46 protein-coding genes and 1 other RNA gene (2 of these 47 running past the window's edge) are annotated in these 57,671 nt (G+C 34.8%); 23 read left to right on the forward strand and 24 right to left on the reverse strand.

What is annotated here, in order from left to right; all coding sequences use genetic code 11:
* Positions 1-178, forward strand: a transfer-messenger RNA (tmRNA) gene (gene ssrA, locus QWY78_RS06695) (it extends 221 nt beyond the left edge of the window).
* A gap of 497 nt (positions 179-675) precedes the next feature.
* Here the strand turns inward: ssrA and QWY78_RS06700 are convergent.
* The 18 genes from QWY78_RS06700 to rimP form a co-directional block, all read right to left on the reverse strand.
* The gene (locus QWY78_RS06700; RefSeq protein ID WP_290217802.1) at positions 676-1,068 is read right to left on the reverse strand and encodes a 2-dehydro-3-deoxyphosphooctonate aldolase; all 393 of its coding nucleotides are present in this window, start codon (positions 1,066-1,068) and stop codon (positions 676-678) included.
* A 476-nt stretch (positions 1,069-1,544) separates the two neighbouring features.
* The gene (gene pckA, locus QWY78_RS06705; RefSeq protein WP_290217804.1) at positions 1,545-3,149 is read right to left on the reverse strand and encodes a phosphoenolpyruvate carboxykinase (ATP); all 1,605 of its coding nucleotides are present in this window, start codon (positions 3,147-3,149) and stop codon (positions 1,545-1,547) included.
* Positions 3,150-3,278: 129 nt separating this feature from the next.
* Positions 3,279-4,172 (reverse strand): GYDIA family GHMP kinase, encoded by an 894-nt coding sequence (locus QWY78_RS06710; protein ID WP_290217806.1) that lies wholly within the window; start codon positions 4,170-4,172, stop codon positions 3,279-3,281.
* An 11-nt stretch (positions 4,173-4,183) separates the two neighbouring features.
* Complete coding sequence (fabD, locus tag QWY78_RS06715; protein WP_290217807.1) at positions 4,184-5,062, reverse strand: ACP S-malonyltransferase; 879 nt, start codon at positions 5,060-5,062, stop codon at positions 4,184-4,186.
* 55 nt (positions 5,063-5,117) lie between these two features.
* Complete coding sequence (locus tag QWY78_RS06720) at positions 5,118-7,043, reverse strand: LysM peptidoglycan-binding domain-containing protein (RefSeq protein WP_290217810.1); 1,926 nt, start codon at positions 7,041-7,043, stop codon at positions 5,118-5,120.
* A 37-nt stretch (positions 7,044-7,080) separates the two neighbouring features.
* Positions 7,081-8,667, reverse strand: a complete 1,587-nt coding sequence (gene bshC, locus QWY78_RS06725) for a bacillithiol biosynthesis cysteine-adding enzyme BshC (protein WP_290217812.1) — start codon at positions 8,665-8,667, stop codon at positions 7,081-7,083.
* Between the two features lie 9 nt (positions 8,668-8,676).
* Positions 8,677-10,605, reverse strand: a complete 1,929-nt coding sequence (locus tag QWY78_RS06730) for a putative porin (RefSeq protein WP_290217814.1) — start codon at positions 10,603-10,605, stop codon at positions 8,677-8,679.
* A 97-nt stretch (positions 10,606-10,702) separates the two neighbouring features.
* A complete protein-coding gene (locus QWY78_RS06735; protein WP_290217816.1) occupies positions 10,703-12,247 on the reverse strand; it encodes a RagB/SusD family nutrient uptake outer membrane protein in 1,545 nt (514 codons plus the stop codon).
* A 17-nt stretch (positions 12,248-12,264) separates the two neighbouring features.
* Positions 12,265-13,656 (reverse strand): TonB-dependent receptor domain-containing protein, encoded by a 1,392-nt coding sequence (locus QWY78_RS06740; RefSeq protein WP_290218082.1) that lies wholly within the window; start codon positions 13,654-13,656, stop codon positions 12,265-12,267.
* A gap of 6 nt (positions 13,657-13,662) precedes the next feature.
* Complete coding sequence (locus tag QWY78_RS06745; RefSeq protein ID WP_290217817.1) at positions 13,663-15,201, reverse strand: TonB-dependent receptor plug domain-containing protein; 1,539 nt, start codon at positions 15,199-15,201, stop codon at positions 13,663-13,665.
* A gap of 274 nt (positions 15,202-15,475) precedes the next feature.
* Positions 15,476-16,150 carry a hypothetical protein gene (locus QWY78_RS06750; protein ID WP_290217819.1) on the reverse strand — a complete coding sequence of 225 codons (675 nt, stop codon included), beginning with the start codon at positions 16,148-16,150 and terminating at the stop codon, positions 15,476-15,478.
* Between the two features lie 105 nt (positions 16,151-16,255).
* Positions 16,256-17,656 carry a RagB/SusD family nutrient uptake outer membrane protein gene (locus QWY78_RS06755; protein WP_290217821.1) on the reverse strand — a complete coding sequence of 467 codons (1,401 nt, stop codon included), beginning with the start codon at positions 17,654-17,656 and terminating at the stop codon, positions 16,256-16,258.
* Between the two features lie 12 nt (positions 17,657-17,668).
* Positions 17,669-20,479 carry a SusC/RagA family TonB-linked outer membrane protein gene (locus QWY78_RS06760; RefSeq protein ID WP_290217823.1) on the reverse strand — a complete coding sequence of 937 codons (2,811 nt, stop codon included), beginning with the start codon at positions 20,477-20,479 and terminating at the stop codon, positions 17,669-17,671.
* 433 nt (positions 20,480-20,912) lie between these two features.
* On the reverse strand, positions 20,913-22,424 hold the full coding sequence (locus tag QWY78_RS06765) for a RagB/SusD family nutrient uptake outer membrane protein (protein ID WP_290217825.1): 1,512 nt from the start codon (positions 22,422-22,424) through the stop codon (positions 20,913-20,915).
* A 10-nt stretch (positions 22,425-22,434) separates the two neighbouring features.
* Positions 22,435-25,368: a SusC/RagA family TonB-linked outer membrane protein gene (locus QWY78_RS06770; protein WP_290217827.1), complete on the reverse strand. Its 2,934-nt coding sequence runs from the start codon at positions 25,366-25,368 to the stop codon at positions 22,435-22,437.
* A gap of 291 nt (positions 25,369-25,659) precedes the next feature.
* A complete protein-coding gene (gene infB, locus QWY78_RS06775; protein WP_290217829.1) occupies positions 25,660-28,530 on the reverse strand; it encodes a translation initiation factor IF-2 in 2,871 nt (956 codons plus the stop codon).
* A 75-nt stretch (positions 28,531-28,605) separates the two neighbouring features.
* Complete coding sequence (gene nusA, locus QWY78_RS06780; RefSeq protein WP_290217831.1) at positions 28,606-29,853, reverse strand: transcription termination factor NusA; 1,248 nt, start codon at positions 29,851-29,853, stop codon at positions 28,606-28,608.
* A gap of 108 nt (positions 29,854-29,961) precedes the next feature.
* Entirely contained in the window at positions 29,962-30,429 is a 468-nt protein-coding gene (gene rimP, locus QWY78_RS06785) for a ribosome assembly cofactor RimP (RefSeq protein ID WP_290217833.1), read from the reverse strand.
* 188 nt (positions 30,430-30,617) lie between these two features.
* On the opposite strand from rimP, the gene QWY78_RS06790 reads away from it, so the two are divergent.
* The 21 genes from QWY78_RS06790 (at position 30,618) to QWY78_RS06890 (ending at position 52,201) form a co-directional block, all read left to right on the forward strand.
* Positions 30,618-31,943 carry a UDP-glucose dehydrogenase family protein gene (locus tag QWY78_RS06790; protein WP_290217835.1) on the forward strand — a complete coding sequence of 442 codons (1,326 nt, stop codon included), beginning with the start codon at positions 30,618-30,620 and terminating at the stop codon, positions 31,941-31,943.
* Between the two features lie 18 nt (positions 31,944-31,961).
* On the forward strand, positions 31,962-32,939 hold the full coding sequence (locus tag QWY78_RS06795) for a hypothetical protein (protein WP_290217837.1): 978 nt from the start codon (positions 31,962-31,964) through the stop codon (positions 32,937-32,939).
* A 35-nt stretch (positions 32,940-32,974) separates the two neighbouring features.
* Positions 32,975-33,823 (forward strand): ABC transporter permease, encoded by an 849-nt coding sequence (locus QWY78_RS06800; RefSeq protein ID WP_290217838.1) that lies wholly within the window; start codon positions 32,975-32,977, stop codon positions 33,821-33,823.
* A 90-nt stretch (positions 33,824-33,913) separates the two neighbouring features.
* Positions 33,914-35,146, forward strand: a complete 1,233-nt coding sequence (locus QWY78_RS06805) for an ABC transporter ATP-binding protein (RefSeq protein WP_290217840.1) — start codon at positions 33,914-33,916, stop codon at positions 35,144-35,146.
* On the forward strand, positions 35,143-35,931 hold the full coding sequence (locus QWY78_RS06810; protein ID WP_290217843.1) for a class I SAM-dependent methyltransferase: 789 nt from the start codon (positions 35,143-35,145) through the stop codon (positions 35,929-35,931). The genes QWY78_RS06805 and QWY78_RS06810 overlap by 4 nt, the downstream gene beginning before the upstream one ends.
* Positions 35,932-35,945: 14 nt before the next feature.
* Entirely contained in the window at positions 35,946-36,845 is a 900-nt protein-coding gene (locus QWY78_RS06815; RefSeq protein WP_290217845.1) for a glycosyltransferase family 2 protein, read from the forward strand.
* Entirely contained in the window at positions 36,845-37,684 is an 840-nt protein-coding gene (locus tag QWY78_RS06820; RefSeq protein ID WP_290217847.1) for a glycosyltransferase family 2 protein, read from the forward strand. The genes QWY78_RS06815 and QWY78_RS06820 overlap by 1 nt, the downstream gene beginning before the upstream one ends.
* Before the next feature lie 9 nt (positions 37,685-37,693).
* Positions 37,694-38,590, forward strand: a complete 897-nt coding sequence (locus QWY78_RS06825; RefSeq protein WP_290217849.1) for a glycosyltransferase — start codon at positions 37,694-37,696, stop codon at positions 38,588-38,590.
* A 2-nt stretch (positions 38,591-38,592) separates the two neighbouring features.
* Positions 38,593-39,510, forward strand: a complete 918-nt coding sequence (locus QWY78_RS06830) for a glycosyltransferase family 2 protein (protein ID WP_290217852.1) — start codon at positions 38,593-38,595, stop codon at positions 39,508-39,510.
* A gap of 43 nt (positions 39,511-39,553) precedes the next feature.
* Positions 39,554-40,471 (forward strand): glycosyltransferase family 2 protein, encoded by a 918-nt coding sequence (locus tag QWY78_RS06835; protein ID WP_290217853.1) that lies wholly within the window; start codon positions 39,554-39,556, stop codon positions 40,469-40,471.
* The gene (locus tag QWY78_RS06840) at positions 40,461-41,144 is read left to right on the forward strand and encodes a GNAT family N-acetyltransferase (RefSeq protein ID WP_290217855.1); all 684 of its coding nucleotides are present in this window, start codon (positions 40,461-40,463) and stop codon (positions 41,142-41,144) included. Before QWY78_RS06835 ends, QWY78_RS06840 begins: the two co-directional genes overlap by 11 nt.
* Complete coding sequence (rffA, locus tag QWY78_RS06845; RefSeq protein ID WP_290217857.1) at positions 41,141-42,274, forward strand: dTDP-4-amino-4,6-dideoxygalactose transaminase; 1,134 nt, start codon at positions 41,141-41,143, stop codon at positions 42,272-42,274. The genes QWY78_RS06840 and rffA overlap by 4 nt, the downstream gene beginning before the upstream one ends.
* A complete protein-coding gene (locus QWY78_RS06850) occupies positions 42,274-44,133 on the forward strand; it encodes a hypothetical protein (RefSeq protein WP_290217859.1) in 1,860 nt (619 codons plus the stop codon). Before rffA ends, QWY78_RS06850 begins: the two co-directional genes overlap by 1 nt.
* Before the next feature lie 46 nt (positions 44,134-44,179).
* Positions 44,180-45,976: an asparagine synthase (glutamine-hydrolyzing) gene (gene asnB / locus QWY78_RS06855; RefSeq protein ID WP_290217861.1), complete on the forward strand. Its 1,797-nt coding sequence runs from the start codon at positions 44,180-44,182 to the stop codon at positions 45,974-45,976.
* Between the two features lie 108 nt (positions 45,977-46,084).
* Positions 46,085-46,699, forward strand: a complete 615-nt coding sequence (locus QWY78_RS06860) for a transposase (protein ID WP_290217863.1) — start codon at positions 46,085-46,087, stop codon at positions 46,697-46,699.
* A gap of 139 nt (positions 46,700-46,838) precedes the next feature.
* Entirely contained in the window at positions 46,839-47,906 is a 1,068-nt protein-coding gene (locus QWY78_RS06865; protein WP_290217865.1) for a hypothetical protein, read from the forward strand.
* 3 nt (positions 47,907-47,909) lie between these two features.
* Complete coding sequence (locus QWY78_RS06870; protein WP_290217867.1) at positions 47,910-48,857, forward strand: glycosyltransferase family 2 protein; 948 nt, start codon at positions 47,910-47,912, stop codon at positions 48,855-48,857.
* Positions 48,847-49,956 (forward strand): hypothetical protein, encoded by a 1,110-nt coding sequence (locus QWY78_RS06875; protein WP_290217869.1) that lies wholly within the window; start codon positions 48,847-48,849, stop codon positions 49,954-49,956. Before QWY78_RS06870 ends, QWY78_RS06875 begins: the two co-directional genes overlap by 11 nt.
* A complete protein-coding gene (locus tag QWY78_RS06880; RefSeq protein WP_290217872.1) occupies positions 49,931-50,749 on the forward strand; it encodes an FkbM family methyltransferase in 819 nt (272 codons plus the stop codon). Before QWY78_RS06875 ends, QWY78_RS06880 begins: the two co-directional genes overlap by 26 nt.
* A complete protein-coding gene (locus tag QWY78_RS06885; protein ID WP_290217875.1) occupies positions 50,750-51,226 on the forward strand; it encodes an acyltransferase family protein in 477 nt (158 codons plus the stop codon).
* Between the two features lie 36 nt (positions 51,227-51,262).
* The gene (locus tag QWY78_RS06890; RefSeq protein WP_290217876.1) at positions 51,263-52,201 is read left to right on the forward strand and encodes a glycosyltransferase family 2 protein; all 939 of its coding nucleotides are present in this window, start codon (positions 51,263-51,265) and stop codon (positions 52,199-52,201) included.
* Here the strand turns inward: QWY78_RS06890 and QWY78_RS06895 are convergent.
* From QWY78_RS06895 to QWY78_RS06920, 6 genes are read right to left on the reverse strand one after another with little or no spacing between them, the layout of a single operon-like run.
* Entirely contained in the window at positions 52,193-52,762 is a 570-nt protein-coding gene (locus QWY78_RS06895; protein WP_290217878.1) for a GNAT family N-acetyltransferase, read from the reverse strand. The genes QWY78_RS06890 and QWY78_RS06895 overlap by 9 nt on opposite strands.
* Complete coding sequence (locus QWY78_RS06900) at positions 52,759-53,697, reverse strand: GNAT family N-acetyltransferase (protein ID WP_290218084.1); 939 nt, start codon at positions 53,695-53,697, stop codon at positions 52,759-52,761. The genes QWY78_RS06895 and QWY78_RS06900 overlap by 4 nt, the downstream gene beginning before the upstream one ends.
* Entirely contained in the window at positions 53,690-54,499 is an 810-nt protein-coding gene (locus QWY78_RS06905; RefSeq protein WP_290217881.1) for a carbohydrate deacetylase, read from the reverse strand. The genes QWY78_RS06900 and QWY78_RS06905 overlap by 8 nt, the downstream gene beginning before the upstream one ends.
* Complete coding sequence (locus QWY78_RS06910) at positions 54,499-55,839, reverse strand: DUF6056 family protein (RefSeq protein WP_290217883.1); 1,341 nt, start codon at positions 55,837-55,839, stop codon at positions 54,499-54,501. Before QWY78_RS06910 ends, QWY78_RS06905 begins: the two co-directional genes overlap by 1 nt.
* On the reverse strand, positions 55,826-56,788 hold the full coding sequence (locus tag QWY78_RS06915; RefSeq protein ID WP_290217885.1) for a glycosyltransferase: 963 nt from the start codon (positions 56,786-56,788) through the stop codon (positions 55,826-55,828). The genes QWY78_RS06910 and QWY78_RS06915 overlap by 14 nt, the downstream gene beginning before the upstream one ends.
* Before the next feature lie 6 nt (positions 56,789-56,794).
* The gene (locus QWY78_RS06920) at positions 56,795-57,565 is read right to left on the reverse strand and encodes a class I SAM-dependent methyltransferase (RefSeq protein ID WP_290217887.1); all 771 of its coding nucleotides are present in this window, start codon (positions 57,563-57,565) and stop codon (positions 56,795-56,797) included.
* Between the two features lie 68 nt (positions 57,566-57,633).
* Between QWY78_RS06920 and QWY78_RS06925 the strand changes: the two genes are divergently transcribed.
* Positions 57,634-57,671: the start of an acyltransferase gene (locus tag QWY78_RS06925; protein ID WP_290217889.1), read on the forward strand. It continues 553 nt past the right edge of the window; 38 of the gene's 591 nt are visible here — the first part of the coding sequence; the start codon lies at positions 57,634-57,636; its stop codon lies off the right edge, out of view.

Here is a 57,671-nt window from a genome sequence, read left to right on the forward strand (position 1 = left end):
TAGCAATGCAGAAATAAGTCTCGAAAGACTTCGGTTCGGGATCGAAAACCAAAGAAGTTAAGTTGTAAATTGGGTGTCTGTGCTCTGTTTACAGTCGAAAATTAATTGCAGAATAAGCATGTAGAAATCTTATGTGTTGCTTGTTTGGACGAGGGTTCGAATCCCTCCAACTCCACAGAAAACCCTGTAATCGTTTGATTTACAGGGTTTTTTATTTTCGGGTGCTAATAAATAGTCTGAGATACTTAGTTTTAATATTTTCTTTAATAGTTATTAGCAACGACTTCGCGATTTTTCCAATCAAGTTCTCAACGTACATACAATTATGTTAATTAGTTTCTATCATTTATTTGCCATAATACCTACATTATCTTTCAAAAACTTCCTTTTCCAGAGATGATCGCCGAAGAAATTGCCCTCTTCTCAAATATAGCGATTGCTTCTATGTTCTTTCCTTCTTTTGTCAGTGAATTCCTTTGTTATGATTTTTCAAAAAAATTTTCTTGAGACTAAAAGATAAAAATAAATAGGTAAATCCTACAAAAATGAAAGGTTCTTTTATTTTTAAAATATAAAAGACTCCAAAAATAGCTGCCATTAATAGAAGTTGAGGAACTATTGATATCCAAGCAATTGATCGATTTGTAGGAATTATTTTTTGGCTCATCAAAAAAATTATTTCATTATGAATCCAACCGGCGCCCTAAGCTTTCCCTTTTCGTACATATTGAGGTACATCACCACGGTGTCTTTTTTGCCTTCGTAGCTAACGGCGTACTGATCAAGTAAACCGCCACCCATGGGACTGGTTTTGGACGTAAAAAAACAGCAACTTCCAATTCTATGAAAGGTAACCGCTTCACCTTTGGGTCCGGTTAGCGAGTTTAGATATTCTCGCTCACTAATAGGCCCGCTGCTATCGATCCCCCCTACTTTAATAGGGTTTTTTTCAATAAAACCATAAGTGGCTTCCGCAGCTTGTATCGAAGTAGAATCAGACCGATTCGCAGAGGTGATACAAGCGCTAAGTAAAAGCGCACCAACGGTAGCAAATACAAATTTTTTCATATTTAATTTATTTTTCATTAATTTCTACCATAAAATTATTCAATTTTTTATTAAAAAATAATATTAATTCGGGTGATTATATTTATAAAGGTCAGGAATATTTAAAACTGCAATGTTTTTTTAATAAGTTCTTCCCAAAAGTTCTAAAATCTCTTTTTGATGTTTGCTTTTCATCTTAAAAACATGGTCGCATTTTGGATCAAGCTCGCAGAAAGTGGATTGATTCCTTCCTGCTGACATAAATTAATATTTATCTCCGCTGCGCGATGTCTCCCGACTTTGAGCCTCATTAAAAGTGTTATAGTTTTTCAGCATTAAGAATCTTTCTTGTATCGTAAGGCTTTTATCAGAGTTAAAATTTCTTTTAGAATTGTACTGTGTTATTTTTATCGCGCAAAGTCAGGAGACTCTGCGCTTTGCGGCCAAAAAAATCCTCAACTATAAATAATTGAGGATTTAATTTTAAAGATCTTTTTTTACAATTGTGGTCCTGCTGCAACCAATCTTTTGGCTTCATCATTATCACAATACTGTTCAAAGTTTTTGATATAACGTGCGGCTAAATCTTTTGCTTTGGTCTCCCACTCAGAGGCGCTTGCATAAGTATTTCTTGGATCCAAAATTCCTTCTGTCACATTCGGTAGTGTGGTAGGGATTTCCAAATTCATGACCGGAATTGTTGTTTTCTCGGCTTTATCAATTGAACCATCGATGATGGCATCAATAATTGCACGGGTATCTTTCAAAGAAATTCTTTTTCCTGTTCCGTTCCATCCGGTGTTTACCAAGTAGGCTTTTGCCCCGTGTTCTTTCATTTTACCAATCAATGTTTTAGAGTACATGGTTGGATGTAGAGTTAAGAAGGCTTCACCAAAAGCTGGTGAGAATGATGGTTGAGGCTCGGTAATTCCTCTTTCTGTTCCGGCTAATTTTGAAGTATAGCCGCAAAGGAAATGATATTGCGCTTGATCTTCATTCAACACAGAAACCGGAGGTAAAACCCCAAATGCATCAGCTGATAAGTAAACAATTTTATTTGCATGCCCCGCTTTTGATGGCAATACAATTTTACTGATATGATAAATTGGATAAGAAACTCTGGTGTTCTCTGTAATTGAATTATCCGTATAATCTGCTTCTCCGTATTCATTAACCACCACGTTTTCTAATAATGAATCTCTTCGGATGGCTTTGTAAATATCCGGCTCTTTATCTTCAGAAAGATCGATTACTTTGGCATAACATCCACCTTCATAATTAAAGACACCATTATCATCCCAACCGTGCTCGTCATCACCGATTAAATATCTTTTAGGATCTGCGGAAAGCGTTGTTTTACCTGTTCCGGAAAGTCCGAAGAACAAAGCAACATCTCCGTCTTCACCTACGTTTGCAGAACAATGCATCGAAGCCATCCCTCTCAAAGGAAGATAGTAGTTCATCATGGCAAACATTCCTTTCTTCATTTCACCACCATACCAAGTTCCACCGATAATCTGCATTTTCTGAGTTAAATTAAACATCACAAAGTTTTCAGAATTTAATCCTTGTGCTTTCCAGTCTGGATTGGTAGTTTTGGAACCATTCATTACGATGAAATCTGGCTCTCCAAAAGTTTCCAATTCAAAATTTGAGGGACGAATAAACATGTTGGTTACGAAATGCGCTTGCCACGCTACTTCCATAATAAAACGAACTTTTAATCTCGTATCAGGATTGGTTCCGCAAAAAGCGTCGACCACATATATTTTTTTAGAAGAGGATAATTGCTTTAAAACTAATTTTTTACAGCTTTCAAACACCTCCGGACTTGTTGGTAAATTCACATTCCCATCCCAGTGAATGGTGTCCTTGCTTACCTCATCTTTTACGATGAAACGGTCCTTTGGAGAACGCCCGGTAAATACACCCGTTTTAACTGCTACCGCTCCGGAATCAGTTACGGCACCTTTTTCAAAGCCCACATTTTTACTCGACATCTCTGCAACGAACAACTCTTCGTAGCTAGGATTGTAAGATACTTCTTCATAACCAGTGATTCCCAAGTCATGCAATTGCTGAATAATTTTAATGTTCTTCATAACGTCTTAATATTTCTGATTTTTAGTAACACAAATTTAGGGATTAATAAGCATTTACAGCCCTTCTAAAACAATGATATTCATCAGCGCAACCAATACTGTTGTAAACTGCACAAAAACTGATTTTTATTAAATTAAATTTTGATAGTCGAAAATAACCGAGAACCCTTTTTCTTTAAAATAATCTTCAAAACCATTAAATTTTGTGCTCATCACAAAATCGCCACCCCAGGCGCCTAAACTTTTGACAAAAACGGGACAGTTTTCAAAATGTTTTTCTTTGACGGTTTCGATTCCTAAAAATTTACTCAATTTACTTTCGTGCACCTCCATTAATTCTGAAAAATCTGCTAAGGTCTCCGCTTCTAAAACCTGTCTGGTGATTTGCGAAAATCCACCGATGAGTTCAGAAGATTTTTGTTTAGACCGATACAGTTGAATGCCTTCACGGCTGTTTTGCTTTTGATTAAGATGTATGAATATTAAATCCTTAGTGTAATCAGGATTAAAGGTTACTTTTTGAATCATTCTATCTGGTTGATTTTGATAGAGAATCGCGGATTGTTGTTGAGCCACGGCAATATCGTAGCCACTGCCCCCCAAACACGTTTCATTGAGTTCAAAAGCGTCAACATCTGCCCATTGTGCAAGATTATTCATTAAAGTAGAACTGCTACCTAGTCCGAAATTGGCAGGAAATTGCAAATTGGTCGTGATAGAATAGGATGAATTTTCTTGCAAATGCAGGTTTGATAACGCTTTAACCGTAAGTAAAACTTTTAATATAAACTCGGCTGCTTCAGGGATATTAGATGAAATGATGGTTTTAGTTTGATAATCAATAATAAGCTGTAGCCACGGTTTTTCCTGATGATTTGCAGACCAGTGAATTAATGATTTACCATCAAAATGTTCTGCAACAAAAAACTCTTGCCCCCATTTTGTTGGTAGAGCAAGAGCCAGGGCGCCATCGAGGACGACATATTCTGAGGTGAGCAATAATTTTCCATGGGAAAAAATCATACTCTTATTTTTTAAATGGCAGAAGAAACTTCTACGGTATTATTAATTTTTTTAATCAAACCTTGTAATGTCTTTCCAGGACCAACTTCCACGAAAGAAGTCGCGCCTTTCAGAATCATATTCTGTACCGATTGTGTCCATTTTACTGGACCGGTTAATTGTGCAATTAAGTTCAGTTTAATTTCTTCAGGGTCGAAAACCGCAGTTGTCGTGATGTTCTGATAAACTGGCATGGTTGGTTTATAAAACTTGGTAGCGTGAATTGCTTCTGCTAATTTTTCTTGCGCTGGCTGCATCAGTGGCGAATGGAATGCACCATTTACGGCGAGCATTAAGGCTCTTTTTGCGCCGGCATCTTTCATGTTTTGGCAAGCCAATTCAACCGCCGCAGTTTCACCAGAAATCACCAATTGTCCGGGACAATTATAATTGGCAGGTACTACGATTCCGGGAGTTTCGTCACAAATTCTTTCGACTACTTCATCTGCAAGACCTAAAATTGCTGCCATGGAACTTGGATTGGCATCGCAAGCTTCCTGCATTGCTTTTGCACGGGCAGAAACCAATTTTAATCCATCTTCGAAACTTAGAACACCGTTGGCGACCAAAGCGGAGAATTCCCCTAACGAATGACCAGCAACCATTTGCGGCGCAACGCCATTTAAGGCCGTTTTTAAAGCAGCAACAGAATAGATAAAAATAGCAGGTTGGGTCACTTCGGTTTTTTTCAAATCTTCTTCTGCGCCATTAAACATAATGGACAAAATATCGAAGCCTAAAATTTGATTGGCAGAATCCATCAGATCCTTGATGTCTTTACGAGAATCATACAATTCCTTCCCCATCCCGACATATTGTGAACCTTGCCCAGGAAATACAAGTGCTTTCATAAAGTTATTTTCAGATAAATTTGGCTAAAACTATTTTTAAAACCAATGTTGTTTATTAATTCGGAATCAACCGTACCACGCGGTACCCTTTGTTAACGTAAGCTCCAGTTTTTGTTTTTTCAAATTCGAATTTGGTAGCCAGCTGTGTTTGTACTTTATTCATTTGTTTGAAAATTTCTCCTTTTTTGTTCTCACGACTCAACATATCATTCACCACATCAAACCCGATGACTGCGTATTTTGAGGGATTTTTACAATATTTCTTTTTGTATTCCGCTAGAATTTCTTTTTCAAAATCACCTTCTGTATCAATTTTGCGATCCATTAAATAAACCAAATTACTTTGACTTAATTCATCGACTTTTTTCTCGAAAACGGGTGAATAATACATGCTGAAAGATTTTACTCCTGGCACTTCCTGCGAAAGGGTAATCATTCTATTGGCAAACATGTCGCCCGCATCATCATTCTTGTTGGCCAAAATTGCAATTACAGGTGCTGGTTTGCCGGTCATCATATTTTGATCCGGTTGAATATCTGCTGCAGATTTTACCAAGAAAACATTCGGGTTTTTCAATTCCTTTTTTAAATTTGTCTCTAAATATTTTGCATATGTTTGATCGGCATCAGCAACGATATAAATTTTTTGATCAGAAAAAGTGCTTTTAACCTCTTTTACGATTCGATCTGCGTAGATAAATTCGTTCGTTTCAATAATAATTAAATTTTGATAACCCAATAAATCCTCAGAATTTGCAAAGGGAGCTACAACAGGAATTTTACTATTTTTCACATAATCTAAAACCTCTAAAACGCTCGATTTAAAGAAGGGCCCAATAATCAAATCGGTGTTATCCTGGTTGATTTGAGTCAATGAGTTTTTAAAACTTTTTTCATTCCCAGCATCAATAACTTTAATATCAAGCAGCTGTCCTTTTTTTACATTACGCTCGATCGCTAATTTAGCACCCGCCAGAAAATCAAGAGACAGGTTTCTGTATTTAGAATCATTGCTATCAAACCCAAAAGGAAGCATAATCACCACATTCAGCGCGTCCCCCGATTTCTTTACGTAGGCAGAATCCAGCTTTTTAATTTTTAAAATCATTCCTGATTTTAAACCTTGCGATAAGTTCGGGTTTAAAGAAAGCAACTGATCTAAGGTAATTCCAAATCGGTTTAAAAGTCCGAAAACAGTATCGCCATCCTGCACCGTGTAGGTTACATAATCATCTGCAACCGCCGTCGTAGAATATGTTTGCGTAGATGTATTTTGTGAGACAACAGTAGATTTTGATTCCGTATTGATAGGCTGGGACGAAACCCCACCATTTACTTGGATAATATCCCCGGGTTGCAAGCCTTTTTCTTGTAAACCTGGATTCAGTGCAAAAAGTTCTTTCTGGTTCAGATTAAATTTTCGAGACAGTTTATAATAATTGTCTTTGGGTTGAATGGTGTATGAATTTTCATCAACTGCAATCGTGGTTGAAGATTTGGTAGGTTCTGCTTTTACAACAGTTTTCAAAGGTTCAACTGCGGCAACAACTTGTTGGTCAGCATCACTAAATTTTTGAATATTGACTAAAGGCAAGGTTACTTCATCACCAATTTTCATATGAGAATCCAGGCTTGGATTCAACGTTCTGAGATCTGTTTCGGAAATCTGATACTGTTTCGTAATTCCGTAGATGGTCTGTTTAGGTTTTAGAATAATCTTTCCTAATTTAGCAGATGAAGAGGTCGTTTTTACTGGGCTAGGACTGGTATTATTTGCAGATTTAGCGATCATCAAAACATCACCGATGGCTATTTTCCCATCTTTTGAATTTGGATTTAATTTCACCAAATCATCTACAGACATGCCGTATCGTTTTGCGATATTATAGGAGGTATCACCCTTTACCACTGTATGAGTTTTCTGGGCAGATATACCTATGATTGCTGTAAGACCAGCTAAAATAAAAAACTTTTTGATCATCTTTTAGATAAATATTTACAAAAATACTGCTTTAAAATTAAATATTGAAAATTATTAATTCTGAGTTTTCCACGTTCAATTGTTGGTAACAATTTTGAAGCCAGTCTTTTCCCCACTCAGAATAAAACACCGAGAAATTATAACTTCTTTCCTGCCAGGTATTTCCCGGATGAACTCGCAGAAATAAATTTTCAAGTCGCTCTACTTTTTCTTTTTGTTTGATTTTTTCTGCCCGAAGCAACCTTTTCTTCATTCGTTCAAACGATTTCAGTTGTCGGGTTTGTTCCGCTTCAACCAAATTACCAAAGGTTTTGTCGGTTAATTCTGCTTTTTCTTTTAAGTGACCGAACTGCTCCTTTAATTGAGTTTCCTGCAGATCTAATAGCGGCAGAATTTCATTTTCGTTTAATAAAAGTTTATTGGTAACCACGGCAAAATTCCGAAAGAAATCATTGATTTCTACGCCCAAATCCTTCGCTTTTCCAACGGTTTTATCAGCAAGCATCAACATCGAATTCCTTGGAATCAATAAAGGAAATGGCAGGCTGAGTGCCCTAAAGTAATTCTTCAGCTCAAGCCAATACATGATTTCTGCATTCCCACCAATGTAAACAAGATTGGGCAAGATTGTTTCCTGATAAACAGGTCGCATTAAAGCATTGGGACTGAATCGTTCCGGATGATGTTCTAATTCTCCTAAAATTTCTTCTTTGCTAAAGGATTTATCCCGATCAACGACCACATATCTATTATTTTCGAAGGCAATTCTATCGCGCGTTTCAGAGAGATAGAATAGGTTAATTTCACGGGGATTGACCTGAACTTTTCCGTATTTTTCGGTAAAATAATCCACAGTTTCCCGGCTGGTTTCAAATAAATCTTGCTGAAGCAATTCTTCTTTAAATACCTGTTTCATTTCGGCTTTCAATCTAGGATCATCTCCATTCAAAACCAGTAAGCCATAATCTGCAAAAAGTTCTTGCACGATAATTTTGGTCGCTTGGGAAAGCGTATTGCCTTTTTTATAGGCTCTCTTTAACATTACAATTAGTTCCGTGCCGAAAACAGTATCTTTAAACTCCTCCTCAAACTGAGTAACGAAAAAATCGTCCTCCACTTTAATCCTACCAACGGCACCGCCATTTTTAGCTTTGGTTTCGTAGTAGTGCTTCTCGGTTTTGAAATGATTGATTTCTTCAAAATCATGATCTTCCGATGCCAACCAAAACACCGGAACAAAATGTTTGCTTTGAAACTTTTCATTTAAAAATGCAGCCAATTTAATGGTCTGAAGAATTTTATAAATAAAGAAAACGGGTCCCGTAAAAAGATTCAACTGATGCCCGGTCGTAATCGTAAACGTTTCCGATTGTTCTAAATTCTGTAGGTTAAATTGCTGCTTTTCTGACTTTTCGTAGGCAGCATATTGATTTTGCAAAACTTCAGAAAGAACTTTTCTTTTCTCCTGCGAAAAAGATTGGCCTTTTCGCTGAAGCTGGTTTTCAATATTCTTAATTGTAAAAACATGGTTTTCAAAACCGGGAATTTTTTGCGTCAGAAAATCTTTGATGAGCAATGGTATGCTTTCAAGCTCTAAAAACGGGATATTGGTTAGTTTCTTCAAAATAAATAATTAACTAAAAAGATACCATACAATTCCCAAGTTCAACCGGAAATCATACAAAGGATAATAAGGGGCTGTGAATGATTTATTCTTCATAAAAGTAGTGTTTAAATGTTGTGCTTCGATGAAGAAAAACATTCTTTTTACTTTTAGATTAAAATAGAGATCCGCAATAGGCTGCCCACCAATGGTGTACGCGTTTTGATTAGGCAAAACAAATTCATTCAGCACAGGGAAAAATTCACGCGAAGCAAATTTTGAAAAATAATATACTTTAACTCCAGTTTGTATTTCCGCAGCATTTTTAAATGCTTTGGTCTGATAAAAAATATGGGCTCTTCCCACAAAATTCGGCATTGGTAAAAGGTCTTTGTTACCGATGGTTGATTGGAAAAGCAATTTCGGATTGAGATGAAATTGACCATAGGAAAAAGTAGCTTCGCCCCCGATTTGTGAAATATTCATGGCAGAGGAACTTTGTAGTGGTAGTGCTTGCGCATCGAAATAAGCATAATTATCTATTCTAAAATAATTAGCAAAAACGCTGCTTTTGAACCATTTTAAATTCACATCGCCTCCAATTTCAGTGATGGTTTGGTTTTTAGGATCTATAACATTATAATTAAATTTTTTATAAACCGAGGGATTGAGTAACCAATTAAAACCCGGTGAGGCCGATTGAAAATTTACTTTCGCATTGACAAAATAATCTGGAATAGGTTCAAATCGGACTCTATTTTGAGAACGGATAAAACTGCCGAATTCATTTCCGCTGGAGAATTCTAAATTGGAGTTTAGCGCTACTTTACCCCAAAGATTCATCACCAGATTTCCCACCGCACCAATTCTGTTTTCCGATCGTTCTTGGGGTAAATTTAACACTGCCGGAAATGGTGAGCCAACGCCCAATTTAATTATTTGATGTCGCACGCCAGCATCTAATTTAAAGTTTTCTTTATCGAAAAGCACGCTGATGGTATTGCTTAAATTCTTGGAATATTTTTTAGAAGAAGCGGGATAATCATATAATTCGAGAGGATCCGTGTAATAGTACCGTTCTGGTGAAGATTGGTTGTAGAAGTATTTATTCCCCTGATGAAAGACGGTGTGCCTAATTTTAAAGGGGAATTTATCGGAACTGAACGGTTTAAATTCCTGACTGAAATAATACCGCCGATAGGCATACTGCGAATTCGATGCATTGAGGTTCACCAGCAAGTTTTCGCGATTATTAAAATCAGAATTTCCGTTGAGAAATAAATCCAAATCAGCGATGCCGCCATTTTCCTGATTGTTCATATTTTGATGGATGTAATGGGCAAAAGCTTCATACTTCCCACCTTTAGACTTGTAATGTCCGGAGAACAACACTTCATTATTGGCTGCCAATGAGTTAAGATAATGCCCTTGCGATCGTAGGCCGGTATATTCGATGGCGAAGTTGAATTCTTTCCCAATATTTTGGGTATAGGTTGATTGCAGCACGGCCCCATTTCGAACAGAATTATGGTAAATAAAAGCTGTGGTTGGGGTTTTTACATCGTAATAATTGACTGCTTTTATTCCTTTAATAAAATAAGATTTATTGGTCGGTAGAAGAGATAAGTTCTGCTCGGTATCTACTTCAAATACCAACGGATTAAAACCAGAGCCTACATTAGCGAACTGAATTTTACCAAAATTATCGCGGTTGTTGTATTGAGAAAAAACAAATGTTTTATCATGCGTAAAAGCGGTATCAAAGATTTTCTTTTCAGAAAACTGTGTTCGATAGGTGTAATCGTAAATGGTTGGTTTAAAGATTTTCAGGGAATCCTTGAAGCCCGAATCAATCACTAAAGTATCGCCAGGTTTCACCCGATTAGAGTCGGTTTTGTTAACAACCTGGGCGCTAACATGATAATTAAAAAGGAATATGCAGAAAAGGATGAATCTCATTCTATTTGTTTGGTGTACAAATGTAAGAAATATGATGAAATAAAAAAGAGCTGTAATTTTGATAATTACAGCTCTTTTAATGTGTACCAAAGATGTATTAGTTATATCCTGGATATTGTTTCAAATTTTCGTTAGCATTTAACGCTCCTTGAGACATTGGCAAGACAAACAGCTTGTTATCTGGGGTAACCGTACAATTAACCGTACAGTTTGAAGGTCTAACCATTGGCAAGTTGTTTCTTTTTAAATCTAAGAATCGCTGGCCTTCGCCATAGAATTCTTTGGACTTTTCGGTTAAAATATCTTGCAATAGATTCGCTCCTGTATAGGTCGATCCATTTCTGGACAGTGCAAAAGCATTTAATTCTGTTAATGCTAACCCATTTTGACCGGTTAAAAACAAAGCTTCAATACGGTTGAGTTGGGCTTCTGCAAATCTGAAAACTTTGATGTTTCTAAAGTAGTTGCCTTCATCGGTGTATCTTGGGTATTTATTGGTCCAGTACCCTTTTGGGTTATCCGTTCCGGGCGCTCCAATATTGATTAAAAGGCCAGTGGTTGGTTTACCTCTTCTAACATCTGTTGCAGAAAAACTGCTGTAAAAAGTTTGATTAAACAACATGCATTTTTTAGAATCAGTTCTGTGAAAGTATCCCGGTAAAGAAACATTGGAGCCGATTCCTGTGGCTCTATTGGTATCGATATTCATATCGAGCTCCCAAATTGTTTCCGGATGATTTTCGGCACCAGGTAGCACAAAACTCTGTTGTACACCAAGATATAATTCACTGCCGGTTACTTGATTTTCATTACTTCCTAAGAAATATTGCTCGTATAAACTTGCGCTGTTCGGATTGTACGGTTTTGTTAAAGTATTGGCCTGAATTTTCGCAAAATTAGTCGGTGAGTTCGTAACAATTTCTGTTGCGTACTGCAACGCCAAGGCTGCGTCGCCCGGAGCTCTTCTGGTCAAATACACCCTGGACAATAATAATTTTGCCGCAGATTTACTCAAAATTACTTTTTTAGAGGGAGCTGCACCTGCTAGATTAACTCCTTCTTTTAAATCGGCAATGATCTGATCATACACCTGAGCCACTGTTGCTCTTGCAGGTTTAATATTCACATCATAATTATTGAGGACTAAAGGCACACCATATTCTTGGTTGACCCCAGAAGTTGGCGTAGGAGAATAATAACTCACCAAGGTAAAATAGGATAAGGCTCTGATAATTCTGGCTTCTCCTTTAATTCTGTTTACGTTAGCACTGTTTGCCACCTTCGTATTATTAAGGACCAAATTACAGTTCATAATCACATCGTATAAGGTTCCGTAAAATCCGAAATCACTTTGCGTAGAATTATAATTATAATTAAAGGTATTGAGATAAGAAGGATTGGTATTGGATACAAAGAGCTTATCGCCCAAAAGATCACCAAACAACATCACATCAGTACCGTATACATTTGATGAGGCAACCGAGATATAAGCTCCATTGAGAAGCATCTGTAATTTTGCTTCTGAATCGATGGCGGTAAGTTCGTCTTTGTCTGGTGGAAATAAATCCAAATCTCTCTCGCTGCATGAATTATGCGCGAAGAAGAGAAGAAAGCTTGATATAATTAAAAAATACTTTTTCATTTTAATTTTTTTTATTGTTAGAAACCAATTTGAATACCCATTGATACTGTTCTCAACACTGGAGAGGCATACCAATATCTTCCTTTACCAATCCAAGACCACGAATTAGAAGTTGATTCTGGATCATAATTTAATTCCTTGTCAAATACATAGGTGAATAAATTGGTTCCTCTGGCGTAAATTGTTAAATTATTAATTCCGGTTGAATTTTTAAATAATTCTCCAAAAGAATAGGCAATTTTCATTTCTTTCAATCTGATATGATCTCCTTTATTTAAAAATCGGGAAGACTCTAAGCGGGAGCTCGTTGGATTTCCAATAATGGCTTTCGGATTGTCGGTAGAGTAATTCTCCGCACCTGGAGCATCGGTCCAGCTGTTATAAAGTGCATCTGTAATCTGATTACGTGTAGGGAATCTACCATCGTGCATGGTATAAGAACGCACCCCATTTTGGACCATAAAATCAAACTGCCCCGAAATCAAGAAGCTTAAAGAAACATTTTTATATTTGAATTCATTGGTTAAGCCGATATTATAGGTAGGGAAGGCATTTTTACCAATCCATCCTTTTTGTGCTTTCAGTTTATCATTGGTTACGGCTGTTTTTGAGCCATCGGTAAACCATAAACCATCTCCGGCTTTAATTCCGTTAGTTGCATCGTTGGCTTGCGCTACGCCCGCCCACAGGTAAGTATAGTATTCTCCCAATAAATGTCCTGGTGATAAGGCGACCAATTCATTACTTCCGTCAGAAGTGTCCCCTTCAAAAGTTTGGATATCTACGTTCAGTTTTTCAACGATTGATTTTCCGTAAGAACCATTGGCGTTAATATTCCAAGAGAAATTATCCGTACGAACCGGTACGGCATCAATCACTACTTCAAAACCGCGGTTTCTAATATCGCCAACATTGCCATAGTAAGAGTTGGGTCCACCAGACTCAAGGGCTGGGTGTTCTTCAAAAATTGCTTCTTTGGTTAGTTTATCATAATAATCTAAAGTAAACTTCAAACGATCATTGAAAAAACCGAAATCTGCACCGACATCTAAATGAGAGGATTCTTCCCAAACTAAAGCTTTGTTTCCAGGGGAACTAATTCCTCCGTAGCCTCCATAAGGTCCCCAATTAATTGTTGAATTATAACCTAAAGTGGCAAATTGAGTGTATTGTGGTCCCCACTGATCTGCGTAAGGGATATTCCCCAAGACTCCGTAGCTCGCTCTTAAAGTTAAAGACGAAAATGCATTTGGAATAAAGGTTTCATTCATTGCATTCCATGACCCACCAACAGACCAGAAATTACCCCACTTCTCATCACCCAAAGTTGAGTTACCATCTCTTCTAAGCTGACCAGACAAGGTGTATTTGTTATCTAACGTATAATTTAACCTACCGAAGTAAGAAATTTGGCGCTATTGCAAATCAGTGTTATCTGCAATCTGGGTATCAGAAAAACCAAAATAAGGTCTTGGATCATTCATGGTGTAACTCACCACTCCTAAATTATTATAGGTATGATCTTGAAATTCCATCCCAGCATAGGCTTGCACATTGTGTCTTCCGCCAAAAACATTTCGGTAAGATAAGGTGTTCGACCAGTTCCAGTCGAAGATCGTGCTTCTATAATCTCCCAAAAAGCCTTTATCATTAGACATAATGGTATAAACAGGGTGACCCGCTAATACCGATTGTATTTCGGTCATAAACTGCGCCTGCATCCCATAGAGTGAATTGAAATAAAAGTTTTTCGCAAACTGATAATCCATATTAACCGATCCAATTAAGGTATTGATGGTCGAATTTTGATTGGTTTCATCTAAGATTGACACTGGATTAAATCCTGGAGTCGGTGAGCCTTCGCCTAAATCTTGGTTATAAGAGCCATCTGCATTATAAACGGCTCTAAGCGGAGAAATCATAATAGAAGAAGTTACAGGGTTTGCCGAAGCACGCCCACCAAAATAGGTTTTTCTCTTAATATTGGAATAATTTAAATTAAGACCAAATTTAAGTTTATCTGAAGCTTTATGATCGATTGCCGTGTTGATACTTAGACGGTCGAATTGAGAAGTTTTAACGAGCGGACTGTTCTGATAATAAGAACCACCGATTCTAAAGGAAGTATTAGCGCCACCACCTGACACCCCAAAGTTATAGGTATTGACCACAGAAGAGGTTCGGGTCACCGCTTTCACCCAATCTGTACTACCACCGTTATAACCAGGCTCATAGTTGTCTAGGTAAAAGTCGGTTGCTTCTTTCAGATTGGTAAAAGTAGTTCCTAATTGGGATTGACTGTTCCACATCAAGATACCGCCGAATTTTATATATTCATCAGCATTCATGAGTGTCATTTTATCGTACGCTCTGTCTTGAACACCCGTTTCACTCGAAAAATCAAATTTAGTTTTTTGATTGTACTTCCCTTTTTTGGTGGTAATTAGAATTACACCGTTAGCACCTCTGGAACCGTACAATGCAGTTGCAGAAGCATCTTTCAACACAGAAACAGATTCTACAGCGTTGGGATCAATAGAAGAAAGCGGATTCCAAGACTCCATTAAAGAAGCATTATCTGAACCCTTTCCTACCACCACTCCATCAATTACATATAAGGGATTGGGAGTACCAATAAGGGAGCTTACCCCTCTAATCGTAATCATATTGGAAGAACCAGGATCACCACTTGCAGAGGAGAAGTTGAGGCCGGCAACCCTACCGTTCAAAACATCATCGACCGAAGAAAATGGGGTAGATTCGAAACTCGCTTTGGAAACGACATTATAAGCACCAACTTTTTGTGCAGGATCTAGCTTGATACCACCCACCAAAATCACTTCATCAATATCTTTGATTTTTGAGGCGGTATCTTTTTTTGCTTTTTGAGCCATTAGCGCATGTCCGGCAAAGAACAAAACACCAACAGTTAAAACTCGTAATTTTACATTCATATTAACACACTTTAATATTTTTAATGTGACAAATATGTTAATATTTTTTAACAAATGCAAATTTTATTCAAAATTGATAAGGTATATTTTCATTCTTTGCCGAAATTACTATAAATCGCTTGGTTCTTTTGAGAAATGACAAAACAAGAGAATGTTAAAATAGCGTTAAAGAAATCGCCTATTGATTAAGCAAGATTAAGCAAAATTTGGGGTGGGAATAGAAGCAAAAAAGCCACGCTCAATCTGCGTGGCACTCTATTTTTATATAGAAAGATTACCGATTGGTAAATTCGATCATTTGAATCATATCCGCTTCTTTGGAAAAACTAAGTTTGTTGGTTTTCAAAAATTTCTCAAAGTTTGATTTATCAAGGGCAAATTGCGCAATAAATTCTTTGTTGTTTTTCGGAAATTTAAAATACTGTAAATCTTTTTTCACCAAATATAGATCCTTTTCTTTTGCGTAATAGTCATTGTCATCTTTTTTAAAAGTGCTGGGACTTTTTTCTCCTTTTAGTAATTCTATTTTTTCTCTTTTATAGAGGGAATATCTTGGATGTTCTAGGAGTACTACCAAGTAACCAAATCTATTTTTGTTGTCGTAAGAATAATTTAAGATTTGGTAGGTTTTCTGAAAATCTTTAAACTCGATTTTTAAACCCTCTTCTTTATTGGCGTAATATATTTGCCCGCCGTGTTCGAATTCCATTTCATCTGCATAAGCATTGTATCTTAGATTCTGGACATTGGAACTATATCCTAGAACAGTGACCATTTCGAAATGCTTACTGTTCATGTAAGGACTTCCATCAATAACATATTCTATTGTAGTTGGTCTGTTGGCTCTCATAAAAAAGTTACCGGTTGAAAAAGAAATATTTTCATTGCCTACCTGCGCAAACGCGAAGCACTCAAATAGCATAAAAGCTAAAGTAAAAAGGTATTTCATTTATAAATAGTATTAAAGACAAAGGTATAAAATAAAGGATGAAATAAAAAGAGCCGCTTAGATAAGCGGCTCTTCGATAGCTATAAAAATACTTTACGCATTAAATTAGTTGTCGTATCCTGGGTTAGAAACTACTGGGCTGTTAGACAAATCAGTTTCGCTTCTTGGAATTGGGAACGCGTTCAGATTTACATCTGTGCTAGCAGACGTTGGTCTAGGTACGGCATCGCCCCATCTTCTTAGATCCCACTGACGAATACCTTCTCCTAAAAGTTCTTTCATACGTTCAGTTTTCAGCATCGCCATATCAACAGTTGTCGCTGCAGGAAGTCCGCGATTTGTTACAATCATATTGTAGTAAGCCAATGCCTTTGCAGGATCACCACCATTCAATTCGGCTTCGACACCGTTTAGTAATATTTCTTCGTAACGTAACATTTTAATATTATCAGCACCTACACCTTGGGTATATTTTCCGATACCATTGGCGTTAGAACTTGTTGATAAGTATCTTTCACCAGAAGTTGTAACGATGAATGCTTTTCTTACATCATTTGCGGCATAAGCTGCTAATGTTGCAGGTTTTACTACGATGTTACCGTACCCGTTGCGATTTAATCTTTGTCTGTAAGAGTTGGTTGATAGTGAAGCATTAATCCCCACTGCCAATTCAAAGATTGAGTTCGGTGCAGCACCATTTAAAGAAAATCTAAATGTTTCTTGTAATAATGAAGCAGCTGGGACAGAGTATCGAGCACTAAGTACGATATCGTTGGTGAATGATCTTACTTTGCCATAGTCACCTTTGTAGAGGTAGAATCTAGAAGCTAAACCTTTCACCGCATTGATGGTTAGTTCTGTTTTAATCACATTACTTGCAGAACCATTGGCAGTCATTAGTTGTAATGCTTTGGTAAAGTCTGCATCAATTTGCGCTTCAGTTTCAGCGATCGTAGCTCTTGGCATCAAAGCTTTTGGATCATATTTTAATGGAAGAACAACTCCCAATGTACCGCCAGTGTATTTTTGACCATATAATCTATGGGCATCAAAGAAGCCTATGGCTCTCATCGCATATGCTTGCCCTTGTGCATATCTGGCTTCCTCACGATCCAAATCACTTCCTTTTATTGTAGACATATCTGTATTAATTAAGATATTGGCTTTGGCAATTAAAGTATAAATCTGAGAATAGGTATTGGTTGCGTATGCATCGTTAGATAGCATGGTGTAATTCATTACGTTTTGGTAATAACCACCTGCTAAGTTACTTAACATTTCATCTGATCTTACTTCTCCGTATGCTAAGAAATCTGCACCGTAGTATGTATTTGATCTTAAAGACACATAGCCTCCTTTTACAAACGCATCAACTTCGTTTAAGGTCGTTAATTCCGATTGCTGTACTTCTTGTGAAAACTCTCTTTCAACAAAATCGTCTGAACACGAGCTTGCAGTCATTGCAAAAGCAATTGAAAGTAATCCTATTTTTATTGTTTTATTCATTTTCATATTATTTTAAAAAGACATGTTAACACCAAACAAGAATGATTTTAATACCGGTAAAGCTAAGTTTGTGTAGCCTGAAACGTTGGTCTCTGGGTCAAATTTCAATCGGTCATCAAATCTATGAGTCCAGGCATTGTTTGCCATTACATAAACTTGGAAAGAATTAAGACCAGTACCATTTAATAAGCTTCTATCGAATGAATATCCTAATCTCGCGTTGCTTAATCTAATGTAATCTGCGTCATATAAGAATCTTGTAGACGCTGAGTTTGATCTCTTGTTTCCGTTAATGATTGGTTTTGGATTATTAGCAGTGGTATTTGTTGGTGTCCAGTAATCACCCATAACATCACCATATCCTGGGTAATTCAGGGTGTATTGACCATCACTAAATGTGTAAGATGCCCAATCATCATAGATTTTACCACCTATTCCAAAAGTAAATTGTAAATCTAAATCAAATCCTTTGTAAGAAATGTTTGTATTTGCACCTCCGTACAAGTCGCTAATGAATGAACCTTGAACTGCTTGTTGAGCAATGTTATAGTTATTGGTCGTTTCACCATCAACTCCATTGATAAACCAAAGTGGATCACCATTGGCAGCATCTACACCTGCCCATTTTCTCAGGTAGAATGTACGCACTCCTTCACCAACTCTAAGCGTTGTTGTTCCAGAGTTTACTGTACCTCCGTAGAGTTCAGTAATTTCATTCTCAAGAGTAGAAACGTTAGCTCCAATAGACCAGTTTACTTTATTACGGTCTCCTCTGAAGATATCAGCTTTCAATGAAAATTCATATCCTTTGTTCACCAAAGTTCCGACATTATCAACATAGTTTATCAAACCTTGCGCTCTAGATAATGGCAAGTTATAAATAAGGTCTTTGGTTTCTTTGTTAAAGTACTCCGCAGAAACAGTTAATCTATTTCTAAAGAATCCTAGATCTAAACCAATATTCAAAGGATTAACCGTTTCCCAAGATAAATTTGGGTTAAATACTCTATTGTAAGTTGCTGCAGCGGTATCATCATAATTCGCTAAGAAACTATAGGTTGCGTATGGATTCGCGCTCACCTGATTTCCTAACTTACCGTAAGAAGCTCTAAACTTCATGAGTGAGATTTGCTCGATTTGCTTAATTGCATTTAATCTTGCTAAATCAACACCAACTCCTACAGACCAGAAATCACCTGCTTTTTTACCAGGAAGGAACTGGGACAACACGTCTCTTCTATATGAACCGTCTAGTAATAATAGTTTATCATAGTCATAGTGTGCTGTTACCGCATAACCGTATCTCGATGAGATATCTAGTGTACCATTATAACCATAAGGAACAACAAAGTTAGACAAGGTAGTTAATGCTGGTGAACCTACGGTAATACCTGTGGCACTTAAGAATTTTCTGTCCGACTTATATGCTTCTTGAATCAAAGAGACTCCCACATTGTGCATCCCAATTTTTTTAGAATAATCTAAAATATTCTGAATGTTAAAGTTAAAGTACCTGTTTACAGATGTTCTTTGGTACCCGCCATAAGCATATCCATCACCATGGGTAGGATTATAATAGGTATCTTCTTCAACATTAATGTACTCCGGTGCAAAGATTAACTTATATGTTAAGTTATCTAAAATTTTATATTCTGCGCTAAAGTTAGCGAAAGCTCTCATTGTACCTGCTTGGTTATAATTGTTTTCCAAAATATATCCTGGATTAAACATATTATTACTCAATCGGCTGTTTGCTGCGCTATAGTACCAAGTTCCATCTGGATTTCTAGCAGGATCCGTTGGTCTATTGAAATACTGAGCCAACATTGGGTTTGCGAATCCACCACCTTCACCAAGGGTTCTTGTTTTACCATGTGAAATTTGGAAATCGGTTGAGATTTTCAATTTCTCAGTCGCTTGGTATCCTAATTTTGTGGTATAAGACAATCTTTTGAAGAATGAATTCTTCACGATACTGTTTTGATCGAACATGTTCGCCGAAGCATAGTAAGTGAATTTATCATTACCACCAGACATGCTGAAATCTGCATTTTGTTGATAGCCATCTTTTCTTACAATATCAGCCCAATTGGTATCGGCCTGCGATCTAAAAATAGAAAGCACCGTTGCATTGTTAAATGATCCCGCGGTATATTGATCTACCGTATAGTTTTGTCCTAAAAGGTTATTCAAACCATCTTTCAAATACTCTTTATATTCCCCAGCGGTAAAACCTCTATGTGGATCTACTGCTTGCTGATTAAAACCTGTATTAAAAGATAAGTTAAATCTTGGCTTTCCTTTTTTACCCGATTTCGTGGTAATAACAATAACTCCCGCACCTGCATCTGCACCATAAACTGCTGTAGAAACCGCATCCTTGAGCACAGTTACGCTCTCAATATCATCCGGATTCATGTTTGCAAGAATATTTGCAGTGGTGCTATTGGTGGTTAAATCTCCGTTTGCAACACGTACTCCATCTACAATATAAATTGGAGTTGTCACTCCATTAATTGAAGAAATACCTCTTACCCTAACGTTAGAAAAACCTCCGGGTTGACCAGAAGCAGATCCGGTTTGTACCCCCGCAACACGACCTTGTAACATCTTATCTACCGATGCAACTGGTACATCCTGGATTGATTTTGAAGACATTGTACTAATTGAGCCGGTCATTTCCTGAACGGTTTTCTTTTGACCGAAACCTACTACGATTACTTCGTCGATGTCCTCAACTTTTAGTGAGTCCTTTTGTGCCATAACCAATTGTCCTGTAAAAAACAGAACACCTGCGGTTAAAACTCTTAATTTCACATTCATATTAACACTTTTTAATATTTAATGTACAAAGATGTTAATTAATATTAATATAAACAACTTAGCAGGGTGATTAGCAGGGTTATAGCAGAGTTAATACATTGTGTTTAATGCAAGTTAATATTAAATTTTTTATTGGTATCACCACAATATTATATTTTTTGTTTAGGATAATTCATGTTAGTTGTGTTTTTGTTAAGAGAAATAAAATTTATTTTTAAAACGTTAAAATTTCCATCATTTTTTGCTTCAGATAGTTAAATTCGAATTATAGCGGAATTTACCCTCGCATAAAAAGTTTTTAAATTGTAATACATAATAGAGAAATAAATCAATTAAAAACAAAAAAAACCGCCAACAAAGGCGGTTTCTAAATGAAAAATTCTAATTAATATAATGTTTTGTCAGGTGAAGAACATTATTTTGAATCATGATATTATAAATCATTCTGCTTCACCAATCCTTTTGAAGCATCAATTTCATCCTGTGGGATTAACCAAGTCCATCTTGGATCACCTGCTGGCACTTGCAATAAATTGTTCGTAACCACCGCTGAATGATTAGCTCCTGTTCTGTCTAAAGGTAAGTTCAGTCTTTTTAAATCCAAGAATCTAAATCCTTCACCCCACAACTCTAATCTTCTGCTGGTCAAAACTTCATCGATATAAGCTTGACCAGTAGTGGTTGCTCCTGCATATGCTGGATTTCTATTTTTTTCAAATTCATTGAAAACGATTTTAGACTGTGGCTCTTTGCTGTCTCTAGCCAAGGCTTCTGCTTCAATCAAGTACATTTCTGCCGCTCTCATGAAAGGGATGTCGCCTAAACTGGTGCTGTTATCAATTGTACCACTGCTGTTTACAGAGAGGAATTTTTGAGATGTGTACGGAAACTTTGAATAGGTGCTTGGTAAATTCAATGAAGTATGCGCTCCAGTTGGATCAATCACTTGCGTTCTTACGTCGGTCGTCGCAAATTTCGCGTAGAGTAAATTATTCACCACTTTTGGTGCTTGCCGAATTTGAGATGAGTTATAATTTCTAGACATATACGCCATGAAATTCCCAAAGTAGTCCGAGGTTGTATCGAGTGGCTTGTACCCCCACATCCATTCTCCGCTTGCATAACTATTGAAACCTGTTTTAAAGGTTGCGTTGCTCATCAAAGCAAAACCTTGTCTCGCTTCTTTTGCGTAGGTTGCAGCTTCAGGATATCTCCCTTGTACCAAGGCTACCCTTGCCATCAAGCCTTTTACAACGTTTGAATTGAAATGCGATTTATTGGATCTTGTTTTGCCTGTTAGCAAAGTGAAACTTTGTAGTAAATCGTTGTTGATAGCGGTGTATACTTCCTCTAAGGTTGATCTTGGGATCGGCTCAAAAGAATTGTCAAAACGCAATGGTAGACCTAGCTGTGCATTATTACCTCCCGCAACATATCTTTTTGCATAAATCTGTGCCAACATAAAATAAGATTGTGCTCTGAAAGCATAAGCTTCACCCATTAACCTATCTTTTTCTGTCTGATCACCCGTTACTGCTGGCGTATTGTTGATGACAATGTTAGCCATTCTAATCTGCTCATAATAAAAGTCATAAGGATAGAATAAATTCCCTGAGTTTGGGTTGGCGTTATCCAGCCATCTGATGGTACTCACATACCAATTGGGACCAGTTGCTGGGAAGATTAAATCTTCACCCATTACGTCCATATAAATCATGATACCAGTGGCACCATTTTGTCCCTGGCTGCTGTTCTGTCTGTAATGCATATTTCTATGCATTCCATTAATAATGGTATTAATATTTGCTATTGAACTTGTTGCCAGTTGCTCACTCACCGCATCGGTGGGGCCGGTTTCTAAATAATCTCTTTCGCAAGAAGCGGTCATGCTTAGCATCAGTGAAGCAGCAGCAAAAAGAAGTGTTTTTTTATTAATAAATTTCATTTTGTCTGATTTAAAAAGTTGTACTTAATCCAAAGGTTACAATTCTGGAAGGAGAATATCGATTACTCACCGTTCCATTGAAAGACTGATAAGGTTCTAGGCCTTTTCTTTTACTTGAAAGCCAAAGATTTTCACCACTTACAAATAATTTTAAGCTGCTAATCCCTACACTTTTAATAACCTCTTTATTGAAATTATAGCCAAGTGAAGCATTTCTTAGCATCACATAGCTTGCATCGACTAACCATCTAGACGAACCAGCATTCGAGTCGGAAGCTGTAGTCGCATTCAAAATTGGCACATTTGTGATCTGCCCCGGGGTTGTCCAGCGGTCTAGCATGTCTGTATGGGTTGCTCCACCTTGTGGGTAAGCCTCCATAATTGCAGCGTAGTTAGCATCATAAATCTTACCACCAAACTGGTAATTTAAGGCGCCTGATAATTCCCAATTTTTAATATTTAAAGTTGTAGATACGTTACCAAAGAAATCTGGAATTGCAGATCCTTGATACTCATATTTCGCTTTAACTTGTCTTGTTGTAACCAAGGTTCCGTTAACTGTTCTAACGTCTGCGGCGGTAAGATCAGGATATGCATTTTGATCTAAAACATACAAGGCAGCTCCATCAGATGGATCAACACCATACCATGTTTTCAACCAGAAAGCATAGAGGTCTTTACCAACCATTAATTTTTTGCTACCATTGATGATTTCATCTTGTGGCAATTTGGTAAGTTCATTTTTATAGGAAGTACCATACGCATTTACAGTCCATTTGATGTTTTGATTTTTAATTACATCTGCACTTAGCGTTATCTCATAACCTTTATTGGTTACATTACCAATGTTGGTTTCGATACTATTCCCCGGAATACCCGCATTAAGTGGAGTTTTGGTTGGGAAAAGCATGTCTTTCGTTTCGGTTGAGTAGTATTCTAATGTACCTCTTACTCTTCTATTAAACAATTCAAATTCTAAAGCAACATCAGATTGCGCTTTTGTTTCCCACGAAACCGTTGGATCAGCTACAACGCCAAGTCTAATTCCAGGTTCAGCACCATTGTTGAAGCCCAAATCAAATAGAGATTGATAAGCAAACCAGCTATCCAAAGCATCATTACCAACTTCTCCGTATGAACCTCTTAGCTTTAAGAAATCAATACTTTTAACATTGCTGATGAAATTTTCTTTAGAAATCACCCAACCGGCACCTGCCGACCAGAATGAAGCCCATCTAACGTCTGTTGCAAATCTAGAAGAAGCATCCCAACGAATAGAACTTTCTAAAAGATATTTCTCCATAAAATTATAGTTTAGACGGCCAAACCAGCTTTCTTTTGTTCTATTAGAGAATCTAGAGTCAAGTGTTGTATTGTCTACAAAACCACCAAATTCATAAGATCCTACAATACTTTGATTTCTTTTATATCCGTATAAATTATCAAATTTATACTCGCTGTTTTCATGTCCGGCAAGCACTGTAAAGCCATGATTACCGATTACTCTATCATAAGTAAGCAACTGATTAAAAGTATAATCTCGGCGTAAGTACGTGTCTCTTGACGCAGCACCAATTCCTATAGCATCACCAATTTCGGTATTGGTAAAAGTCTTGTTATAGGTTCCACGGAAATTGTAGGCACCATTAGTCCTGAACGTCAATTCCGGAAGTAATTTAAATTCTGCATAAGCACTTCCTTGTAAGTTATAGGTATTGGTAATGTTTTCATTCAGTAAAGTTTCCCAAACAACATTTCGACCAGATGCTGCTCCAGTACCTCTTAGTGCTCCTGCATCATAAAGCACTTCGCCATTAGAATCATATAATCTCGCTCCAGTTACAGGATCATGTTGATAAGGGCTATAAATAGGACCCATTGTTCTGGTCCAACGGAATGGATTGATAAATGAAGCATTACTACTAACCCCATCAACAGCATTTGAACCACTGCTTACGGAACCATTTAAGCTTGTTCCTAATTTTAACCAAGATTTAACTTGAGAATCCATATTTACACGAAGCCCAATTCGTTCAAAATCTGATTTGATCACATATCCTTCTTCCTTCAAATAGTTAATTGAGCTATAAAAAGTACTTTTATCATTACCACCACTATAGCTTAGATTATGATCTTGTCTCACTCCAACACCCATTAAAGCGTCTGCCCAGTCAAAGTCATCATATTTCAACTGTGCTCCTGGACTAAGAACTCCATTTACAACTAACTGATTATTAGGAACATTATAAACATTTGTTTTTAAATTCCCTGGGATTAAATTAGTACTTGCCCATGCATTAGACGCTGCTAATCCTTCGGCAGGAACAGAAGTTCTTCGCCCATTTCTCATTGCTTCCCAAGCGAGTACATAATAATCAGCTGGCTTCACGCGGTCATATTCTTGCACGAATCTACCAATAATACCAGTACTGGTATTAAGAGTTACTTTAGAAGAATTCTTTTTACCTCTTTTGGTGGTAATTAAAATTACACCATTTGCCGCAGCTGATCCATATAACGAAGTTGACGCTGCATCTTTCAATACATTCAAACTTTCGATATCGTTAGGATTAATTGAGTTTAGATTGCCCGGAAACGGTGTGCCATCAACAACAATTAAAGGATCACTAGTTACAGAAAAAGATCCCGCTCCTCTAATTCTAATGGAGATCCCATCGCCAGGTTGACCAGAACCGGCTGCAATTTGAATCCCTGCTCCAGCACCATCTAATGCTTGAAGCACATTCGAAATCGGACGATCTTCAATTTCCTTTGCACCGATTTGTACGTTCGCACCAGTAAGGGTAGACTTCTTCTGGGTTCCATAGGCAACTACTACAACTTCCTCTATATTCTGAGTTTTCGTTGAATCCTTCTGCGCCATCGCCGCTTGGCCTGTAAAAAACAGTACTCCTGCGGTTAAAACTTTTAATTTCACATTCATATTAACACATTTTAATATTTAATCGTCAAATATGTTAATTAATTTTAACACCCACAACAACAAATGTGATGATCGAGTAATTTATTTTAGAATATGATAAAGAATTAGAGTAACTAAATGTGCTTTTACTACGAAACAATCTTTACAATTGCGGTTTTGATAATTTTCATACCGGGTATTTTCATTTATTTTGGAGCAATGCATCTTTTGCAATTGTTATTTATATTAATTCTAAATTGCTAGACGTAAAAAAACCTGCTGAAACAGCAGGTTTTTTTTATTTTTAGAGAATTACTTTAATTTTTTCTTCACAGAAATCTCTTCATAGACCTCTAGAATGTCGCCAACTTCAATATCATTGTATCCTTTGATATTCAAACCACACTCATAACCTTTGGTCACTTCTTTCACATCGTCTTTGAATCGTTTTAAACTTTCCAGTTCTCCTTCGAATTTCACAATACCATCTCTCAGCAATCTAATTTTAGAATTACGTGTTACTTTTCCGGTAAGAACCATACAACCTGCAATCGTTCCTACTTTAGTGATTTTGAAGGTTTCCCGTATTTCTACGTTACCAATCACCTGCTCCTTAATTTCTGGAGAAAGCATCCCTTCCATCGCTTCTTTAACTTCGTCAATCGCTTTATAGATTACAGAATAGGTTCTGATCTCGATTTCTTCTTTATCAGCTAAATCTTTTGCATTAACACCAGCTCTCACATTAAAGCCAATCATAATTGCATCAGATGCGGCGGCTAACAATACATCAGATTCTGTAATTTGACCTACACCTTGATGAATAATTTTCACACTGATTTCCTCCGTAGATAAACTTTGAAGCTGATCTGATAATGCTTCTACAGAACCATCAACGTCACCTTTAAGGATAATGTTTAATTCTTTGAAGTCTCCTAAGGCAATACGTCTTCCTAATTCGTCTAGGGTTACGTGTTTCTTCGTTCTCACGGATTGTTCACGTTGCAATTGCTCTCTTTTGGTTGCAATGGTTTTCGCTTCTCTTTCATCAGCAAAAACTCGGAAACGGTCTCCCGCAGTTGGTGCACCATCTAAGCCCAGTACGGTTACCGGCATTGATGGTCCTGCTTCTTCCATCGATTTCCCTCTTTCATCAAGCAAAGCTTTTACTTTACCGTGATTTTTACCAGCGAGTATATAATCACCTACTTTTAAGGTTCCAGCTTGTACAAGAATTGTGGAGATATAACCTCTACCTTTATCTAAAGAGGCTTCAATTACGACTCCGCTTGCGCTTTTATCTGGATTTGCTTTTAATTCTAATAATTCTGCCTGCAATAATACTTTCTCTAAAAGAGCATCCATATTGTTACCAAATTTGGCAGAGACCTCTTGTGCTTGTACATTACCACCCCATTCTTCTACCAACACATTCATTGTAGAAAGTTGCTGGCGGATATTGTCTGGGTTAGAGTTTGGCTTATCCACTTTATTGATCGCAATAATCATTGGAACTCCCGCGGCTTGTGCGTGAGAAATTGCTTCTTTTGTTTGTGGCATCACATCATCATCCGCTGCGATTACGATAATTGCAATATCGGTAACCTGCGCCCCTCTTGCTCTCATGGCCGTAAATGCCTCGTGACCTGGCGTATCTAAGAAAGTAATTCTCTGACCGTTTTCCAGTTTCACGTTGTATGCGCCGATATGCTGTGTAATTCCACCAGATTCACCGGCAATTACATTGGTTTTTCTAATATAATCCAACAAGGAAGTTTTACCGTGATCCACATGACCCATTACGGTTACGATTGGTGCTCTGAATACTAAATCCTCGGCAGTATCGGTATCTTCTTCCAAAGCTGATTCTTCTACATCGGCATCAGAGAATTCGATGGTATACCCAAATTCATCCGCAACAAGCAACAAGGTATCTGCTTCTAAACGCTGATTCATCGTTACCATTACTCCTAAGGAGAAACAAGCAGAAATAACTTCAGTTGGACTCACATTCATTAAGGAAGCTAATTCCCCAACGGTAATAAATTCGGTTATTTTTAAAGTTCTGTCGGCTGCATCAAGTTCATCTTGACGCTCGTCTTGTTCTCTTCGGTAAACTCTTTTCTCTTTTCTATATTTGGCTCCTTTATTTTTCCCTGCCTTGCTGGTCAGTTTTTCTAAAGTTTCCTTAATTTGATTTTTAACTTGTTCATCCGTTAATTCAACGGGCATTACAGGACCTCTTCTTGCAGGGCCTCTGTTTCCACCTCCTTGATAGCCACCACCAGGGCGGTTTGCACCACCTTGACCCGGCGGACGATTGCCTTGGCCTTGGCCTGCCGGACGATTGCCTTGACCTGGCGGACGATTGCCTTGTGCGCCTTGTTGAGTCGCACCACCCGTAGGGTTTGGCTTCTCTATTCGTTTTCTTTTCTTCTTGGCTGCTGCGGAATTTGCAGAAGGTTTCGGTTTATTAAACTGTGATAAATCAACAGTCTGCTTCAGGATTTTCACACCCTCCAATTTTTTATAAACCGTTTCTATTTTATCTGACTCTGGTGTTGCTTCGGCCTCTGGCGCAGTTTCTACTACTGCCGCAGGTGTTTCCACTGGCGCAGGCACCACAGGTGCTTCCGGTGCTTTTTGCACGGGTGCTTTTTCTGCTGGAGCCTCCGGTTTTTTAGTTTGATCTTTTTTGGAAGCTCTTGGCTTATTGCCTTCGATTTTCGATAAATCAATTTTATCTAAAACCTTGAATTCCTGTTTTTCAGCAACAGGTGTCTGTTCGACCACTGGAGCTACTTCAGCTACAGCCTTTGGCTCTTCAGCGGGTAGAGCAACAGGTTGCTCTTCCTTCACTTCAGGTTTTTTGGGATCTAAGTCGATTTTACCTAAAATTCTTGTTTCAGGTTTCTGACTTGATCTGGCTCTTATTACCTCAGGTTGCGATGGCTCGATTTCCAGTTTTTCTTCCGGAACTTTAGCGATCACCACCTCATGAGAAGCTTTTCTTTGTTCCCCGTCTTTGCGGAACTCAGCTTCTAATGCAGAATATGCCGATTCTTCCAATTGAGCGTTCGGATTACTTTCCACTTCGATTCCTTTGGCTTGTAGAAATTCTACGAGCCTTGTCATCGAAATATTAAATTCCTTAACCGCTTTGTTTAATCTAATTTTTGGCATGTATACTTTATACTTTTATTTTAATTTTTGGCAAAGTTAACCTATTTTAACTTTATAATGAGTTTTTAGAAAAACTTAGTCTTCTAACTCCTCTCTAAGGATTCTCTTTACTTCCTCAATCGTTTCTTCTTCTAAGTCGGTCAAATTAACTAGTGCGTCGGTTTCTTTATCCAAAACGCTCTTGGCTGTGTTCAAACCAACTTTACGCAATTCATCAACAATCCACTGCTCAATATCCCCTTCATCTGTGCCTACAAATTCTCTTAATTCTACATCATCATCTTCATTCGCTTCTCTATAAACATCAATATCATAACCACTTAACCAAGAGGCCAATCTGATGTTTTGTCCTTGCTTACCAATGACTCTTGAAATTTCTTCTACCGGCGTATAAACCAATGCGTAGTTCGTTTCTTCGTTAATTTCAATTTTATTAATGGTAATATTCCCTAAGGCTCTCTTTACCATGATTTCAGGATTTTTGGACCATTGAATCACGTCAATGTTTTCATTTTTCAATTCTCTTACCACTCCGTGGATTCTAGACCCTTTTACTCCAACACAAGCTCCCACAGGATCAATTCTGTCATCATAAGCATCTACAGCAATTTTTGCTTTCTCACCTGGAATACGCACTACTTTTTTCAAAATAATGGTTCCATCTTGAATTTCAGGAATTTCCATTTCCAATAATTTTTCCAAAAATCTTGGTGCCGTTCTCGACACAATGATCTGTGGTTTTGCTCCTTTGAAATCTACGCTTTCTACAATCGTACGAATACTTTCTCCTTTCTTAAAGAAATCAGAAGGAATTTGATTTTCTTTTGGCAAAATAAACTCGTTATCTTCATCATCCAACAGAATAACGTGTTTGTGACGAATATGGTGCACTTCTCCCGTAACAATTTCCCCAATTTTATCTCTAAATTGATCGTATAAAACGGCGTTATTATGCTCCTGAAGTTTGGTTGCTAAAATTTGTTTCAGGGTCAAGATACTTCTTCTTCCTAATTCTTCGATAGGAATTTCTACTGAAAAATCATCGCCAATTTCGAAAGTTGGATCTATTTTTTTTGCTTCTGAGATTTCTATTTCCAAGTCATCATCTTCAGACATTTCATCTGCGACAATTTCTTTATTTAAAAAAATCTGAAAATCTCCTTTATCTGGATTTACAATAACGTCAAAATGATCATCAGAATCGAATCTTTTTCTAAGCAAAGTCTTCAATGAGTCTTCGATAATCGCCATCAGATCAATCTTGCTGATGTTTTTGTCTTCTTTGAAATCGCCAAATGCTTCAATCAATGCTAAACCGTCCATTAATATATGTTTTGTTTAAGGTTTGAAATGTAAAGTTTTTACGCTTTAAATTTATTCAATTTATCATAAAAAAATGCCTAATTCCTAAAAATTATCACTTTCTTGTTTTTAGAACTTTATTGCCACAAGTGCTTTTTTAATATCGGAATAAAGAATTTCTCGTTCTTCAACGACGTCTACTTTTCCTTTTCCAATATCTTTCGGTTTACGGTATTTCAAAACCAAGGTGATTTTATCCTCTTCCACGCTCACCAACTCCCCTTCTATTTCTGAAGAATCGTTCATCACCAATTCTAACGACCGCCCAATATTTTTACGATATTGTCTGGGTGAATTAAGAGGCTCACTTAAGCCGGCACTCATTACTTCCAGAGAGAAATCATGCTCTTCGCGATCCATATTGAATTCTATAGCGCGACTTGCATCTAAACAATCCTGAAGGGTAACTCCGTGATCACCATCCAGAATAACACGAATATGATCGGTTGCTGAAAACTTCATATCAATCAAAAAAAGATCTTCCCTTTCTGCTAAAAAATCGTTTAATAATTGTGCTATTTGCGCTTTAAAATCCATATTTATTTTAAAATACTCTTACGAAAAAAGGCATTCTTCCGAAGGCCTTTTCATTATAATTTCCGTAAATCCGTGGCAAATATACATCTTTTTAATAAAATGACAAAATAATTGCATTTTATTGAAGGAGCAATAAACAGCAGAGAAATGATTAATTCCTATATTTGCAAAAATTAAAAACTCAGATTGTGAATATAACGATTGTTGGCACCGGCTATGTCGGCTTGGTTACGGGAACTACTTTGGCGGAATTAGGAAACACAGTCTACTGTGTAGATATTGACGCTAAAAAAGTTGAAACGATGAAACAAGGAATCGTGCCAATCTATGAACCAGGTTTGGAGGAAATTTTTTTGCGAAATATACAAGCGCAAAGATTATTTTTTACCACTGAACTTAAAGATGCTTTAGAAAAAAGTGAGGTCATTTATTTAGCACTCCCTACTCCGCCTGGAGAAGATGGCTCTGCAGATCTTTCTTATGTACTCTCTGTTGCCAACCAAATTGGCGAACTCATCACCGATTACAAAGTAATCGTGAATAAATCGACCGTTCCTGTAGGAACAGCAGATAAAGTTTCCGCCGCAATCTCTGCCAAAACAAATGTACCTTTCGATGTGGTTTCTAACCCAGAATTTTTGCGGGAAGGTTTTGCGATGGAAGATTCTATGAATCCTGCGAGAGTAATCGTGGGGAGCGAATCTGAACGCGCTAAAGAAATTATGTCGCAAATTTATCAACCCTTTACCAATATTGGCATCCCTATTATTTTTATGGATGAAAAATCGTCGGAACTAACCAAATATGCCGCCAATTCTTTTCTTGCCATGAAAATTACTTTCATGAATGAAATTGCGAATTATTGCGAAAAAGTAGGTGCAGACGTAGATAAAGTTCGCCTCGGAATGGGAAGTGACGACCGAATCGGGCATCGTTTTCTTTTTCCCGGAATCGGTTATGGTGGAAGTTGTTTTCCGAAAGATGTAAAAGCGCTTATTCGATCGGGAAAACAAGAAGGTTTTGATTTTAAAATCTTAGAAGCAACCGAAGAAGTGAACGAAGCGCAAAAAGTAATTTTGGTTTCGGAAATTGAAAATTATTTTGGCGGAGATTTGAAAGGGAAGAAAATTGCACTTTGGGGCTTGGCTTTCAAAGCAAATACCGATGATATTAGAGAAGCATCTTCTTTGGACAACATCAAACTTTTATTGGAAAAAGGAGCGGAGATAATCGCTTATGATGCCATCGCCGAAGAAAATGTACGACGCGTTTTAGGAGATTCCATCACGTATTCACAAGACATGTACTCGGCAGTGAAAGATGCAGATGCGCTTTTAATCGCCACCGAATGGAGTGAATTTAAAAATCCGAACTTTGATTTGCTGGCAAAAAAGATGAAAAACAAAGCCATATTCGATGGTCGAAACATGTTTGCGTTGGATCAAGTTGAAGATACGGGGTTTTACTATAAATCGATCGGTCGGAAAACCATGGGAAATTTTCCCACGTATTAATCTTTAAACAGAATTCTCTTGAAAATTAATTTATTTTCGAAAATAATATTCATTCTACTATTGGCGTTTACGGTCAATAGTTTTGTTTATTTTTCATTCGGAAATTTGTACTCCTCAACGGTTCTTAATTATGCTGATTTTGAAAATCAGTTTCATTCGGGGATTTATCAATATCGAATTTTGAGTGGTTATTTCCTCATTTGGATTTATGATTTTTTATCAAGTTTAAATATTGATTATCAGATCTTTAAATTAAAATTTTTCAATACCGATGCAGAACCGAAAATGTATTTATCTTTTTTTATTTTAAATACCATTTTCTTGATTTTGAGTTCTATTGTACTGGTGTTCATTACCGAAACTAAAAACTTCATCGCCACCCAATCTGAGAAAATCCTCATGATTTCGGTAGCGATTTTTGCGATTTCCCTTTCACAATTTGTGATTGTCCCTTATGATGTTTCGAGTTATTTTTTCCTCTTGTTTTTCTTCTTTTTTCTTCTGAAATATTTAGAAAAAGATTCAGCTTTAAATTTAATAATTTTACTAGTGATTCTCATTATTTCTACCTTCAACAGAGAATCTTCTGCACTTTCACTTTCTTTGGCAGCGACTTTACTGTATGCGAAATTTGGGTTAAAGAAAAAGATGTATTTACCCATAATCTTCTTATTTGTTTCATTTATTGCCGTTTATCTCGGTATGCGATTGTGGTCTGAAAGTTTTTCTACCAATGACGGAAATCTTTTAGAAGAAAATTTCAGCCAGCCGAAAAATTTTCTGGGTATTTTGTTTTGGATGATTTTCTTTATTTTCACCTTAATCCTTGCGAAAGACAGAAAAGGGGTTCGTCTTATTTTGATTTTCCATGTGTTGTCTTTTCCTTATATTTTGATGTGTTTTTATACAGGAATTCTGTATGAAGTACGTTTGTATATTCCGATTTTCTTAACCTCGCTTATTTTGAGCCGAACTGAATTTTCAAGATTTGATTAATTTACCTTAATTTTGCGAAAACATTATTTACACAAATGACCGAACCTCAGCAACAATGGACAGAAACGATCGAGTCTAATCATTCCCTTTTTGACCTGAAACTAAAAGAAGTTTGGCGGTATAAAGATTTGGTTTATATGTTTGTAAAGCGGGATTTTATTTCCGGGTTTAAGCAAACGATTCTCGGTCCGATTTGGTTTTTCATTAACCCTATTTTCACTACGATTGTTTATCTCGTTGTCTTCGGAAATATCGCCAACTTATCAACCGATGGTGCACCAAAAATTCTCTTTTATCTTGCCGGTGTTACCTTGTGGAATTACTTTTCAGGTTGTCTTACAGGAACTTCAAATGTTTTTGCGAGCAACGCGAATATTTTTGGTAAAGTTTATTTCCCGCGTTTGGTAATGCCTTTAACCATTGTGATTTCAAATCTGATGCGTTTTGGAGTTCAAATGGGTTTGTTCATCGTGGCATTTTTATATTATTACTTTAAAGGCGAGGTACAACCTAATATTTGGATTTTAGCCACGCCATTTTTGGTTGTTTTAATGGCTGCTTTTGCGTTGGGCATGGGTATGATTTTCTCTTCCCTAACCACCAAGTACCGTGATATACAAATGCTTTTAGGATTCGGCGTGAGTTTATTTATGTATGTTACTCCGGTGATTTACCCACTTTCTTCCTTACCAGAAAGATTGAAAGCCATTGCTTATTACAATCCGCTATCCGGCATATTCGAATGTTTTAAATACGCCTGGTTGGGCGTAGGAGACTTCTCTGCCGCCATGCTATTAACCAGCAGTGTTATCATTTTCATATTATTAGCCATAGGAACCGTGGTCTTCAACAAAGTTGAAAAAGGGTTTATGGATACGGTTTAGAAGAGTCCAGCGAAAAGTAAAAGAGTCCAGTGAAAATGGTGATGAAAAACAACTCACAAATCGTTTAAAAAATTTATTAAATAAGACAACATGCTCGCATTAAAGGCAGAAAACATATCAAAACAATACCGTCTCGGACAAGTAGGAACTGGCACACTATCGCATGATTTGAACCGATTTTGGCATCAGATTCGGGGCAAAGAAGATCCTTATTTAAAGATAGGCGAAGCCAATGATCGTGCTTCGAAAGGCGAAAGCGAATATGTTTGGTCCTTGCGGGACATCAATTTTGAAATTGAACAAGGCGATGCCGTAGGAATTATCGGCAGAAATGGCGCAGGAAAATCAACATTATTAAAATTATTAAGTAAAGTAACCAAACCCACAACCGGAAAAATTTACACCAACGGCCGTATTGCCTCACTTCTGGAAGTGGGAACCGGTTTTCATCCGGAAATGACGGGCCGCGAAAACATCTATCTGAACGGCGCTATCCTTGGAATGACCCGGAAAGAAATCACCCGAAAATTTGATGAAATTGTTGACTTTTCCGGCGTCGAAAGATATATTGACACACCGGTAAAACGGTACTCCTCGGGCATGTATGTTCGTCTGGCCTTTGCCGTAGCTGCACATCTGGAGTCCGAAATCTTAATTGTTGATGAAGTTTTGGCAGTTGGCGATGCCGAATTCCAGAAAAAATGTTTAGGGAAAATGGGCGATGTTACCAAAGGCGAAGGAAGAACTATTTTGTTTGTGAGTCATAACCTCCCAAGCATTGCTAAATTATGTTCAAAAGGTATATTTCTTGAAAATGGACTTTTGAAAAAAAGCGATGAAATCTCCGAAATCATTTCATTATATGCACATAATACAGAAAGCGAATCAATAATTCCTAATAATAACAAAAGCATTTACCTATTAGATTTTAAATCTTATGATGCTAATGATATAAAAAGCAATCTACAGACTAATAGAAAAGGAATTTTAGAATTCGTAATTAATGCAGATAAAGATGTTAACAACGTTAACATCGGAGTTGGATTTAATGACGATATGGGAACTCGTATTTTCACACCATTTTCAGATCATTTTAAAAAATCATTTAACCTAACGAGAGGAATCAATACAATTTTTTGTGAAATAGACGACTTTCCTCTAAAAGCAGGAAGATATAGTTGCGAAATTTATGTGGGCAACCAATCAGAAGTTTTTGATTATTACGACAAAGGATTAAATATACATATTAAAGATAATTATACCTTGGAAAAACCAGATTATTCGCAAGGTTATTTTATTGTAAAACAAAATTGGCATTTATGAAAGAAAAAGATATAGTGGAGGAATTATTCTGTACAAATTTTGAATTAAAAAATTTGTCAGATTTATTAGTTTATGGCAAAGCAGAAAGGTGGATCTATGGTTTTATGTTCAAAAAATATGAACAAGAACATTTAGATCGTTACAAATATATTCTCAAATATACTAAAGATAAAAATGTTTTGGATATAGCCTCAGGCTGTGGTTATGGCACCTATTTAATTGCAACAGAAGGGAAAGCAAACCAAGTTATTGGAGCTGATTTAAATGAGGACGCAATACGTTATGGTAATCATCGCTATCCCCATGAGAATATTAAAAGATTTGTAGCAGATGGCACTACATTCAAATACGACTCACTTTTTGATATTATTATCAGTTTTGAAACTATTGAACACGTACCTAATTACTTAGATTTCGTAAATAATTTATATGCAAATTTAAAAGACAACGGAACCTTAATAATATCAACACCTATTACTAAAACAACTAATACTAAACCTAATAACCCTTTTCATGTTATTGAGTGGAATTTTTATGATTTCCACAAACTTTTTAAAGACAAGTTTGAAATAATGGATATCATATTACAAGAAATTAGAATTCCTCCTTTCAAAAAAAGAAATGAGTACACTATTAAAAATCGTATCCTCAATAGAATTTCACCAGAAAAGACACAAAAACCAACTATAGGGCAACCAATTGAAAAATTCACCAATCAATATGACATGAATTTAGTAGATGAAGGGTATCAAACATTAATTCTTAAAAAGAAAAATAATGTTTAAATAGTTGTAATCTTATGAACCAACTCGCCATCATCATTCCCTATTATAAAATCGATTTCTTCGAGGAGACGATACAATCTGTTGTTGCGCAAACCGACAAAAGATTTATACTGTATATAGGGAATGATGCCAGTCCGAACGACCCAAAGCCAATTCTGGATAAATATTTGAAACCTAATGAATACGAATATTTTGATTATAAAGAAAACCTTGGAGGTCAAAACCTCGCTTTGCAATGGGAACGTATTTTGGATCATGTACAGGAAGAGTGGTTCCAAATATTGGGGGATGATGATGTTATTTCTAAAGACTTTGTTGCAGAGTTCTATAGCAACCTCAATGAAATCAATAAATACCATTGCAATGTGATTAAATTCTCACAAGGTTGGATCGATGAAAAGGGAACACAAATCCGAGAGTTTACTAATTATCCCAAACTGATGAAACCTTTTGAAAACTGGGAAAAAAAATTCATCAACGGCGATCAGTCAAGTCTTTCAGAACATATTTTCCGAACTTCTTCTTATTTAAAACACGGATTTCGGCATTTCCCTTTGGCATGGTCATCGGACGATTTTGCAGTTCTTGAAATCAGCGACGGAAAAGACATTTATTTCATCAAAAACGCTGAAGTGAAAGTTAGGATTAGCAAAGAAAATATTTCCGGAAAAACCGATAACGAAGAAGAAAAGAAAAAAGCTTTGCATCTCGCAAATGAATATTTAATTAATAAATATTACCGCGAAATCCCCAAAGATTATTTATCATCAAAAATTCAGGAACAGATAAAATACGCTTTTCAACATCAATCTTCCGATCTAAAAATCAATCTAATAAAGCTGTATTGGTATTTGAAGGATTATAAAAAACTCCTAAATTTACCCAAAACCTATTTTTATTTGTACACAAAATAATGCCGAAAGTTTCCATCATCATTCCTTGTTACAATCAATCAGCATTTTTAGTAGAATGCTTGGAATCTGTCGCGCAACAAACTTTCACCGATTGGGAATGTATATTAATTAATGACGGAAGTACCGACAATACCGAAGAAATTTGCAAAAAATGGGTGGAAAAAGATCCCAGATTTCAATATATTTTTACAGAAAATAAAGGTGTTTCTAATGCCAGAAATCTCGGTTTAGCAAAAGTAGAAGGTGATTTTATTCAATTTTTGGATGCAGATGACACCATGGATCTACAGAATTTCGAAAAGAAAATTGCACGATCTGAAAATGTACAAATTATTCTAGGGGAATTTAATATTTTGACGGATAATAAATACTACGACGGATACAATAAATTAAAAAAAGAATTTCTGGATTTTGAAACCCTTTTTTTCGAATGGGAAACTAAATTTACCATCCCGATTCACGCAGCATTAATCTCCAAAGAATTATTAAAAGATTTTCGGTTCGACAGCACGTTACTCTGCTTTGAAGATTGGTTGATGTGGCTGCATATCACTGCACAAAAACCGGTTTGCAAATTTATTGATGAACCCTTGGTTTCCTACAGAAAAGAAGACCATCAAATAAGCGCCTCTTCAGACCTGACGAAATTGATTGATGAGAAAATTAAACTTCTTCCCATCATTAAATCCACTTATGGCGAAGAACTACACGACCGATATGTTTACCAATTAATAAAGAAAAAATCTTTAGAAAATCTTAACCAGAAAAATTATATCCGTCAACTTCAAAACACCAAAGTCTTAAAATACTATCTCTCTATTAAAAAATTATTCAACTAAATTTTTATAATGAAAACTTCCGTCGCACTTTGCACGTATAATGGAGAAAAATATCTCGCAGCGCAACTGGATAGTATTTTATCACAGGAACATAACGTAGATGAAATTGTGATTTGCGATGATCGTTCTACAGACGAAACTTTTTCTATTTTAAAGAATTACAAAACTCGTTTTCCGGAAATTTTCAAAATTTTCAATAATGAGCAAAATCTGGGATATGTTGCTAATTTCGAAAAAGCACTTGCACTTTGTAGCGGCGAAATTATTTTTCTTTGCGATCAAGATGATGTTTGGTATCCTGCTAAAGTGAATTCTGTAATTGATTATTTCAAAGAAAATCCGTCCATCGGAATTGTTGCCCATGATTTGGATCTCTTCGGAACTTATGATGGCAAAAAAACTTTCTGGGAATTGAGAAAATTCTCTGCGGAAACAAAACTTTCAAACCAAGAATTATTAAAGGAAATAGTACTCAAAGGAAATATTTTCCCCGGAATGACCTTGGCAATCAAGAAGAAAACTTTGCAAGACTATTTGCCTTTACAAAAAGTAGATTCCATCATCATTCACGATTACGAATTAGTTATTAAAGGATTACGAGCTCAACAGTTTGGATTAATTTCAAAAACTCTAGGAGCGTATCGGCAACACGAGCAACAATCCATCGGATTTAGCGAAAATGAAAAATCACAAAAAAGTGAGTTGGCGAAAATTCAGCTGCGTTCTGAACATTACTTGCGGCTGAAAAAATATACAACTGCATTCAGTTTAAGCCCAAAAATCGCAGAAGATTACCGCAGAGAAATTAAACATAAATATTCCTTATTTTTGAAAGACTTTACTTTTCTAAAGCGAATTGCAGTTCACTTGAAAAATAAATACTATTATAAAATCCTTCATTTCTAAAAATGCCAAAAATCTACCTCATCATCGTTACCTTCAATGCCATGAAATGGGCAGAAAAATGCTTTTCAAGTTTAAGGAAATCATCTGTTCCTGTGCAAACAATTGTGGTAGATAATGGTTCAAATGATGGAACACAAGATTTTATTAAAAACAATTTCCCCGAAGTAGAATTCTTACAATCTCCTGAAAATTTAGGTTTCGGGAAAGGCAATAATTTGGGAATTGAAATGGCGTATAAAAAGGGCGCAGATTTTTTTTATTTAATGAATCAAGATGCCTGGATTTTCGACGATTCCATTCAAAATTTGCTCGATGTTTTTGAAAATCATCCCAAAAAGGAGGAAATCGGAATTTTGAGCCCGATGCATTTGGATGGAAGTGAAGAAAAATTAGATCTATTTTTAGATAAATATATTGCCCAAAACTTTAAAACCAGAATGATTTCAGATTTGTATTTGAATCAGGTGAAATCTTTTTATGAAATCTCTTTTATCAATGCAGCGCATTGGTTTTTACCAAAAGAAACCGTAGAAAAAGTGGGTGGTTTTAATCCCTATTTTTTCCATTATGGCGAAGATAATGAATATGTGAATCGGCTTCATTTTCACGGAAAAAAAATCTTGCTTTGTGCAAAAAGCAGGGTTGTACATGATGGAAAACAAAATTTAAAAAAAGTAGATTACGAAAAATATTCAGATTTGGGAATTGAAACCAAAATGTTAAACCCCAATTTACCCAATTCTTTTAACCAGGAAAAATCTGCGTTGAAGCAAAGTATTTTGAAAAATTTCTTGTTGAGGAATTTTGAAGAAGTGAAGAGATTGCGAAAAATTCTGCATAGACTTCAGAAAAATTCAGAAGAATTAGTCAGTTTAAAAAACAAAATTTTCAAAGAAGCACATCCTTTTTTAAATATTTGATATTCTATAGGTTTTAATATCTTTGTAAAAACTAAAAACACAAATGATCAGTATCGTAAGTCCGGTGTACAGAGCCGAAAAAATCTTACCCACTTTGGTTGCAGAAATAGATGCGGTCATGGCAACAATTAGCGAAGACTATGAAATTATCTTGGTTGATGATCGCAGTCCAGATGATTCTTGGGAGGTAATGAAATCTCTTACTTCAACAAATCGAAATTTAAAAACTTATCGATTAAGCAGAAACTTTGGGCAACACGCGACAATTATGGCGGGACTTTCTAAAGCTGCGGGAGATTGGATCGTGGTAATGGATTGTGATATGCAAGATCAACCGAAAGAGATTGAAAAACTTTATCGAAAAGCACTTGAAGGATATGATGCGGTTTTGGCTAGAAGAGAAATGAGATTGGATTCGTATTTTAAAAGATTAACATCCAAAATTTTTTACAGGATTTTCAATTATCTTGCTGGTATTGAAATTAATAATGAGATTGCGAATTTTGGGATTTATAAGAATAAAGTAATCACCTCGGTTTTAAAAATAGAAGATCACATCAAATTCTTCCCTCTGTTTGTAAATTGGGTAGGTTATGCCACCACAAGCGTTTCGGTGGAACATCGTCATAGAGAAGATGGGAAATCTTCTTACAGCTTATCTTCGCTCATATCATTGGCTTTTAATGTCATCATCTCTTTTTCCGATAAGCCCCTAAAAATATTTGTGGGTTTTGGAGCAATGATTTCTATGCTATCAATTTTTGTGGCAGCCTATTTCACAATTAGCTATTTTCAAGGGCAAATTTTAATCTCCGGGTTCAGTTCTATTATCTTATCCATCTGGTTTCTATCTGGTATCATCATCAGTTGCATCGGTATTGTGGGTATTTATTTGGGGAAAACATTTAACCAAACTAAAAATAGACCAGTTTTTATTATTGATGAATCATATGGAGGTTAAAGAATTGGTTTGGGATTCTGCATTTTTCAATAAAAAAATTGGCGAAATCAACCTGCTTAAAAATGAAAAAGCAGTGGCAGATAAAATCTTTGATTTAATCATAGTAAAGCAACCAAGCGACGACGATGTAAAACTGGCTGGCTATGAGTGGTCTTATACCGAAACCAAGATTGTTTTTGAAAAAACACTAAAGCGGCTTAATGATATTGATGAAAGCGGTATTCAAGACACGGATCATTGCGCTAAAAATATCGATTTTTTCAAGGAACTCGCCTATGAAAGTGGCCAAAATAGCAGGTTTTTGCTAGATCCTAATTTTGGCGAAGCACTGTTTAAAAAACTCTATGACGAATGGATAATCAATAGTTTAAACAAAAAATTTGCGATAAAAATATTTTTTGTAGAAAAAGAAAATCAAGCAATCGGTTTTATCACCCTACAGAAAGACGGTCAAGTAGGAAAAATAGGACTAATCGCCACTCATCCCAAATTTCAAGGACAAGGAATTGGTAAAAAACTCCTGAAATTTGCAGAAAATTATTGTTTTGATAGGAGCTTAACAAAATTGGAAATTCCTACGCAAAAACAAAACGTTCAAGCTTGTAAATTTTATGAAAAACAAGGTTACGTACTGAATAAGGAATTAATTATAAAACACTTTTGGAGAAAATGATCCCATTTAACAAACCCTATCTTACGGGTAAAGAAACTCAATATATCGAAGAAGCTGTGGCAACTGGCAAGATTTCTGGGAATGGTATTTTTACCCAAAAATGTCAAAAATTTTTCGAAGATAATTATGGTTTTAAAAAAGCTTTATTAACGACTTCTTGTACGGATGCGCTCGAAATGTGTGCAATCTTGGCAAATATTAATGAAGGAGACGAAGTTATTGTTCCAAGTTACACTTTTGTATCCTCGGCTTTACCTTTTGTTAGGCAAAATGCGACCATTGTTTTTGCAGATTCTTACGAAGATAATCCTAATATTGATGCAGATAAAATCGAATCATTAATCACCCCCAAAACCAAGGCAATCGTAATTGTACATTACGCTGGAATTGCGTGCGAAATGGAGAGAATTTTAGAAATTGCAGCGCAACACAACTTGATCGTCATTGAAGATGCTGCACAAGCAGTTGATAGTTATTACACCTTTAAAGACGGCACCAAAAAAGCCTTGGGAAGTATCGGCCACTTGGGTGCATTTTCTTTTCATGAAACCAAAAATATTATTTCTGGCGAAGGAGGAATGCTGACTATTAATGATGATAAATATATACACCGAGCTGAAATAATTTGGGAAAAAGGAACAAACCGTTCGCAATTTTTCCGAGGCGAAATTAATAAATATGGTTGGGTAGATACAGGTTCTTCTTTTCTTCCGAGCGAAATTATTTCTGCTTTTCTTTGGGCACAATTAGAAAATTTAGAAAATATTCAGCAAAAAAGATTGGAGATTTGGAACAAGTATTATGAGGGGTTAAAAGATAATCCAAATTTTTCGCTGCCTATAATTCCAAATTACGCAACCAATAATGCACACATGTTTTATTTGGTTTTTAAAAATATAGATGACCGCACAACAATAATCAAAAAATTAAAAGAAAACGGAATTTTAGCGGTATTTCATTATTTATCGTTGCATAAAAGTGATTTTTATAATGAAAAACACGACGGTAGAATTCTTCCTAACTCTGATCATTTTGAAGATTGTTTATTAAGACTTCCTCTTTTTTACGAACTAACCGCAGACGAACAATTTGAAATAATTGATAAAATCTCATTAACAATAAATGAATAATGAATAGTAACAAAACATTTTCATTAAGCATTGGCTTTCTATGTTGTTCTATAATAATTATTGCATTGTTGCATTATATGACTAGAAATGCTGTAGCAATAATGTCTTTGCAAGATGCATTATGTATTTTCGGCACTTGTTCTATTTTTCTCTTGCTACCAGAAGCTTTCGGAAAAAAATCACTTTTTGTTTTTCTTGGTTTAACTTTACTTTTGCCTTTATTGGGGATTTTTACAATACATGTTCAAAACCTTAATTACGTGATCGTACTATTTTTAGCAAGTGCAAGTGTCGTATTAAATTTAAGAAAATTTAGAAACATTACTTGGAACTTTATTGCATTTGGTTTTCTAACCCTATTATTTTTCATCTTACTCATCTATAGTTCATTCTCTCAAATACTTTCTCCTGTCTTTGCAGAACTTATTATTAATGGAAAATCGGTTCCAGACACTTTGTTTCATGCAGCAATTTCAAATTCTATCCTATTTGAAAACTCTGTTTCTACGCAAATTCATGGAAATAGCACCTTTAGCTATCATTGGTTTTCCCATTATTTATACGCTGGTTTATCGGCATTAATAGGAATTAAATCAATAGAATTTTACAATTGGGGATATCCCATAATAATTCTTCCTTTGTTTATAAAACATTTGTATATTTTATTTTCAGAAACCCTAAGTTTTTTTTCAATAACTCCATCAAAAATTTTAATCTTCTTTCCTGGATTGATCATTTATGTCTTTGTTTTTCTAGGAGTAGGTGGCTTTTCATCTTATTTAAGCAGCGAAAGTCTTATGTTATCTCACATTTATCAATTTATTTTTTGGATAATGGTGATTAGATACCAACAAAAATTAGTTGATCAACCTTTCTTTACAATTGCTGCATTTGCTCTACTCGTACTAATACTTTTTACCAAAGTATCTGTTGGGGTCATCACCTTCATGTTAGCAACATATTTGTATTTCCGTTATTCGCAACGCAAATTACATTATGCAATTTTAATTTTACTTTCAATTATTTTTGGGCTAATTTGCTATTTGTATTTTCTTGCCATCAGAAATCCCGAAAATCCCGTAAATTTTTTAACAAGAATACAAAATTTCACTTCACAAGCAATAAGTTATATTTCTTACATCGTTTCTATATTTTACATCTTCTATTTCTTTTTGAATAAGGAGAACTCTTTCTCCGTAATAATAAATAATTTCAAAAACAAAAAAATAATTCTTGAGGAAATTATTCTCCTTAGTATTATTTTGAGTTTCGGTTTAGGGCTATTTTTTGGCGCAAACAAAGGAGATTCTTTATATTTTGCAAGTACTTTTTTCTTTCTGAATTTTATTATTTTACTATTGCTGATTGTACAAAATTTCACAGCAGAAATAAATCCCAAAAGATCAATAATCGTGGTATATTTCATCATTTTTACATCTTTTCTAATGTTTCCGCAACCAGCAATGATTAAATACAATTCTTTCAAAGAAAAAAACGATTCCAAAATACAAAATCCTTTGATGCGAGAATTAGTAAAAGATTTGATAGAAGAAAAATACATTCCTCATACCGTAATTTCAATTCTTCCCGAGGAAAAATGGTTTTATGAAAGTCAAAAATATAAAATTACCACTCCATTTATTATCAGCGGAATGAGTAATCTTCCCGCTTTACTTTCTATAAGTAAAGAAAACCTTTATTCTAATCAATACTCTTTTGACTCTTATAAAAAGAATTATTCAGGAATCAACAATCACCATCAACTCGTTAGTGAGGCAAAAAAATTAGGTTATAAAAAAATTATACAATTTTATTCCTTCAATGGAAAACTAAATAAAAGAATCATTAATATTAACTAAACCTTAACTTTGTGAAAATTAATCAAATCTTTTCATTACCGAAACTATGTGCGGAATAGCAGGAATTATCACCCCAAATGCTTCAAATTACAGAGCAGAATTACAGAAAATGACCGATGCCATTGCGCATCGTGGTCCGGATTCGGCGCATCAGGAATTTTATGAAAATGCAGCTTTGGGACATCGGAGATTATCCATCGTCGATCTTTCTGAAACCGGCAAACAACCGATGTTTTCTCAAACCAAAAACGAATGTATCGTACTGAACGGGGAAATTTACGGTTATCTGGATCTCAAAAAAAAATATTCCAATTATCATTATCGCGGAACATCGGATACAGAAGTAATTTTGGCCATGTATGAACAAAAAGGTAATGCTTTGTTGGATGAACTTCCGGGAATGTTTGCTTTTGCCATTTGGAATGAAGAAAAACAAGAACTTTTCTGCGCAAGAGACCGCTTCGGCGAAAAACCTTTCTATTACGCTCATGGAAAAAATGGAGAGTTTATTTTTGCTTCAGAAATTAAAGCAATTTTGGCTTCTGGATTGATAAAACCAATCGTAAATCAAGAAGCGATTTCCCATTTTTTACAATATGGTTATGTGAATGCGCAACAAAGCATTTATTCCAATATTTTCACACTTCCTCCTGCTCATTTTTTGGTGTATGCTAAAGGTGAAATTCAACAAAAAAGATATTACAGCATTCCAAAAAACGATTTGAAAATCAATCTTTCTGAAGCCAAAGAAGAATTTTCTCATTTGCTGAAAAATGCGGTAGAAAAACAATTAATTGCCGATGTAGAAGTCGGAAGTTTTTTGAGTGGCGGTTTAGATTCTTCTACAATTGTTGCGATGGTGAACGAATTTAAAGAAAAACAAACCACCATCAGTTTTGGCTATTCTGGCGAAAATAGCGAGCTAAAATTCGCCGAAGAAATTGCGAATAAATACAAAACCAATCACATTGAAATTCACGAAAACCGTGGAGATATTGCCACAGATTTGAAAAAAATATCACCTTTTTTCGACGAACCTTTTGCAGACATGAGTTATACGCCACAATTTAAAATTTGTCAAGCCGCTGCAAGACATCTAAAAGTGGTCCTTTCTGGAGATGTTGGTGATGAACTTTTTGGCGGTTATCATTTTTATACAGTAGAACAGGAAATGCGAAATCATTTTTCCTACAATAATGTATTGCTGCAATTTGGTTTGAAACAATTTGGAAAATTTCGGGAAACATCTTTTGTTACAAAACAAAATGCGATCTATAAAAACATTCTGGATTTTCATCAAAATAAAGTTCGAAATTATTTTACCAAAGAAGAAAGAAATGCTTTAGGAATTAAAGCAAATTTTCAGCAGGAATACAGTTTCAACATCAATCCAAATTCTGTGAACGACATGATGCGCGTAGATCTGGAGAAATATGTTCCAGGAAATATGCTCATGAAATCCGACAGAATGGCAATGGCAAATTCTCTGGAAGTGAGAACTCCTTTTCTAGATAAAGATTTTGCAGAATTCTGCATTCAACTTCCAGACAATTTAAAATTAGATTCCAACAATGATAAAATAATCTTGCGAGAAACCATGCAGAATTACTGGACAGAAACCATCAGGAATCGCGATAAACAAGGTTTTGGTTCTTCTGTAGAAACCTGGTTTGAAGAAGAAAGTTTGATGAATTTATCTGATGATTTACTAAAAAACTCTTCCAACAAAGTTTTTGATGTCATCGATTTCAAAACCACCCAAAAGCATCTCAACAAAGACAAAAAACATTGGAATTTGTTGCAATTGGCAATTTGGGCGGAGAATTATAAGGAGTTTATTTAACACTTCTCTAAAACTTTGAAGGTTTTATAAGTTTTAAAATGGTTGTGGAATCCAAACCTTCAAGGTTTTTAAAACCTTGAAGGTTTAATAAAAAGACAGTTAAATAAAATGAATAGCAAAAAAATTCCGCTTCAACAAGGTTGTTATTATCATATTTACAATCGTGGAAATAATAGACAGAATATCTTTTTCGAAAACGAAAATTATACCTATTTTTTAGATAAATTAGACCAATATATTTCTCCTGTTTGCGATGTGATTTCTTGGGTTTTGCTCAAAAATCATTTTCATTTGTTTGTTTATGTAAAATTGGAATCTGAAATAGTCACTTCAAAACTTAAATACAGTGCTACTGAAACTCCAAAAAAGTTGGATGCCAGTTTACAGTTCGGACATTTATGCAATTCTTATGCAAAGGCAATTAATAAAAGGTATAACAGAACAGGAAGCCTTTTTGAGAAAAATTTTGAGAGAAAACCCGTAGTTGGAAAAAAATATTTTAAACATCTTATTCATTATATTCACAACAATCCTGTTCATCATGGTTTTACAGATAACAACTGGGAGTATCCTTGGAGTTCGTACGGAAGTATAATTTCTCATAAACCTACCAAATTGAATCGTAAATTTGTGTTAGATTTGTTTGAAAATGAGAATTATTTTAATCTATATCTCAAAAATGGAGAAGATTATGATGATATTAAAGATATTATTATTGAGTAAAACAAACTACTTCATCAAACCTTCAAGGTTTTAAAAACCTTGAAGGTTTATTAAAAAAATCGTCTTTCAAATCCAGAACTATTAGAACATATTTCCAAAGTTGGGGGAAAAATTATTCAAAAATATTACGATATAGAAAATGCAAAAAAAAATCAATCAACTGAAAATTCTTTTCAAAGATATTTTGGCATTCATTAAACTGAAATTTTATGTTCATCCGAAAAATGAAAAAGCATTATTGGTGAGTTTAGAAAATCCACAATTGTACCACAGATTTGCGTATTTACTATTGAAATTTTACCAATTGGCTGGTTACAATATTTATTATCCGATGGATTTTTCTTTGTTCAGAAACCTTCGGAACAAAGACCATTATTTAGGATTAATTATGCGGGAGAAAAACTTTCTTGCCATCAATAAAACAAATCTTCCAGAAAATTTTGTAGAAATAAAGGATGAAATGTTCAGTCCAGACTATTTTAAAAATTATTTCGAAAATAACAATCAGGAAGAAAATGCATTTCATATTCCGATGAGTTGCCATCCTTTTATGTACCATCATGAAATTTGGAATAGAGAAATAAACCTCAATAAAAAACGGTACAATTCGATTTTTAGTTATGGAAATTTTGATTCTGAAGCGTATTTAGGAATAAAAAAAACGCACTTTCGGGTTCTAACCAGATTAGATTTACTCCACTTTTTCAAAACTAAAACTGATTTTGTAAACATTAAAAATAAAGAAGAAGTTAACTCTGAAAATGCTTCGCTCGACAGAAAATATGTTTTCGCCATCAAAGAAGATTACAGAATTGAGATGGAAGATATCCGGGAATTATTGTCTTGCTTTAATTTTTATCTGTGTTGTTCCGGTGTGGTGATGCCGCTTTGCCATAATGTGATTGAGGCGATGTCGGTTGGAACAATTCCGTTGATTGAAAAAGGATATTCTGATGTGATGTATCCAAATTTAGAAAATGGTGTAAATGCTATTATTTTTGATGATTTAAACCATCTCGACCACCTACTTTCCCACGAAATTTTTGAAATAGATGCATCAAAAATTTCTGAAATACGAGAAAATGTATTATCTTATTACCATAATTTTTTATCACCAAAAAGTGTCGTAGAAAATTTGAATAAAAGCATTGAAAACAAAAATCTTATTTATCTCCAAGCGGAACATCGCAGCGTGAAATTCTTTTAAATAATGACCATCTCCGTAATTATTCCTGTTTACAATGCTTCTGCTTTTCTAAAAAAAGCGGTTAATTCTGCGTTGCAATTTGAAGAAGTGAAGGAAATTCTTTTGCTTGAAGATTGTTCCACGGATGATTCTTTGGAAATTTGCAGAAAATTAGCGGAAGAAAATACCAAAATTAAACTTTTTCAACATCCGGACAAAGGAAATCACGGAGCAGGAGCGAGTCGAAATCTCGGTTTATCTAAAGCATCTCAAGATTTCATTTCATTTCTGGATGCCGATGATTATTATCTTCCAAATCGTTTCAAAGCAGAAAATGAACTCTTTAAAAATGATAAAATTGAAGGAATTTTCGGAGCCATCGGAACAGAATTTCTATCAGAAAAAGGAAAGAAAGAATTTGAAGCAAAATTTAAAAATACTACTTTAACGACGGTAAATCATCCTGCAGAAGGAAAAGAAGTTTTTGATGGATTGATGGGAATCGACAAAAGTTTCGGGCATTTTTTTCATTTGAATGGATTGACGGTGCGAACAGAAAGCATTCGCGCCAACAATTTAAAATTTAATGAAAATTTGAGGATGCATCAAGATTCAGATTTCATTTTTAAATTGTCCTATCACTGCTATTTAAAATCGGGAATTATCGACAAAGCCATTGCGATTCGGGGCGTTCATGATGATAATAGAATAACGAAAATAAAACTCTATTCTTCCACTTATTTCAAAAATATGTTTCTCTTATTAGAATCTCGATATCTTTGGAGCAAAAATGTGAAAGATTTAGATCCTAAAATAAAAAAATTAATAAAACTTCACTATTTAAGTTATAAAATCGCAAATAAAAAGGGAATTTCTAAATATGTAAATTTCGTGTTGTATTGCATTACCAATCCTAAATTAATAAAAACCAGTCACCGTTTTGTTGCCTTAAAAAAACAATATGATTACTAGAAGATTACAGCAAATCGTTGCACTTTTCAAAGATTTGTTCTTGTTTATTTATTTAAAAAACTTTCATTCTCCAGAGATAAATTCAGAGAAGAAAATTTTTGTGAATTTTGAAAATCCAAATTTGTATCATCGCTATTTTTACAATCTTTTGAAAACGTTGAAGATTGGCGGTTATACTCTTTATTATCCAATGTCTTGGGCTCAATTCCGAAATTTGAGAAATGGCGATGTGTACTTGGCTTTGATGTTTAAAGAAAAAGATTTTTTAATTATAAAAAATATTCAGAAAGACGACAGTTTTATAGAATTGTCTGATGATATGTTCAGTGCGAATTATTATAAAACCTTTTTTCACGACAATAAAGAGGAGAAATCTTTTTTTCATATTCCAATGACTTTTCATCCGTACATGTATTCTGAGAATTTGTGGAATCAACCTGTAGAAAGTTCAGGACAAAAGATAAATTCAATATTTGCGTTTGGAAATTTTGATTTGGAAGCATATAAAACTATTGATGAATACCCTTTTGAAGTGATCAATCGAGTTGCGCTTAAAACCTTTTTCAAGGAGAAAGAAAATTTCGTGACTGTTGAAAGTAAAAAACAATTGCTCCAATTGATTGAAAACAGAAAAGACAGAACATTCATATTTGTGAAAAAGCACAAGTATCAAATCCCAATGGAAAACGTAAGAAAACGTTTGTCCAAATTTCAGTATTTCCTGTGTTGTCCACGAGTTTTTGCACCGTTAAGCCACAATTTTATAGAAGCCATGTCTGTAGGAAATATTCCTATCATTCAAAAAAATTATGCTGCAACCATTTATCCTGCGTTAGAAAATAATAAAAATGCGATCATTTTTGATGATTTAGAAGATTTAGATTTTATTTTAAGTTCACTTTTCGATAGGAATAAGGAGGAAGTTGCAAAAATGGAAGAGCATGTAAAAATTTATTACAATACTTATCTTTGTCCAAAATCTGCTGCAAAAAATATTATTAAGAATCTTCATAAACGCAAAATATTTCTCAATGCAAGTGAGCGCAGTGCGAAATTATTACAAAAACTACAATATGAAAACACTTCAACTCATTTATAACGTGATCTTTAAAGAAGGTATCATCGCTTTTATCCAAAGAAAAAGAAACATCACTTTTTTGGATAGCAAAACTATTTTTACCATAAAATATCGAAATAAAGACACCAAAATTGCTTTGAACCGAAAGTTCGGACATGTAGATATGAAGATATTCCGAGATGGAATTTATGAAAAGGATATTGTTGATGATATTTTTGATGAATTAGATGAAACGAAAAATCTGATTGACATTGGTGCGAACATCGGACAACACAGTTTGTTGATGGCTCCATATTGTAAAAACGTGTATTCTTTTGAGCCAATTCCTGCGGTTTACAATCAATTTAAAGAAAGTATTGCGCTGAATCATTACCAAAATATTCACCTTTTCAATACTGCAATTGGCGATAAAAAAGAGTCGCAACCTTTTAATTATGTAACCAATCACGCTGGAACAAGTTCTTTTGTGAAACGTGATGATCCGAATCCAAATATAATTACCGTTCAAATAGACACTTTAGAAAACATTTTGAAAGATGTAAAAATGGACGTTATCAAGCTGGATGTGGAAGGATATGAATCGGTAGTAATTTTAGGAAATAAAGAAAAAATCTTGCAAGACAAACCTGTAATTTTCATGGAATATAATCCCGATTGGATTGAAAGAGAAGGTTCTGCTAAAACTGATGAAGTGTTCAATTTCTTTTTAGACAACGAATTTACAGTTTTCAGTAGAAATAAAAATAAAATTTTATCAAGAGAAGAATTAGATACAAAAGGACAAGATAATTGGATTGTAAAACCGATTTTGTAAATGAAAAAAAACTACTTTTGGATCGATCTGCTGAAATCTTTGGCTGCATTTGCAGTTATTATTTTGCATGTTTCTGTTCCCATAGTTTATCGTTTCGAGGAAAAAGAAATTTGGTGGGCAGGAAATTTCTACAACAGTTTGGTGCGATTTTCAGTTCCAATTTTTGTGATGATTTCTGGTGTTTTATCAGTAAATGTGGTCGTTGCTTCCGTTGGAATTTTCATTGCTTTTAAAGATGTCATCATTAAAAATGAAAAGATAATTAAAGGAATTTCATTCATTAGCAAATACAGTTACGGCATCTATTTATCCCATATTTTTGTATTAATAATGTTTGCGAAAATTGGTTTTAGTTATGATTATTTCAACTACTGGATCAGCATTCCAGTCATCGCAATTTCTTGTTTCGCACTTTCTTTATTGCTTACTTTTCTAATTTCCAAAATACCTTTGGTTGGTAAATATATTTCTGGTTAAAAAATTATTTAAAATAAAAAACTATCTTTCCCAATCATGAAAATCTCTGTAATCACTCCCGTTTATAATGCCGAAAATTTTATTGTTCAAGCAGTAGAATCCGCTTTGCAATTCGAGGAAGTTTGGGAAATTATTTTGGTGGAAGATCAATCTCCGGATAATGCTTTGGAAGTTTGTGAAAATTTAGCAGAAAAATATGATCGTGTAAAACTTTTTCAACATCCAGACAAAAAAAATCACGGAGCAGGAGCGAGTAGAAATTTAGGAATGGAAAATGCAACCGGAGATTTCATCGCATTTCTAGATGCAGATGATTATTTTCTACCAAACCGTTTTGATGCAGAAAAAAAAATGTTTCAAAACCCAGAAGTTGATGGAGTTTACGGTGCTTTAGGAGTTCATTATTACTCCGAAAAAGCAAGAGAGCAATATTTCCCAACTTACGGAAATACATTGACCACCGTGTACAAAAAACACGCTCCAGAAGATGTTTTTCCGGGACAAATTGGTTTGCGTGGAAGTTTCGGATTGTTCAGCATTGATGCTTTAACTTTGAGAAAATCTTCTTTAGATAAAGTAAAACCTTGGATGAAAACCCATCTCCGTTTGCATCAAGATTCAGAATTTTTATTTAGAATTTCTTATTATTTAAAATTATTTCCAGGAATTTTGGACGAAGCAGTTGCAGTTCGTGGTGTTCACGAAAACAACCGAATTTCTCAACTTGATTCCAAAAAAATAAAACCTGCAACAACCAGAGTTTTGCTGTGGAAAGAAGTGAATGATTGGGCGAAAAACGAAACAAAAATGCCAGAAAATGAAAAACTTCACATCAAAAGAATGCACCGAAGTTTCGAAATTGCAAATGCACCTTTTCTAAAAAAATGGGGAATGATTTTGAAATATTTGGTGGTAGATTTTGAAAGTATAAGATCTGGATTGTATAATATTAATTTTCGGAAAGATTTATTTTAAATTTTTTCCTAAAAGATATTTTTTCTCTACCCAATTATTTGCTTCATGAACCAGAAAAAAGCCATTTTTTTTATAAAAATTGAATGCGCTATTTTTACTTTCAACTTCCAATTCGTAATATCCAAATTGCTCCCATTCCTTTTCGAAGGCTTTTAATAAAGAAATTCCAAATCCTTTTTTGGCAGTTTTAGAATCAACTGCGATATAGACTAATTGTCTTTTGCATGGAGAAACGTAAGTTTTTGCTAAAAATTTCCCCAGAAATAACAACAAATATTTCGGGTTGAATAAAAGTGTTTTGAACGTATTAAAATAGAAATAGAATTTATTTTCTTGAATTAAATCTTCGTATAACTTTTCAACATCGTCAGTTCCAAAAACAAATCCTGCTAATTGTTCATTTTCAAAAACACCCAAAAGCAATTGATTTTTCCGCGAAATTTGTAAGTGATAAAACTTTTCAATAAAACTCAACGGAAATTTTGTGAGAAAACTAGGTAAATTTTCTTTGTGAATTTTTGCAACTTCTACAATGTGTTTTTCTTCTAATTTAAGAATCATTTCAAAACTTTAAAAATGAATTTTGGTCCCAAAAAATTGGCAAGTGAAAGTGGCAATTTCTTCCAAGTATTAATTAAAAACTGAATTATTTTACCATCTTCATCATTTTTGTGCTCTGTTTTTTTAAAATAATAATAGAACAATTGCACTTGTTTTGCTCCCCAAGATAATTTGAATCTGATGGTACTTTGTCCTTCTCTACTTCTTCCCAAATCAAATATTTTTATATTTTTTTCAATCGCAAATTTGATGATTTCCCAATACAAAGCATTATTGATGGAATATTTATTAAACTCTTTTAAAGTAGCAGCATAAGGATGATGGATGGAATATTCATCAAAAATTAAACAAGCACAAGAAACTGGTTTTCCTTCAAAATAAATCACAATAAACGAACTGTCGTAAGATCTTGGATTGTCCAAAGAAAGCATAATATTTTTGTAGAAATCTTTGGAATGCGTTGGAGTTCCCAAATCCCGCCACGCTCTGGAAATCACGGAATAGAAATCGTCCAAAATTTCTGTCTTTCCGAATTTAATTTTTAAATCTAATTTTTCGGTTTTGCGAACTTGGTTTCTGGTTTTAGATTTCACTTTGTTTTTCCAAACCTCATCTTCTCCACCCCTCAAATCTAGCGTAAATGTGAAATAATCTTTGATGAGAATATGCGGGAGATTTTCATTAATTAATAATTCTGCGCGCGATTTTAATAAAATTGGTTTATCAAATTCTTTAAAATCCTGCAAACTTAAAGCATTTTTAAATTGAAAATTTCCACCATCTGTAATATATGGCGAGTTTGAAAATTCTTTTCCATTGCCATAAAAAATCATTTCTTGCCCTTGAATATGTACTTCCTTTATGTCTAAAGAATACGATTTAGAAACCATTTCTTTCCATTCTTTGGTTTCCGCAAAACTCAAAGGTCTATACATATTTTTCAAAATTTTTGTTGAAACACAATTGAAATTCTTGCGTTCTGAAATCAGAATTTAAAAACTCGATAAATCTTGGCTCCAAATTTTTTATATTTTTATCTAATTCAATAATACTTGGATGAAGCATAATTTCTACTGTTTCATCGGTGGAATTTTCTAAATAATCAAATAAATTATCAGCGTTGATTTCGCAAGTATTCAAAATACTATAAAACTGAATTTCGTTTGTATTAGCATTAAAAATACTTAAAAAACGCAGAATCATTAATTTAATAATATTCGCAAAAGTTGCCGTCTTTAAATTATATTTAAAAGAAGTGAGAAAACTTTCATTAATTTCTCGAATTCTAGGGATTGAATATTTCTTTGCTAATTTCCGCACAATTTTGTTGATTGACGGAATAATGTGAACATGTTCATGGCCGTCAACATGAGAAATTTCTATTCCTTTGTTTTTTATTTTTAAAATTTGCAATTCTATTTCATATTCTAAAGAATCTAGGACTTTTTTAGTTTTTCTTTTAAATAAAAGTTTTACAAAATCATTTTTCAGCAATCCATTTTCTGCCAGAATATTGTTTGGAAATAATGCCTTTGCACAAGTTAAATTCACATGAACACCGACCTTTAGATTGCTGCACTTTGGAATGATTTCTTCAACCGCATCATCAAAATACTCTGTATTTGCCATCAAACTTGCATGAGATAGGAAACCTTCGGTATGGGCCTTCAAAATCGCCTGATTTACACCGGGAGAAAGTCCCAAATCATCGGCATTGATGATGATTTTTTTATCCATTATTTTTCTTTTAATGATTTAAGATGGTAATAATTCATAAGATTGAGTTCCATAGATTTGTTATCATTTGCATTCTCATCAATATAATCTTTGCCAGATTCCAACAAAATTTTTCGGTTTAATCGAGTTCCAAAACGGTCATCAAAATAATTAAATTCTTCTGATAAAATTACATCATCACTCTTTAATTTTTCTTTTTTAATTTCATTAATGATAAACTTATAATTCTGATTAGCGTGAAAGGTAATCATTAAACTAAAAATAAAAAATACCATCAAAAAAGCATAGCTCACAAAAGCACAAAACTTAAATTTGAAATATTCTTGGAGAACAATACCCAATTTATATAAAATAATGATGGTTATAACGGTAGAAAAGAACAATAGTCTCGGTCCCATCAATGGTGATACGGCGACAATAAACAATGGTAATAATAAAAATGGAACATAAATAAGCATTTCTCGTTTTACCAAAATACTCATTTTTAATTTTTTTCTAAATATAAAAGCAGAAATAATAATCAATATTCCGATGATGATGAATTCTATATTGTAATAAAAATAAGTTTTGAAAATATTTTTAAAATTAGACAAATAAGAAGCTGTTTCAATATCAAATGGAGATTTTCCGACCACTTTTTCTTTAACCCTATTTGCAGGTGCAAAAAACAACATCAAATAACCAATGAAAATTGAAATCGGCAAAATAATGAATCGAAGATTGGGTAATTTTTTATTTTTAAATAAATAATATGCTCCTCCCAAAAAAGACATCAACAATAAAACGGGCGGAATATGCTCATTTCCCATTCCGATAAATAGACCGAAAAACACCAATAAAATATAATTGATTTTGTTTAAATGATCTTCTCTTCTATAAATGTAATATTCTGTAAAGAGGAAAACAAAAATCAAATAGAACAAATGAGTCAAGGTATAATTGGTGCTAAATGGCGTGTAATAAAACATTTCACCAAAATAACTGAGCAACAAAATAAAAAATGCAGCGATCATCATAAATTTTCGCAAATCTTTGGATTCTCTAAAATTTGGAAGTTTCCTGTAAATATTAAGAAATAAAACGGCAACAAATCCATTGAAAAGGAGCAAACCAAAAGTAATTTCTAAAAATATATTTCGAGAAATAAGATTTGAAAAAAACTGACCAATTCTTGGATTTACCCTCACATAAGAATCATAATATTCGGTAAAAAGATTGGGCGTATTTACTTTTTCTAAATAGTAAAACTCATCTCTGGAAACCGGATAAAAATAGCAACTGACTAAAATTGCTACATTAATAAAGAAAAAAATGAAATAAGGTAAATTACTTTTCTTCATTTTTGATGATTTCATTAAAGTATAAAGGTCTGTTTTTCACCTCGATATGAATTCTCCCGATGTATTCTCCGATAATTCCCAAGAAGAAAATAATCAGGGAACAAAAGAAAATTACTGCGGAAAGTAAAGTTAAATATCCAGTTCTCGGTTCATGATGAATCCAACTGTTGTAAATAGAATATGCTAAAAACAAAATTGAAAAAATACAACCCAAAACTCCTATGAAAGTCGCTATTCTCAAAGGTTTTACAGAAAATTGAATCACACTATCAATCGCCAATTTGTATAAATTCCAAAAATTATATTTTGTAGTTCCTGCATTTCTTTTTGGTGCCGCAAAATTGATAATATGTGCATCTTGTAAACCCACTAAAGAAAGCATTCCACGGAACATTCTATCGGTTTCATTCAAACTATTGATCCACAAAACGTATTTTTTATCCAGCAATCTGAAATCTGGCATATTTCTCGGAATCTTTACATCAGAAAGCGTATTTAGAATCCAATAATAGGTATTTCCTAAGATTTTATAACGCAAACCTTTGTCTTCATTATCAGTTCTTTGCGTGAGAATTAATTTTTTTCCTTGCTCCCAAAGTTGAATCATTTCTGCCGCAATTTCAGGCGGATGTTGTAGATCTGCATCCATGAAAATAACGGCAAAATCGTTTTCACCGGATTTATTTTCTTCTGCGACATAGTTCAAACCTGCAGTCATCGCAATTTCATGCCCGAAATTTTTGCTTTGGTTGACGATGATGATATTTTGTCTTACTTTCTGGGCTTTCAAAAGTTCCGCTAAAGTCTGATCTGATGAGCCATCATTCACAAAAACCATTTCGTAATTCGCAATGTTTTTACTTTGAAGATTTTTCTCCAAAGAATCCAAGAGAACAGGAATATTCTCTTCTTCATTGTATGCAGAAATAATGAGGTAGATTTTTTTCATGTTTTATTATTTCACAAAAATTCCAACAAACTTGCCTTCAAATTCTACCACCGATGTTTCGATATTGTTTTTTTCGCAAAAATCTTGGTATGCAGAATTATCTCCAATATCATCACTCAAAAAAACGCCACCTTTTCTCAAATGCTTGTACAATTCGTTGTAAGCCCAAGTTCTGCCTTCATAACTTTTATCCGAATCGTAATGAACTACATCAAAAGTTTCATTTTCTGCGAAAATTTTCGGTAAAGATTCTTTGTCGGCATGACGAAATAATTTCCAATTTTTTTTGAGTTTTTCTGGAACAATGCAACCCACATATTGATCGCCATCTTGCCCCAAATAAGGCATATCTGAACTATAAAGCGTTCCATTCCTTTTTTCTAATGATAGCAATGCTGCCAAAGAAGACCAGCCATATGCAACACCAGTTTCTACAGAATTTTTTGCTTCTGCAAATTCACAAGAATAATAAATAAGTTCTAATGCTCCTGCTCCTCCCATTTTTATGGGACAATCTTTTTCTTTTTGCGATGATTCTTTTAATTCTGAAGGGAAAATTTCTGAAAATGATTGCATTTTTATTCCAAACAAATTTTGGATGACAACTTCCTGCGAAACCGCTTTGGATTTTGCCCATTCTGCGGTTTTTTCTTTTCCGCGAAAAGCACTTTTCCGATTAAAAATATTTTTAATGATTTTTCGTCCTAATTCTGGGTATAAATCTGGACGTTTTGCATATCCAATAAAGGTTTTCGCCACTCTTTTTAATTCGCTCACAGTTGTTTTTCTTAATTGGCAAAAATAGGTAAATTTCCATTAATGTTAAAAAACACCTTATCTTTGTATTGATTTCTAAAAAATCGATTGAAAAAGAATTATTTCC

Origin of the sequence: Kaistella yonginensis, assembly GCF_030409525.1 — a bacterium.
In the GTDB taxonomy this organism is placed as follows: Bacteria; Bacteroidota; Bacteroidia; order Flavobacteriales; family Weeksellaceae; genus Kaistella; species Kaistella yonginensis.

Coding starts and splice junctions, on each gene's coding strand:
- QWY78_RS06900 (WP_290218084.1), bottom strand. CDS start 53,697: ATGTATAGACCTTTGAGTTTTGCGGAAACCAAAGAATGGAAAGAAATG.
- QWY78_RS06820 (WP_290217847.1), top strand. CDS start 36,845: ATGCCGAAAGTTTCCATCATCATTCCTTGTTACAATCAATCAGCATTT.
- QWY78_RS06825 (WP_290217849.1), top strand. CDS start 37,694: ATGAAAACTTCCGTCGCACTTTGCACGTATAATGGAGAAAAATATCTC.
- QWY78_RS06865 (WP_290217865.1), top strand. CDS start 46,839: ATGCAAAAAAAAATCAATCAACTGAAAATTCTTTTCAAAGATATTTTG.
- QWY78_RS06895 (WP_290217878.1), bottom strand. CDS start 52,762: ATGATTCTTAAATTAGAAGAAAAACACATTGTAGAAGTTGCAAAAATT.
- rimP (WP_290217833.1), bottom strand. CDS start 30,429: ATGGATTTTAAAGCGCAAATAGCACAATTATTAAACGATTTTTTAGCA.
- QWY78_RS06885 (WP_290217875.1), top strand. CDS start 50,750: ATGAAAAAAAACTACTTTTGGATCGATCTGCTGAAATCTTTGGCTGCA.
- QWY78_RS06910 (WP_290217883.1), bottom strand. CDS start 55,839: ATGAAGAAAAGTAATTTACCTTATTTCATTTTTTTCTTTATTAATGTA.
- QWY78_RS06815 (WP_290217845.1), top strand. CDS start 35,946: ATGAACCAACTCGCCATCATCATTCCCTATTATAAAATCGATTTCTTC.
- QWY78_RS06830 (WP_290217852.1), top strand. CDS start 38,593: ATGCCAAAAATCTACCTCATCATCGTTACCTTCAATGCCATGAAATGG.
- QWY78_RS06735 (WP_290217816.1), bottom strand. CDS start 12,247: ATGAAAAAGTATTTTTTAATTATATCAAGCTTTCTTCTCTTCTTCGCG.
- QWY78_RS06765 (WP_290217825.1), bottom strand. CDS start 22,424: ATGAAATTTATTAATAAAAAAACACTTCTTTTTGCTGCTGCTTCACTG.
- QWY78_RS06720 (WP_290217810.1), bottom strand. CDS start 7,043: ATGATCAAAAAGTTTTTTATTTTAGCTGGTCTTACAGCAATCATAGGT.
- fabD (WP_290217807.1), bottom strand. CDS start 5,062: ATGAAAGCACTTGTATTTCCTGGGCAAGGTTCACAATATGTCGGGATG.
- QWY78_RS06850 (WP_290217859.1), top strand. CDS start 42,274: ATGAATAGTAACAAAACATTTTCATTAAGCATTGGCTTTCTATGTTGT.
- QWY78_RS06915 (WP_290217885.1), bottom strand. CDS start 56,788: ATGAAAAAAATCTACCTCATTATTTCTGCATACAATGAAGAAGAGAAT.
- QWY78_RS06890 (WP_290217876.1), top strand. CDS start 51,263: ATGAAAATCTCTGTAATCACTCCCGTTTATAATGCCGAAAATTTTATT.
- QWY78_RS06745 (WP_290217817.1), bottom strand. CDS start 15,201: ATGAATGTAAAATTACGAGTTTTAACTGTTGGTGTTTTGTTCTTTGCC.
- QWY78_RS06770 (WP_290217827.1), bottom strand. CDS start 25,368: ATGAATGTGAAATTAAAAGTTTTAACCGCAGGAGTACTGTTTTTTACA.
- QWY78_RS06880 (WP_290217872.1), top strand. CDS start 49,931: ATGAAAACACTTCAACTCATTTATAACGTGATCTTTAAAGAAGGTATC.
- QWY78_RS06870 (WP_290217867.1), top strand. CDS start 47,910: ATGACCATCTCCGTAATTATTCCTGTTTACAATGCTTCTGCTTTTCTA.
- nusA (WP_290217831.1), bottom strand. CDS start 29,853: ATGGACGGTTTAGCATTGATTGAAGCATTTGGCGATTTCAAAGAAGAC.
- pckA (WP_290217804.1), bottom strand. CDS start 3,149: ATGAAGAACATTAAAATTATTCAGCAATTGCATGACTTGGGAATCACT.
- QWY78_RS06700 (WP_290217802.1), bottom strand. CDS start 1,068: ATGAAAAAATTTGTATTTGCTACCGTTGGTGCGCTTTTACTTAGCGCT.
- QWY78_RS06730 (WP_290217814.1), bottom strand. CDS start 10,605: ATGAGATTCATCCTTTTCTGCATATTCCTTTTTAATTATCATGTTAGC.
- QWY78_RS06905 (WP_290217881.1), bottom strand. CDS start 54,499: ATGGATAAAAAAATCATCATCAATGCCGATGATTTGGGACTTTCTCCC.
- QWY78_RS06875 (WP_290217869.1), top strand. CDS start 48,847: ATGATTACTAGAAGATTACAGCAAATCGTTGCACTTTTCAAAGATTTG.
- QWY78_RS06810 (WP_290217843.1), top strand. CDS start 35,143: ATGAAAGAAAAAGATATAGTGGAGGAATTATTCTGTACAAATTTTGAA.
- asnB (WP_290217861.1), top strand. CDS start 44,180: ATGTGCGGAATAGCAGGAATTATCACCCCAAATGCTTCAAATTACAGA.
- QWY78_RS06710 (WP_290217806.1), bottom strand. CDS start 4,172: ATGATTTTTTCCCATGGAAAATTATTGCTCACCTCAGAATATGTCGTC.
- QWY78_RS06800 (WP_290217838.1), top strand. CDS start 32,975: ATGACCGAACCTCAGCAACAATGGACAGAAACGATCGAGTCTAATCAT.
- QWY78_RS06860 (WP_290217863.1), top strand. CDS start 46,085: ATGAATAGCAAAAAAATTCCGCTTCAACAAGGTTGTTATTATCATATT.
- infB (WP_290217829.1), bottom strand. CDS start 28,530: ATGCCAAAAATTAGATTAAACAAAGCGGTTAAGGAATTTAATATTTCG.
- rffA (WP_290217857.1), top strand. CDS start 41,141: ATGATCCCATTTAACAAACCCTATCTTACGGGTAAAGAAACTCAATAT.
- QWY78_RS06840 (WP_290217855.1), top strand. CDS start 40,461: ATGGAGGTTAAAGAATTGGTTTGGGATTCTGCATTTTTCAATAAAAAA.
- QWY78_RS06760 (WP_290217823.1), bottom strand. CDS start 20,479: ATGAATGTGAAATTAAGAGTTTTAACCGCAGGTGTTCTGTTTTTTACA.
- QWY78_RS06835 (WP_290217853.1), top strand. CDS start 39,554: ATGATCAGTATCGTAAGTCCGGTGTACAGAGCCGAAAAAATCTTACCC.
- QWY78_RS06750 (WP_290217819.1), bottom strand. CDS start 16,150: ATGAAATACCTTTTTACTTTAGCTTTTATGCTATTTGAGTGCTTCGCG.
- QWY78_RS06805 (WP_290217840.1), top strand. CDS start 33,914: ATGCTCGCATTAAAGGCAGAAAACATATCAAAACAATACCGTCTCGGA.
- QWY78_RS06755 (WP_290217821.1), bottom strand. CDS start 17,656: ATGAATAAAACAATAAAAATAGGATTACTTTCAATTGCTTTTGCAATG.